Below are 57,671 nucleotides of genomic sequence, written 5' to 3'. Positions count from 1 at the left end.
ACGACACGCGGCTATACGAAGCCGGGCATGAACTGACCCAGGAAATGGCCGCCGATTTCGGCCGGTGGGTCGATGAGCGCACCGGGTTGAACTGAGCGCACCGGGAAGCCGGCCCGCGAACGGACCGGCTTCACCGGCGCGATTCGTCAAGCGTTCCGCGCCGGATCGGCGACGGTACGCGCCACGGGCGCGGCAACCGCCCGCTCGCGCGCGACGCCGCGCTTCGCCAGCTTCCAGCCGATCACCAGCGCGAGCACGACGACCGGAATCGTCGCGACGGTCCACGTCCCGCCCGGATAGTCGAACGCCATCAGCACCAGCACGCCGACGAGGAAAACCAGCGTGAGCCACGACGTGAACGGCGCGCCGGGCATCCGGAACGATACGGCCTGCAGCTCGCCGCGATCGACCGCGCGGCGGAACAGGATCTGGCACATCACGATGAAGCCCCAGGTCGTGATGATCCCGAGCGACGCCATGTTCAGCACGATCTCGAACGCCTGGGCCGGCACGATGTAGTTCAGCGGCACGCCGATCGCATTGATCGCGACCGTGATCAGGATCCCGCCGTACGGCACGCCGCGTGCGTTCATCCGCGACACGAAGCGCGGCGCCGACCCGCCCATCGCGAGCGAACGCAGCACGCGCCCGGTCGAATAGAGGCCGGAGTTCAGGCTCGACAGCGCGGCGGTCAGCACCACGACGTTCATCACGGTGCCGACGTACGGCACGCCGAGCTTGCTGAAGAACGTCACGAACGGGCTTTCGTGCGAGCTGTACGCGGTCCACGGCAGCAGCATCGTCAACAGCACGACCGAGCCGACGTAGAACAGCGCAATGCGCCACATCACGCTGTTGATGGCCTTCGGCAACACCTTGCGCGCATCGGCGGTCTCGCCCGCCGCGACGCCGACGAGCTCGATGCTCGCATACGCGAACACGACGCCCTGCACGATCAGCACGGCCGGCAGGATCCCATGCGGAAAGATCCCGCCGTGATCCGCGACCAGGTGGAGCCCCGGCATCTGGCCGGCGACCGGATGGCCGCTCGCGAGGAACACGGCACCGACCGCGAGAAACACCGCGAGCGTCCCCACCTTGACGAGCGAGAACCAGAACTCCATCTCGCCGAACACCTTCACGCCGATCATGTTCATCACCGACACGATCCCGAGCGCGCCGAGCGCGAACACCCATTGCGGCACGTCCGTGAACACGGCCCAGTACTTCATGTAGATCGCGACCGCGGTGATGTCGACGATGCCGGTGGTTGCCCAGTTCAGGTAGTACATCCAGCCCGCGACGAACGATGCGCGCTCGCCCATGAACTCCCGTGCATACGACGCGAAGCTGCCGCTGGTCGGCCGATGCATCACGAGCTCGCCGAGCGCGCGCATGATCAGGAACGCGAACACGCCGCAGACGAGATACACGAGCGCCAGCGCGGGCCCCGCGCTCTGCAGGCGTCCGCCCGCGCCGAGAAAGAGGCCGGTGCCGATCGCGCCGCCCATCGCGATCATCTGCACGTGCCGCGGCTTCAACTGCTTCGCATAACCGGCTTCGTGCGACGCGAACATCGCATCGGGGTCGGCATGACGGGCATCCGCGCCGCCGGCCGGATCGACCGGCCGCTCGCTGGTGTGTTTCATTGTGAGTCTCCATTTATTGATGTATCGCGCCCCGCGCGGGGGCGCTTCTGGAACGATTGGAACGGCCGCGCGCGGGCCGCCGGCGGCAGGCGCCGGCGCCGCGCGGCCGGTGTCACAGCACGCGCGGCCGGATCAGCGCTTCGGGCCGCAGCGCGTCGTCGAGTTCCGCGTCGGTCATCAGCTGGCGCTCCAGCACGACCTCGCGGACCGACTTGCCGCTCGCGTGCGCTTCGGCCGCGACGACCGTCGCGTTCTTGTAGCCGATGTACGGGTTCAGCGCGGTCGCGAGCGCGACCGAGCGCTCCATCGTTTCGCGCAGCCGCTCGGGATTCGCGGTGATCCCGCTCACGCACCGCTCCGCGAGCGTCGTACAGGCCGCGGTCAGATGGCTGAAGCTGCGGAACAGCGCGCTGGCGATCACCGGTTCGAACGCGTTGAGCTGAAGCTGTCCGGCCTCGGCGGCGAAGGTCACGGTCAGGTCGTTGCCGAACACCTCGAACGCAACCTGGTTGACGACTTCCGGGATCACCGGGTTCACCTTGCCCGGCATGATCGACGAACCGGCCTGCATGGGCGGCAGGTTGATCTCGCCGAAGCCCGCGCGCGGGCCGCTCGACAGCAGCCGCAGGTCGTTGCAGATCTTCGACAGCTTGACGGCGATCCGCTTGAGCACACCCGACACCTGCACGAACGCGCCGCAATCCTGCGTCGCCTCGATCAGGTTCGGCGCGGTGCTCAGGTCGAGCCCGGTGATGCGCCGCAGCGCCGCCAGCGCCTTCTCCGCGTACTGCGGATGCGCGGTGATCCCGGTGCCGATCGCGGTCGCGCCGAGATTGATCTCGCGAATCAGCCAGCCGGCTTCCTGCAGGCGCGCGATGTCTTCGGTCAGCATCACCGCATAGGTCGAGAATTCCTGGCCGAGCGTCATCGGCACCGCGTCCTGCAACTGCGTGCGGCCGAGCTTCAGCAGGCCCGCGAACGCGTCAGCCTTCTCCGCGAACGCATCGCGCAGGCGCCCCATCGCTTCGAGCAGGTGCTCGACCGCGAAACACGTCGCGATCCGGATCGCGGTCGGATAGACGTCGTTCGTGCTCTGCGCGAGATTGACGTGCTCGTTCGGGTGCAGGTATTCGTACTGCCCGCGTGCATGCCCCATGATTTCGAGCGCACGGTTGCAGATCACCTCGTTCGCGTTCATGTTGGTCGACGTGCCGGCCCCGCCCTGGATGACGTCGACGACGAACTGGTCGTGCAGACGGCCCTCGCGGATCTCGACGCACGCGGCGGCGATCGCATCGCGATACGGCTGCGGCAGCAGCCCGAGCTCGCAGTTGGCGTCGGCCGCGGCTTCCTTCACGGCCGCGAGCGCCAGCACGAGGTACGGGAGCGTCGCGATACTGCGGCCCGAGATGTCGAAATTCTCTTTCGCGCGCAGCGTATGGACGCCGTAATAGACCTCGTCCGGAATGCTTCGTTTACCTAAAAGATCCGCTTCGACGCGGAACCCGTTTTCTGCCATCGTGCCCTCCTGAATGTCTCTTGCCGCTTGTCGTGCGCCGCTTCCCGACGCGACGGGTTCGCATTCTATGCCTTTGCAAAAACAAGCTCGCTTCTGTATTATCGAAAGCGGTTTTGCGTGGGACGCAACAGCGAGAATCGAATGAAAAAAGGCGCGAGAGAAACCGGCATCGACCACGTGGGCGCGATGCGCGCGTTCGTCAGGGTGGTCGAAACAGGGAGTTTTTCGGCGGTCGCGAAGGAGATGCACGTGTCGACGTCGACCGTCGCGCGCAAGGTGACGGCCATCGAGGAATCGCTCGGCGTCGCGCTGCTGCACCGCTCCACGCACAGCGTGACGCTGACCGAGGCCGGCCACATCTACCTGGAACGCGCCGTCACGCTGATCGCCGATCTCGACGACACGCTGCGTGTCGTCGCCGAGCTGAATGCGCGGCCGAGCGGCCCGTTGAAGCTCACCGCGCCGGTCGCGTTCGGCCGCCGTCACCTCGCGCCGCTGGTCGCGCCGTTTCTCGCGCGCTATCCGACGATCCAGCTCGACGTGCGGCTCACCGACAACCACAACGACCTCGTGGCCGGCGGCTTCGATCTCGACATTCACGAGGGCGAGAACTACCTGGACAACCTGGTCGTCCACCGGCTGTCGCGCAACGACAGCATCCTGTGCGCGACGCCCGGCTATCTCGACCGCTGCGGGCGCCCGTCGACGCCGGACGACCTGAAGCATCACAACTGCCTGCGTTACGTGCACCCCGAAGGCGATCCGCGCTGGGATCTCGTGAACGGCGACGCGCAGCACAGCGTGCTGCCGGCCGGCAATCTCGTCACCGACCATTCGGAGCTGCTGCTCGAAGCGACCTGCGCGGGGCTCGGCATCGCGGAGTTCGAGATCTGGCTGGTGCGCGACCTGCTCGCGAGCGGCCGGCTCGAAGCCGTGCTGCCGCGCTACCGGCTGCAGAACCGGCTGACGGGCGAATTCATCTACATCGCGTATCTGGCGAACCGGCGCAGCTCGACGAAGCTGCGCGTGCTGAAGGATTTTCTCGCGGAGCACCTCGCGCAGATCGGCGAGCTGTCGGAACGGGAGCTGACGAAGATTCGCGGCGAACGCGCGTAGCGCGCGCGTCCGCATCGGTCAGCGCGCAGGCGGGCGCCGACGCACGCCGCCCGGATCGCGGGCCGGCGGCATCGGCGCGGTGTCGGCATTCAGGCTAGGCCGGCTGCAATTCGAACGGGAACGCGACGTGCCCAATCTCGACGCCCTTCGTATTGAGCATCCGCGGCCGATGAAAGCCGGCCAGTTGCGCGCGTTGCTCGGACGTGCCGATCTGCAACCGCTCGAGGAGTTCGCTGACGACCATGTAGAGCACGTCGAGATTGCCGTCCTCGATCTTCACCGACAGGCCGAGCGCGCCGTCGGCACCGAGCTGCCGCGTGCGTTCCGATGCACGCACGCCGATCCCGTAGCACGCATCCGCGCCGAGCTTGCCGACGACCTGCCCGTCGAACGCGTTCATCAGCACCGTGCAATAGCGCCCGTCGCCGGCGACCAGTTCGGGATGTGCGGTCATCGCGCGATGAATGCGTGCCAGCGCGCGAACGCGCTCGGTGATCGCCCCGCCGCCCGCTTCCACCGTGTCCGCGCCGTCGGCCAGCGATGCATAGAGACGTGCCAACCGATCCAGCGAAAAAGCCGGCGTCGGCAGGTTGCAGCCGTCGATCGCCCAGTCGACTTCGTCGTCGCGCAACCCGCACGCGTCGGCCAAGACATGCTTCACGCGCACCTGCATCGGATGGTCGGGCAGATGGTAGTCGGCCATCGCGGCACCGATCGCCCGCGCGCCGGCCAGCATCCCGACGTGCTTGCCCGAACAGTTGCTGCACACGCCGGTCGGCGTGTAGTCGCGCTTGATCCACGACCGGTACACCGCGTCGGACAACGGCGGATGGCCGCCGCAACGCAAGTCCGATTCGTGCGCGGCCGCCTTGGCCAGCATCGCCCGCGTGCGTTCGATATGCCGGTCCTCGCTGCTGTGCGACGCGCACATCAGCGCGATGTCCGCGTCGTCGAAGCCGAAGCGCTCGGGCGCGCCCGTCTCGATCACCGACAGCGCCTGCGCAGGCTTGGCCGCCGAGCGCGCGAGCGTCATCCGGAACGGATCGCCGAACCGGGCCAGCAACCGGCCGCGGGCATCGACCACTGCCACATGGGCGACGTGCGTGTTCTCGATCGCATTGCCGCGGTACGTGACGACCGCTGCGCGTTGGGTGTCCATCGTGTGTTGTCTCCTTGCTCGGGGCCTGCTTGCCGGGGCCCGTCCAACCGGTACCGCAGTGTATCGAGTCGTCGCCGCCGCGCGCCGGTCGAGCCATGGAAAGCGGTGTTGCACGCGACGCAAAGGCAGCTGCGCCGCCCACGAAAACCTGACTGATTTAGTACAAAAACCATTCAAGTGTTTACATATTTGGGTCTAATTCGTACAATTGCGACCGCTAACGCGAATCATACGCATTTACATTGACGTACTCCGATGTTCCGGCCAGTACTGCCCGCATCGAGAAAACGCGCCCGATCACCGAACCTTCCGTTGCTTCCCGATATGCCTGCCCAGTTCAAGACGAGGCCTCGCGCCCTCGTGTCGGCGCTGACCTGCTCCGTTTTCCTGACGCCGCTGCTCGCCTCCGCCGAAACCGCTCCCGCCTCCGCTCCTGTCACCGACGCACCTGCGACGCTGCCGACGATCGCGGTCCAGTCGTCCGCGCTGTCGGACATGCAGGTGAAGCGTTCGCCGTCGTACAAGTTCACCGCGCCGCTGCTCGATACACCGCGTTCGGTGACGGTGATCCCCGAGCAGTTGATCAAGGAAAAGAACGTCACGTCGTTCGCGGACGCGCTGCGTTCGGTGCCGGGCATCACGTTCCTCGGCGGCGATGCGGCCGCGAACCCGTCGGCCGACCGTCCGGTGATCCGCGGCTTCGAATCGCGCAACTCGATCTTCGTCGACGGAATGCGCGACTCGGGGCTGCAGAACCGCGAGACGTTCGCGGTCGAGCAGATCAGCGTGATCAAGGGCCCCGATTCGGTCTACGCGGGCCGCGGCTCGGTGGGCGGCAGCGTCGACATCGTCACGAAGACGCCGAAGAACGACAACTTCATCAACAGCAGCATCGGCTTCGGCACCGACGGCTACAAGCGCGCGACGGTCGACGCGAACCGCAAGATCAACGACACAACGGCCGTGCGCCTGAACGTGATGGGTCACGACGCGAACCAGGCCGGCCGCAACGACGTGTACAACAAGCGCTGGGGCGTCGCGCCGTCGATCGTGTTCGGGCTGAACACGCCGACCACGGTCACGGTCAGCTACTACCACGTGAACTCGTACGACATGCCGGACTTCAGCGTGCCGTTCCGTGCGTCGGGCGGCACGCCGGTGCCGACCGATCGCGGGCAGTTCTTCGGGCTGAACACGCGCGACTATCGTTACGGGCAGACCGACACCGGCGAAGTGCGCGTCGAGCATCGCATCAACGACGACTGGAAGCTGAAGAACACGACGATGTTCGGCCGCACGACGCTCGATTACGTGGCGACGAATCCGCAGATCCTCGCGTCGAATCCGAACATGCTGAGCCTGCAGGCGAAGAGCGGCAAGTACGCGACGAACGGCATCGCGAACCAGACCGAGGTGACCGGCCGCACGAACCTGTTCGGCATGCAGCACACGCTGACGGCCGGCGTCGAGTTCAGTCTCGAACAGAACCGCTACGAGGGTTACCTCGTCACCGATGCGAAAGGCAACAACATCCGCTCGGGCGGACCGTGCACGGTGCCGGGCAACTGCACGCCGCTCGCGGGCGGCTGGAACCCGAACATGCCGTGGACCGGCAACATCGTGCTGAACGGTGACAAGAGCTTCCCCGGCGCGACGACCAACACGCGCACGACGACCGCGTCGGCGTACCTCTTCGACACGGTCAAGCTGACCGAGCAATGGCTCTTCAACGCGGGGCTGCGTTTCGACCGCTACGACCTCAACGCGAAGCAGGCCGGCGCGGCCGACCTGTCGAACACGTCGAACCTGTTCAGCTACCAGTTCGGCCTCGTGTACAAGCCGGTGCGCACCGTGAGCCTGTATGCGTCGTACGGCACGTCGTCGAACCCGCCCGGCGCGAACGGCGGCCTCGGCGGCGGCACCGACCAGATCACCGCGAACAACCAGAACCTGACGCCCGAGCGCACGCGCAACATCGAGGTCGGCGCGAAATGGGACGTGATCGACCAGCAGCTTTCGTTGACGTCCGCGCTGTTCGACACCGAGAAGACCAATGCGCAGGTCAGCGACGGCCTCGGCCACACGATCAACGCGGGCAAGCAGCGCGTGCGCGGCGCCGAACTCGGCTTCGCGGGCAACCTGACGGACAAGTGGCACGTGTTCGGCGGCTATACCTACCTGAACGCGGTCACGGTCGATGCGGGCCCCGGCAATCCGGGCGGCTCGGGCCTGCCGATGGTGATGGTGCCGAAGCACAGCTTCACGCTGTGGACGAGCTACGACGTGATGCCGAAGCTGACGCTCGGCGCGGGCGCGACGGTGATGAGCAAGACCTACGCATCGGTGTCGCCGACGGTGAAGAAGTGGACGCCCGGCTACGCCCGCTTCGACGCGGCCGCGACGTGGCGCGTGAACAAGACGATGGACGTCCAGCTGAACGTGCAGAACCTGTTCGACAAGAAGTATTACGCGAGCGCGTATCCGATCTACGCGACGTGGGCGCCGGGCCGTTCGGCGATGGTCACGCTCAACTTCTATCAGTAATACCGGTCACGCCGGATGCGGCGGGAAGGCGCGACGCGCCCTTCCCCGCCGCGTCGCAAGTCAGCGAACCACAACCAGCCCTTCGTATTCGAGGCAGCGGCACAGCTTCGCCCACGCCGGCGTATCGGGCCATGCACGCGCGCCGGCATCGATGCGGATCGGCCGCCCGAATTCGCGCGACGCGCACGCCAGCAGCGTGTGCGCGATGCCGCTGCTTCCGGATGGGTTTTTCCGCGATTCCGCTCGACCGGATCGAGCCCGGCGTGCGGGCGCTGGCGCAGTGCGTGCGGATGCAGAGGACGGACACCTGACCGGATGCGAAATGGCGCGCGCATGTCGTTGCGCCGGGCACCGCGCGCGTCACTCGCGCTCACACCGTTGCAGTGTCATCTCGACGAAATAGCGCCGAACGTCCCCGCGTTTCCATTTGTTTAGTAAATCGAATAAAAATATTACAACTCTGTTATTCCGATTGACAGCGGATTCCTCCAAATCCTAGTGTTACGACCCAACAGGATAGCCATAACCCACGGCGAACCCATGGTTCGATCGACCGGGTGATCAACGCAGAAGATGCATATCCGAATGGAGGGGGCAATCATGAATCGATTCACGACGCTCGCGGCGATACTGGCCGCGACGTGTGCGTTGGCGGGATGCGGAGGCGGTGACGGCAGTGACGGAACGGCGGCGTCGATACTGACTGCAAGGCCGTCGAACGCCGTGGCCGATACGACCAATCTCGACGACAACCGCAGCCTGTCGTTGACGCAGTATGTCGATCCGTTGATCGGCACGCTCGCGAGCAATTCACCAAACCCGGTGCCGGCAGGACAGGCCGGCAGCGTCGAGCCGGCCGCCGGCCTGCCGTCGGGCATGGTGCAATGGGCGCCCGACACCAACACCACGCCGGCGCCGAACGACAGCCAGGAGCCGAACTCGCCCGCCGGCTACTACTACGACATCCACTCGATCCAGGGATTCAGCGTGACGCACATGCCGGGGGCCGGCTGCAGCGGCAACAACGGCGAATTCCCGGTCATGCCGACCACCGACGCGACGAAGCTCGTGCCGACCTTCAGTCATGCGAATGAAACGGCCAAGCCCGGCTACTATTCCGTGCTGCTCGATTCGCAGATCAAGGTGGAGCTGACCGCCACGCTGCGCACCGGCTTCGGCCGGTTCACCTACCCGGCCGGCCAACCCGCGCTGCTGGTGCTCGACGCGACGCGCACCAACACGAAAACGTCGACCACCGGTGCGATCACGCAGGTTTCCGACAGCGCCCTCTCGGGCAGCACGATCGGCGGCGGCTTCTGCGGCAACTCGGTGCCGGTGCCCGTGTACTTTTACGCCGCGTTCGACCAGCCCTTCGCTTCGTCCGCGATTTCGCACGGCGTGGCCCAGCTCGGCTTCCGCTCCGGCCAGACGGTCAGGATGAAGATCGGCATCTCGTACGTCAGCGTCGCCAATGCGAAGGCCAACCTCGACGCGGAAAATCGCGGCTGGGACTTCGACGGCGTGCGCACGCAGGCGGACCGCATCTGGAACGACCGCCTCAACGGGATTCGCGTGGCGGGCGGCACGCTCGACGCGAAAAAGAAGTTCTACACGGCGCTCTATCATGCGCTGTGGGCACCCAGCATCTTCAGCGACGTGAACGGCCAGTACATCGGCTTCGACAATACCGTGCATCAGGTCGCCAAGGGCCAGGCGGCACAGTATTCGTCGTTCTCGGGCTGGGACATCTACCGCTCGCTGATCCAGCTGAAGGCGATCCTCAACCCGTCCGAGACGAGCGACATGATCCAGTCGCTGGTCAACGACGCGGATCAGTGCGGCGCGATACCGCACTGGGTCAACGACAACGTCGAGGACGGCGTGATGCCGGGCGATGCCGGTTCGCTGATCGTGTCGAGTGCCCATGCCTTCGGTGCACGGCGCTTCGATACGCGCTCAGCGCTGCAGCACATGGTGAAGATGGCGAACATCCCCGGCACCGCGTGCAACAACGTGACCACCAACGGTGGACGCGCGAGCTACCTGCAGACCGGCTACATCACCAGCGGCGAGTGGGGGCAGGCTTCGTCGACGCTCGAATACACGAGCAGCGACTTCGCCATCTCGAGCTTTGCCGGCGCACTCGGCGATACCGCCACGCAACGCATGCTGCTGGGCCGCTCGGCCTACTGGCAGAACCTGCTGAACACCGCGCTGACACCCCCGCTGATCGCGGCACGGCAGTCGAACGGCGCGTGGATTCCCGAGACGCCGAGCAGCGGCGACAACTACGTGGAGGGCAATGCCGAGCAGTACACGTGGATGGTGCCGTACGATTCGGCCGGCCTGTTCGCGCAGCTGGGCGGCAATACGACGGTAACGTCGCGGCTCGACCAGTTCTTCACGGTACTCAATGCGGGCATGACCCTGCCGAATTTCTACATGGGCAACGAGCCGACCTTCGAGGCGCCCTGGCTCTACAACTGGGCCGCGCAACCGTCGGGTACGCAGCGCGTCGTACAGCAGATCATGGGCACCGCGTTCGGCACCGGCCCCGATGGCCTGCCGGGCAACGACGACCTTGGCGCGGTGTCGGGCTGGTACGTGTGGGGCGCGCTCGGCCTGTACCCGCAGATCCCCGGCGTGGCAGGCCTCGCGATCGGCAGCCCGCAGTTCCCGCAGATCGACGTGCGGCTCGGCAACGGCCGCACCTGGCGGATCCGCGCCGAGGGCGCGCCCGCGTCGAACTATGTGCAGTCGCTGTCGATCAACGGCCGCGCCCACCCTGCCGCATGGGTTGCCTTCGACGACATCGCCAACGGCGCCACGCTGCACTTCGCGATGGGCGGCGCCCCGTCGCAATGGGGCAGCCAGAAACAGCCGCCGTCGTTCGGCGTGCCGGTGGCGCTCAACGCGGCCGACAGCTACAACAATCGCGGCTTCAGCGCGGATGGCGCGACCAATACCGACGGCCAGGGTGCGGACTTCGACGGCAGCCTGTTCAGCTACTCGCTGAACGCGCTGGCGGCCGCGGGCGTGCAGCCGGGCAAGCCGTTCGCGGTAGCCGGCGCCAGCGTGGCGGTGGCGGGCGGACCGCTGTCGCTCGACAATACCGTGACGGTCGGCCAGACCGTGATGCTGCCGCCGGGCTCGGTCGGCACCGGTGTCGTGGTGCTCGGCTCGGCCAACAACGGTCCGAGCAGCGGCATCGCGCAGCTGAACTTCGCCGACGGTTCGAGTCAGGCCGTCACGCTGGCGTTCGACGACTGGACCCTGAACGGCGGCAGCGCGAGCGCCAGTTCGACGGTCGCCGTCACGATGGCCTACCGCAACGGCGGCAATGGTCAGCAGGACAACGTCAAGACCTACATCTTCGCGCAGAAGCTTCCCGTGCCGCCCGGCAAGGTGGTCACGAGCATCGTGCTGCCGCGCCAGGTCAGTGCCGGCAAGATGCACGTGTTCGGCATCGGCATGACGGCCTCGTGATGCCCGCATGACCCGCGGGGGACATCGCACGTGACGATGTCCCCCTGCTCCCGCTGCTCCCTCCTCGTGAGCACGCGTCGCGCAAGTTCGCGCACACGCGTCGTCACGACGCGCGCTGGTAGTAGATGTTCTGCGGATGCCGCGCGTCCGCGAAAAAGAACCAGCGTTCAGCGACCAGCCCCGCATACTGGATCACGAACGCCGCGCCGAGCGCGACGGCTGCCGCGACCGACGTCGGCGCGAGCGCGCCCGCACCGGTCAGCACGAACGGCACCGCGAATGCGCCGATCAGGAAACCGGCCTTCACCGCGCGCAGCGTGCCGTTGCCCTGCCCGTGAAAGAACTCCCGCGTATTGAACGCGCTGGCCGTGAAGCCGCGCGACTTCTGCTCGACCTTTTCATTGCGAATCCCCGTCGCGCTCTGCACGGTCGACTTCGGCCGCAGCCGCGCATTGCGCGCGAGCGACGCGAGCCGTGTCGCGCCGCCCACGAGCGTCAGCACGCAGGCGGCCGCCGCGAGCCGGCCCACCAGCGCCGGCGCGAGCCAGGCCGCGCACGCCGTCGCGAGCGTGCAGCCCGACGCGCAGCCGAGCAGCACGAAGTTCACGAGCGTCAGCGGGCTCGCCCATTCCTGCAGGAAACGCAGGCACGCGTAGATCATCGCGGTGCACACGAACAGCGCGACGCTCGCGAGCGCGCCCGCCGCGCCGATCAGCAGCGTGCCGGACCAGCCGAACAGGTGCGCCGCGCCATACGCGAATGCGCACGCGAGAAACACCGGCAGCGCGATGCATTCGCGCGACAGCCACGACGTGCGCCACATCGCGATCGCGCGCCACGCGCGTTCGGGGTGGCCGAGATGGAAGAACGACGCGAACAGGCCGAGCACGCCGAGCGCGACCGACAGCGCCGCGCCGGTCACGTAGAACGCGGCGGCCACGTCGACGCCGGCCAGCCGCGCCAGCGCCTCGACGATCACGAGCGTCAGCAGCAGGCCCTGTGCGGCGCCGCACAGCGTGGTGAGAAAAACGACCGAAAAGGCTGGGCGCATGGGAACTCCGTCTGGATCTGAATGAAAAACAACGCGCTCAGCGCGGCCTCGCGAGCGAAACGAGATCGATGTCGCCGCGCGCCGCGCGCGCCTCGAACGACGCGTCCGCGTCGCCGCCGCCCGACGTGCTGCCGCATCCGCCGCCGCTGCCGCAACCGCACGACGCTTCGGTCTTCACGCGCGGCAGGTAATGGTTCGACGGCCGCGTGTCCCATTCGGGCATCAGCGCATATCCGCCGCGTTCGCGGATCGCGCGCGACACCTCCGAGTCGGGATCGTGCACGTCGCCGAACAGCCGCGCCGACGTCGGGCACGCGAGCACGCAGGCCGGCTTGCGGTCGCGCTCCGGCAGCGCTTCGTTGTCGATGCGGTCCGCGCACAGCGTGCACTTCGTCATCTCCTTGCGGCCTTCGTCGAGCTCGCGCGCGCCGTACGGGCACGCCCATGCGCAGTACTTGCAGCCGATGCACTTGTCGTAGTCGACCAGCACGATGCCGTCCGACTTGCGCTTGTAGCTCGCGCCGGTCGGGCACACGGGCACGCACGGCGGGTCCTCGCAGTGCAGGCACGATTTCGGGAAGTGGATCGTGTCGGTCATCGGGAACACGCCGGCTTCATAAGTCTGCACGCGGTTGAAGAACGTGCCGGACGGGTCGTCGTCGTACGGGCGCAGGTCGGCAAGGCTGCCGGCCTCGCCCGACGTGTTCCATTCCTTGCAGCTCGTCACGCAGGCATGGCAGCCGACGCATACGTTCAGGTCGATGACGAGGGCCATCTGGGTCATGGTTGCGCTCCTTCGATCAGCTATCGTCTGACTGCGAACCGGCCGCCGTCGCGCGCCGCAGCCGCGCGGCGAATGCGCCGGTTCCCGCGAAATACGCCTGCACGCGCTGCAGCACGCGCGGCGTGCCGGGCAGCGGCGGCATCGGCGCGAACTGCGGCAGCGTCGTCGCCGCATCGGCTTCGGCCGGATAGATCCGCACCTGCACGTCGTACCAGCCGGCCTGCCCCGTCACGGGATCGGAGTTCGACATCCGCGCACCGGCGCGTGCCGCGTCCGGCAACTCGTCGGTGATCACGTGATTGAGCAGGAAGCCGCGCTGCGATTCGCCCGCTTCGGGCCCGAGATTCCATGCGCCGGCCGCCTTGCCGATCGCGTTCCACGTCCACACGGTGCCGGGTTCGACCGCTTCGCTGTAGCGCGCGCGGCAACGCACCTTGCCCCACGGCGACTCGACGTAGATCCATGCGCCGTCGCCGATCTGTTGCGCGGCGGCCGTCACCGGGTTCACGAACAGGTGGTTCTCGCCATGGATCTGCCGCAGCCACGCGTTCTGCGAATCCCACGAGTGGTACATCGCCATCGGCCGCTGCGTGATCGCCGCGAGCGGATAGCGGTTCGCGTCGGTCAGCCCGCTTTCGAGCGACCGATGCCAGAACGGCAGCGGATCGAAATAGCGCGCGATGCGCTCGCGCAGATGGTCGGGCGGCTGGCGGCCCGACGTGCGGCCCTGCGCGGCGAGCCGGAATTTCTGCATCACGTCCGAGTAGAGCTGGATCATGATCGGCACGCCGAACTTGCGCATCCCGTTGTCGACGGCCCACTGCATGTACGGGCCGTTGCAGTTGCGCATGTACTGCAGCGGCTCCGGCAGCCGATGGTGGTACACGCAGTTGTTCTCCGCGTAGCGCTGCCACTGGTCGGGGTTCGGCTCGCCGACGACGGCCTTGTCGCCGTTCTTGCCGCGCCAGCCGATCAGGAATCCGGTGCCCGACTCGGGCGCCGTCTGGAAGTTGATGACGAAATCCGGATAGTCGCGGTACTTGCGTTGTCCGTCGACCGTCGTGAACGCCGGAAACTTCAGCCGGCTCGCGAGCTCGATCAGCACTTCCTGGAACGGCTTGCATTCGCCGGTCGGCGGCACGACGGGCACGCGCACCGAGTCGACCGGCCCGTCGAATTCGGAGATCGGCCGGTCGAGCACCGACATCACGTCGTGGCGTTCGAGGTAGGTCGTGTCGGGCAGGATCAGGTCGGCGAACGCCGTCATCTCCGATGCGAACGCATCGCACACGACGAGGAACGGGATCCGGTATTCGCCGTCGTCGCGCTTGTCGACCAGCATCTTGCGCACTTCCGTCGTATTCATCGACGAATTCCACGCCATGTTGGCCATGAAGATCAGCAGCGTGTCGATCGGATAGGGATCGCCGCGCCACGCATTGGTGATCACCGAATGCATCAGCCCGTGCACCGCGAGCGGGTATTCCCACGAGAACGCCTTGTCGAGCCGCGCGGGCGTGCCGTCCGGATGGATGAACAAGTCCTCGGGGCCCGCCGGCCAGCCGAGCGGGCCGGTGGCGAGCGGTGTGTTCGGCTTGACCTGGGCCGGGTCGTTCGGCGGTTTCGCCGACGGCGGCACCGCGCGCGGATACGGCGTCTTGTGGCGGAAACCGCCCGGCCGGTCGATCGTGCCGAGCAGCGACATCAGCACGGCGAGCGCGCGGATCGTCTGGAAGCCGTTCGAATGCGCGGCGAGCCCGCGCATCGCATGGAACGCGATCGGCACGCCCTTCACCGTCGCGTGTTCCTTGCCCCACGAATCGGTCCAGCGCACCGGCAACTCGATGGCGTGATCGCGCGCGACCGTCTCCATCTCGCGGGCGACGCGGCGGATCGTGTCGGCCGCGATGCCGGTGATGTCGGCCGCCCATTCGGGCGTGCAGCCGGCCACCTGTTCGCGCAGCAGCGTGAACGACGGCGCGACCGGCGTGCCGTCGTCGAGCGTGTAACGACCGTCGAGCGCCGGTTCGGCGCCCTCTGTGTGGTGCAGCACCGCGCGGTTCGTCTTCGTGTCCCACCACATGCGGTTCTGCGGATACAGCGCGTTGACCTCCGGCGCGGCGGCATCGCGCACGAACAGCCCGAACGTGTCGGCGCCGTCGCGCTGGTCGACCAGCTCGGCCGCGTTCGTGAAGCGCGACACGAATTCGACGTCGAACGCGTTGCGCGCGATCAGCTCGTGCATCAGCGCCATGAACAACGCGCCGTCGGTGCCGGGGCGGATCGGAATCCATTCGTCGGCGATCGCCGCGTAACCGGTGCGCACCGGATTGATCGCGATGAAGCGCCCGCCTGCACGCTTGAATTTGCCGAGCGCGATCTTCAGCGGATTCGAATGGTGATCCTCCGCGGTGCCGATCATGAAGAACAGCTTCGCGTTGTCGAGATCGGGGCCGCCGAATTCCCAGAACGAGCCGCCGATCGTATAGATCATCCCGGCCGCCATGTTCGCCGAGCAGAACCCGCCGTGCGCCGCATAGTTCGGTGTACCGAACTGTTTCGCGAACAGGCCGGTGAGCGCCTGCATCTGGTCACGGCCGGTGAACAGCGCGAAGCGCTTCGGGTCGGTCGCACGCAGATGCGCGAGCCGCTTTTCGAGCACGTCGAACGCGACCGCCCACGACACGGGCTCGAACTGCGCGTCGCCGCGCTCGGCGCCCGCCTTGCGCATCAGCGGCTGCGTGAGCCGCGCGGGCGAATACTGCTTCATGATCCCCGACGAACCTTTCGCGCAGATAACACCCTGGTTCAACGGATGCTCGGGGTTGCCGTCGATATAACGCACTTCGCCGTCGCGCAGGTGCACGCGGATGCCGCAGCGGCACGCGCACATGTAGCACGTCGTCGTCTTGATCTCGGCCTGCTCGTCGCGCTCGCGTGCTCGATGCTCCATCGTCTGTCCTCGTTCGCGGATGATGGCGCGCCCCGCCGGGGCGCACCCGTGAATCGGTTCATCCATGCTATGCCGGCAGGCCGTCGACATAAAGTCGCATCCTCCGATCGGTCCTATCGGGCGGACTGATAGTTGGCTAGACAATCCATCGGGCCTGGCCAGGGTCCGCATGCGCGAAGGCCCGGCTCACCAGCCGGGCCTTCGGCGTCATGCGTGACCGCGCATTACCGCGGCGGATAGGCGAGCAGTTCGCTGTCGTCGAGATGCTCGCGACGGCCGCGGCACGTCAGCCCGTACGCGACGCTCAACGATTTGCTGGTGAATGTGTCGAAGATGCGCGACGCGGCCGCCCGGCTCACGCTGCTGCATGCGGCCGATGGCGCGCCGCCGGGCTGACGCGGCCGCGCGCGGTCAGGCGGTCACGCGTTCAAGCGTTCAAGCGAGGTGATAACGCAGCCAGAAGGTTTCGCGGCACGCGTTGTCGAACGTCAGCCGCGACGGGCTGATCGGCCGCGCATCGGGATGGCGCAGCACGTCGTAATCGATCCAGCATTCGGCGCACAGCAGGTCCGACGGCGCACGGTCCTGCTCGACCGAGCGGCGCACGATCGCGCCGTTGTCGAAGCGGTATTCGGTTTCGTCGCGCGTGACTTCGACGTCGTCGTCGGTCCAGCGGTCGTGGGAGGTCGCGTGAGACACGATCGACACCGGGCCGGCGAGCCCGTGAATCGCGGCGACGTAGGAAATGAGCTTGTCCATGAAGAGGCGGCGAACTGGCGGATGGCCGCTTCGCGCAACGCATGCTGCGCGAAGCGGCCCGAGCGGCGAGTATAGCCGCGCGCCGATGACCTTGCCGCCGGCGGGGTTTCGTTGCCGTTGCACCTAGCGCAACGGCCGCGCGCTACGCCTCCAGCGCGAGCAACGCGAACGTCGCGAGCCAGTGCTCGCCCATGTAGTCGCCGGCCACGTGCGCGAGCGCGCTCGCGAGATGCCGGTCGGCCGCGTCGAGCAGCTTCGCGCGCCGCGCATCGCCTTCCGGCAGCGCGCCGGCGAGCGCGCGCTGGCACCACGCGCGGCTCAGGTTCAGCCCGTCGAGGTGCGCGATCTTGCCGTCGCTGCGGTCGCTGACCGTCGCCGGTTCGAACAGCGTCGCCGGCTCGCCGCGCGCGAGATCCGGCAAAAAGCGCGCGAACCAGCCGTCGAATTCGGCTGCCGGCAGCACGCGCCGCATCAGCTCGGCCTCCATCAGCGCGGGCGACAGGAATTCGTCGCCCGACGGCTCCCACGCCTGGCATGCGACGTCGTTCAGGTGCCAGCGCTTCGCGGTATCGACGATCAGCGCCGCGAGCCCGTCGCGCTGCGTGTCGCGCGCGAAGTCGAGCGTGAGCGCCAGCGCGAACGCGGTGTTGAAGTGCGTGCCGACGCGCAGCGGATAGGTCGCCTTCGGCAGGAAGGTCTCGAAGCGCGACACGAACAGGTCGGTGAGCGGCGCCATCGCCTTCGCCCAGCGCGCGGCCTGCGGCAGCGCGCCTTTCAGCGCGAGCCGTTCGAGCTGCGCGGACAGCGCGAGCAGCCACGCCCAGCCGTACGGCCGCTCGAAGCCGCTGTTGTGCGGCAGCGCGAGATACGCGCGCTCGCCGGCGACGTTCGCATCGGTGAAGTGCGCGTCGACGATCGCGACGATGCGCTCGGCCTCCGGCAGCGCCGGATAACGTTCGAGCACGCGCAGCACGAGCCAGTAGCCGTGCACGCACGAATGCCAGTCGTAGCTGCCGTAGAAGATCGGATGCAGCGCGCGCGGCCCCTGCACGTCGTGCGGGCCTTCGAGCGAATGCGTGAGCTTGTTCGGATATTCGCGGGTCAGGTGCGCGAGCGCGAGCGACGCGAATTTCGATGCGAGTTCGGGTGTGAGTCGGTCGGTCATGAGCATCTCGTCCATCGAGTCAGAAGCGGAATACGAACGCATACATCAGCAGTGTGTTCACGGCCAGCAGCAGCACGGCCGTCGGCCACTGCGCCTTGATCACGCCGTTCTTGTCCTTCAGTTCGAGCAGCGCCGCCGGCACGATGTTGAAGTTCGCGGCCATCGGCGTCATCAGCGTACCGCAGAAGCCGCTCAGCATCCCGATCGCGCCGACGATCGCCGGGTTGCCGTGGAACTGGTGGACGATCAGCGGCAGGCCGATGCCGGCCGTCATCACGGGGAACGCGGCGAAGCCGTTGCCCATGATCATCGTGAACAGCGCCATGCCGACCGTGTAGGCCGCGACGACCGCGAACGGCGAATCGATCGGCACCCAGTCCTTCACGAGCCCCGACACCACGCCGCCGACGCCCGCGACCGCGAACAGCGCGCCGAGCGCCGCGAGCATCTGCGGCAGGATCGCGGCCCAGCCGACCGCGTCCATCGTGTGGCGCGCTTCCCTCAGCGCATGCACGGGCGAATCGCGCAGCATCGCGAGCGCGACGACGAACGCGACGATCGTGCCGAGCACGAGCGAGATCAGCGTCACGCTCTTCGGATCGACGAACGGTACGAGCTTCAGCGCGAACGTGCCGATCAGCGTGACCACCGGAATCAGCAGCGCGGGCAGGAACAGCCGGTTGCCGAAGCGCTGCGCGAGGGTTTCGCGCCGCACGGCCGCCGCTTCGCCAGCCTCGTCGGACTTGCCGCGCCCGAGCTTGCCCGAGCCGGCGATCACCGCGAGCGCGATCGCGAGGCAGCCCGTCACGAAATGCGGCAGCTTCGCGCCGAACAGGAACGTGACCGCGTAGATCCCCCAGAACGCGAAATTGACGACGCGGCGCGGGTTCGTGCGGTCCGTCAGGTTGAAGTACGCGAACGCCGCGAACATCAGCCCCGCGAGCGTGTACAGCGATTCGAGGCCGATCATCGCGCGCCCTCCTGCCCCAGCAGGCCGAAGCCGCGCGCGAGCCGGCGATCGAGCAACGCGAGGCGCGTGCAGTGGATCAGCAGCGCGGCGATCGCGGTCGGGATCGCCCACACCGACACCTGCAGCGGCTCGACGACGATCCCGTTCTGTTCGAGAAAGCCCTTGATCAGCAGGATCGACTGGATCGCGATGAAGATGTCCTCGCCGAAGAACACGGCGATGTTGTCGACGCCCGATGCATGCGCGCGGATCTGCTGGCGCACCGACTCGGGCAGCTCGCCGTGCCGGTTGACGGCGGCGGCCTCGGCCATCGGCGCGATCAGCGGCCGCACCATCTGCGCGTGCCCGCCGAGCGACGTGAGGCCGAGCGCGGCCGTCGCCTGGCGCAGCACGAAATACAGCATCAGCACGCGGCCGGTGGTCGCCGCCTGCACGCGCGAGATCATCCGCCTCGCCTGTTCCTTGAGCCCGTTGCGCTCGAGCAGCGCGATCACCGGCAGCGTCAGCCAGATGAGCCCCATGTAGCGGTTTTCGGTGAACGCCTTGCCGAACGCGCTGACGATGTCGACGAGATTCAGCCCGCCCGCCAGCCCCGTCGCGAGCCCCGCGATCGTGACCACCAGCAGCGCGTTGAAGCGCAGCGCGAAACCGATCACGACGATCGGCACCCCAATCAGCACCAGCATTGCTCTCCTCCTTGTGTCGGATCCACGGCGCCTTCGCAACGCGCCGCCTGCCCGGTTTGGACCGGGCTCGAATCGCGAAATCTAACACGAGACTTTATCGATAAAAAGTCGACAATTTGCTGCTTCGGGTAAACGTTGAAAACCTGTCCGGGTCATGTGTGGGCGGCGTTTCATCGGAGGAATCGGTGGCCGGCTGGCCGCCGCGGGCGCGTCCATCGCGGCACGGATTTCCTGCCCGGGCGCGGCGAGCGGCCGGCCGCCGCGCGTGGCGGAGCCCCGGTGCGGCGACTACACTGGAAAGCATCTGCAACGTACGGGAGAGCCGCCATGATTGACGTATTCCAGACCATCGGCAGCCGCGCGTTCTCCGCTCATCTGGCGAAGGACGGGATGGTGACGCTGATGGAGCAGCGCAATGAAGTCGACCGCGTGACGCTCGCGACCGCCTATGCCGCGCTCGTCGAGGAGTCCGAGCAGGAATCCGACCTGCTCGATGCGACGGTCGAAGGGATGATGCGCGCGCTGATCCAGGGGTACGCGCGCAGCCATTGACGGCGATCGACGGCACGGCCGCGCATCCGCTGCGCGGCCGGTTGCCCGTTCGGGTGCCGTTATGCGGCCGGCGTGCCGGCGCCCGTGCCGAACCACCGGCCCGCGCGCAGTTGCCCGTAGTCGGCCTGCGTGAAGATCCTCAGCAGGTTCGATACGGCGCCGTTACTGCCGCGGTCGAGCTGGGTCAGGAAGGCCTCGACCTCGTCTCGCCCCGCAAACAGGATCGTGCCGAAGTAGCGTTCGCGCTCGGCGTCGGACAGGTTCGTCGCGCGCAGCTGGTACGGATGGTGAAGCGCCGCGAACAGGAAGTAATAACGCTCGGCGTCGTCGCGCAGCACACGCACCGCGTCGCGGTCGACCGGAAACTCGCGGTAGAACGATGCGTGCCCGCTCTCGATGTCGATCCGGTACAGCAACCGGCCGTCGCGCTCGATCACGACCGGTGCGTACGGATCGCGACTGACGAGCGTGGTGTCGGGCGCGGTCACGGCGCCCGCCTTGCGGCCGGTTCCCCGCCGATGCCGCGTCGCCCTGCCGATGGCGTGACACACAAGCACGCGAAGATGGCGCGCACGGTCATGCGAAAACGGGGTTTCTCGTTCATGTCGCTCGGCAGCATTCGTTCAGTGGAAGGAGTAAACGGCGCGCCATGATCGCACGGCGTACCGTCGGCCAGCCACCTGGCGACCGGTTTTCGCGGGCCGCGCGGCGTGCATCGGCCGCCCCCCGACCTACCGCGCACCATAGAGGAAATGCACTGAAAAGGCCCATGGCGAGAATTTTTCGATTGCCGCCGCCCGCGCCGCATGACAGCATGCTGGGCGTTGCCAACCGAAAAGAATGCCGCGCCGTCCGGCCGCCGATAACCCGCCCGGCGGCACCGAACAGGCAGCCCCTTCCATGAACCCGGCCTACCTCCAACACTACGAACCGACCGGAGAATTCCGCTTGTGAACATCGGCATCGTCAACGACCTCCCGCTAGCCGTCGAGGCGATGCGCCGCGCGATCGCGCGACGGCCCGAGCACCGCGTGCTGTGGGTCGCGACCGACGGCGCGCAAGCCGTCGAACTGTGCGCCACGCAGCCGCCCGACGTCGTCCTGATGGACCTGATCATGCCGAAATTCGACGGGATCGAAGCGACGCGGCGGATCATGCGATCCGAACGACCGTGCGCAATCCTGATCGTGACGAGCTGCATCGGCGCGAACGCATGGCGCGTGTTCGAGGCGATGGGCGCCGGCGCGCTCGACGCGGTCGATACGCCGCGATTCGGCGACGGCGCGGCCGGCGACACGACCAAACTGCTGCTCGCGAAGATCGACCAGATCGGCCGGCTGCTCGATGCGCCCGGCGGCACGCGCCTCGCCGCCACGGCCATCCGCGCGGGCGGCGGCCCGCTGGTCGCGATCGGCGCATCGGCCGGCGGCCCCGGCGCACTGGCGTCGATCCTCGGCAGCCTGCCGGCCGATTTCAGCGCGCCGATCGTGATCGTGCAGCACGTCGACCGCGCATTCGCCGAAGGCATGGCGCAATGGCTCGACGGCCAGACCCCGCTCACCGTGCGCGTCGCCTGCGAAGGCGACCGCCCGCAGCCGGGCGTCGCGCTGCTCGCCGCAACCGACGATCACCTGCGCATCACGCACTCCGGCACGCTCGAATACACCCGCGAGCCGGCCGCCACGCCGTATCGGCCGTCGGTCGACGTGTTCTTCAACAGCCTGACCGAGCACTGGCCCGGTCGCGTGATCGGCGTGCTGCTCACGGGGATGGGACGCGACGGCGCGATCGGCCTGAAGGCGCTGCGGATGAAGGGCTACCACACGATCGCGCAGGACGAGGCGACGAGCGCCGTGTACGGTATGCCGAAGGCGGCCGCGACGCTCGGCGCGGCGCGCGCGATCCTGCCGCTCGGGCGCATCGCGGGCGAGCTGGCGACGCTCGCGCGGATCTGAGCCCGACAATGAACACGCGCGACACCCATGCCTGCCCTTGCAACAACCCGCATCAATCATGACCAGTGACCTGACTCGCCCGCCGGGCAGCCCGTACACGCCGCACGTCGACGTGCCGGCGATGGTGCTGCTGGTCGACGACCAGACGATCGTCGCCGAAGCCGTGCGGCGCGCGCTCGTCGACGAGGACGGCATCGACTTCCATTACTGCCCGCGTTCGGACGACGCGATGGCCACCGCGATCGAGACGCGGCCGACCGTGATCCTGCAGGACCTCGTGATGCCCGGCACCGACGGGCTGAGCCTCGTGAAGGAATACCGCGCGAATCCGGCGACGCGCGACGTGCCGATCATCGTGCTGTCGACGCAGGAAGAGCCCGTGATCAAGAGCGCCGCGTTCGCGGCCGGCGCGAACGACTACCTCGTGAAGCTGCCCGACCGCATCGAGCTCGTCGCACGCATCCGCTACCACTCGCGCTCGTACATGAACCTGCTGCAGCGCGACGAAGCCTATCGCGCGCTGCGGCAATCGCAGCAGCAACTGCTCGAGGCCAATCTGGAACTGCGGCGCCTCACGCACTCGGACGGCCTGACCGGGCTGTCGAACCGGCGCTATCTCGACGAATACCTGGCCGCCGAATGGCGGCGCGGCACGCGCGAGCGCAGCGAGCTGTCGCTGCTGATGATCGACGTCGACAATTTCAAGCTGTACAACGACACGTACGGGCACGTGTCGGGCGACAGCGTGCTCAAGCAGATCGCATCGACCATCGAGCGCTGTCTCGGGCAGTCGGGCGACCTCGCCGCGCGCTTCGGCGGCGAGGAGTTCGCGGTCGTGATGCCGGCCACGTCGCCGGGCGCCGCGCGGCTGCTCGGCGAGAAGATCCGCCTCGCGGTCGAGGCGCTGCGGCTGCGGCACGCGCATTCGTCGACAGGCAACACCGTGACGATCAGCATCGGCGGCGCGACCATCGTGCCGGCGCCCGGCATGCCGACGACCACGCTGATCGAGGCAGCCGACCGCGCGCTGTATCGCGCGAAGCACGAAGGCAAGAACCGCGTCGAGATCGATTTGACGCCGACGCCGCCGGGCGCCGGCGGGTTCGGCGCGCCGCCCGGCGAATGAGCCCGGGCGCCGCGTTCACACGGCGCCGAGCCGGCGCGCGTAGTCGTTCGGGTCCAGCGGACGGCTGAACAGGTAGCCCTGCTGCATGTCGCAGCCGATCTGCTGCAGGAACCACGATTGCGCCTGCGTCTCGACCCCTTCGGCCGTGACCTTCATCCCGAGCGAATGCGCCATCGCGACCACGGCCTGCGTGATCGCGACCGAATCGTGATGATCGGGCACGCCCGACACGAACGAGCGGTCGACCTTCAGGTTGTGCAGCGGAAAGCGCTTCAGGTACGCGAGCGACGAATAACCGGTGCCGAAATCGTCGACCGAGATCCGCACGTTCATGTCCGTGAGCGCTTCGAGCATCGGCAGCACGGTGTCCGTATCGTTCATCAGCAGTCCTTCGGTGATCTCGAGTTCAAGCGCGGACGGATCGAGCCGCGTTTGCGCGAGACAGCGGTCGACCGATTCGACGAGCCCTTCGTGGAACTGCCGCGGCGACAGGTTCACGGCCAGCATCAAGTCGGGCGCGATCGTGCGGCGCCATTCGGCCGCCTGCCGGCATGCGGTTTCGAGCACCCACTGGCCGATCGCGACGATCTGCCCGGTGTCTTCGGCAACCGGAATGAATTCCGCGGGCGACATCGGCCCGAGTTCGGGGCTGGTCCAGCGCAGCAGCGCCTCGGCGCCGACCGTGCGGCCGCTGCGCGCGTCGACGACCGGCTGGTAGGCGAGCCGCAGCATGTCCGTCGTGAGCGCGCGCCGCAGCGACTGCTCGATCGCGAAACGGCGCTGCAGCCGCAGGTTGAGCTGCGCGGTGAAGAACGTGAAGTGGTTGCGGCCCCGCTGCTTCGCGTCGTACATCGCCGAATCGGCGTTGCGCATCAGCGTGACGGCGTCGTCGCCGTCGCGCGGCGCGACGCTGATCCCGATCGACACGCCGAGCCAGTACTCGTTGTTCGCGATCGCGAACGGCTTCGCGATCACGTCGATCACCTCGCGCGCGAGCACCTCGAGGCGCTCCGGATCGTCGCAGTCGTCGACGAGGATCACGAACTCGTCGCCGCCGACGCGCGTGAGCGCGTACTGGCCGCCCCCGCAAGCCGCGAGCCGCGACGCGACGCTGCGCAGCAGCGCATCGCCCGCGTCGTGGCCGGCCGTGTCGTTGACCTTCTTGAAGCCGACGAGATCGATGAACAGGATCGCGACGCGCGCGGGCCCGGCCGCCGCATCGCGATCGCCGAACAGTTCGCGCATGCGCTCGGCAAGCCAGCGGCGGTTGTAGAGGCCCGTCAGCGCATCGCGCGTGGCCAGGTAGCGCAACTGCTGCTGCGCTTCGCGCACCGGGCCGATGTCGTTGAACGATACGAGCACCGAGTCGGCCCGAAGCTCGCCCGGCTTCACGATCGGCACCGCGTTGCCGCGCACCCAGATGATGTCGCCGTCCGCCAGGCCGAAGCCGACCGTGTAGTCGAGCATCGGCGTGGCCGTCTCGAGCGCGAGCCGGCTCGGCCAGTCGTCGGGCGCGATCGGCGTGCCGTCCTCCTGCAGCTTGCGCAGGATCACCGTCGACAGCCGGCGGCCGACGAGGTCGCCCTTCACGCGCAGCATCCGGTTCGCGCTCGGGTTGCTCGCGACCACGACGCCGTCGCGCGACACGACGAGGATCCCTTCGTTCAGGCTGTTGACGACGAGCCGGTGATGTTCCTCACTGCGCGCGAGTTGCCGCACCATCCGGTCCTGGTGCACCGCGAGGCCGACGCTGTTGCCGATATCGCGCAATAGTTCGGTTTCCTCATCGCTTGGCCGACGTGGCCGGCGATGATAGACGGCGAACGCGCCGAGCACGACGCCCGCTTCGTCCAGGAACGGCACCGACCAGCACGCGCGCAGGCCCAGTGGCAACGCGAACGAACGGTAGTCGGCCCACAGCGGATCGGTTTCGATGTCCTCGACGGCGACCATCCGGCGCTCGTACATCGCCGTGCCGCATGAGCCCGCCGCGGGCCCGATCGACGCGCCGTCGATCGCGGCGCTGTACTGCGGAGGCAAGGACGGCGCGGCGCCGACGCGCACGTGCACGCCGTCGGTATCGAGCAGCAGGATCGTGCAGGATGCGCCGTCGCCGAGCAAAGTCTCGGCACGCCGGCAGACTTCGATCAGCAGTTCCGGCAGCGGTGTGTTGCGCGTGATCAGCCTCAGCACGCTTTGCTCGGACGCGAGTAGTTCCGCCGCGAGACCGAGGCTGTATCGAGAGCTTTGCGGTTCGGTATTCAAGTTGAATCCTGCCGTCTGTGCGACCGGGTCTGATACGCCCGATTCGTTATCGATCCTTCGTGCCGTTTTTCGCTCCGGGTTTACGCCGATGCCCGGTGCGCCCCGTTGCGCACCGAGCCAAGGTGCGCCGAAATACATTTAACACCAATCCGTGACGCCCCGCGCATCCGCGAGCATCAGGGGTTACGCGCGGTCGCGGCGGCGCTTGCGGCCGCCAGTCAGCTTATCGAAAGACTTGCGCGCCGTGCAACGGCCTCGGGCACATCCGTGTGCCGCGCGCGCCGCCCTTGAAATCGATTCGTCGGATTGTGGCAGCGCCCTGCTTCCGCCCCGGTCAACCGTCCGCGCCGGAATGCGGGCGCGTCACGGCTTTCAGCGCATCGATCGCGGCCGCGACCGACACGCCCGCGGGCACCGCATACTGCGCACCGCCCGTCAATCCTTGCGGATGTGTTCGGCCAGGAAGTCGATCAGCAGGCGCACGCGCGGCAGCAGCCCGCGTCGCGACGGAAACACCGCGTGCATCACGCCGCCCTTCGGCGCCCATCCCGGCAGCACGTCGACCAGCGTGCCGTCGCGCAGGTCGTCCTCGACGACCATGCACGGCAATTGCACGATGCCGACGCCGTGAATCGCCGCATCGCGCAACGCATGCATGTCGTCGGTCACGAAGCGCGGATGATGGCGCAGCTGCGCGTGCTCGCCGTTCGGCCCGACCAGTTGCCACACGTGATGCCGCGCCGGCCCCCAGTCGAGGCTCGGCGCGCCGGCCAGCTCGGCCGGGTCCGACAGCGCGGCGCGCCCGTCCAGCCACTGCGGCGCGGCCACCAGCCGCTGCGGGCTGTCGCCGAGAATGCGCATCACGAGATCGCTGTCCTCCAGCGGCGGAAAACGCACGCGCAGCGCGAGGTCGAACCCTTCGCTCAGCGGGTCGACGCGGCGGTTCGTCGCCTCGAGATGCACCTGCACCTGCGGATGAATCGCCATGAAACGCGCGACGAGCTCGCTCACGCGATATTCGAGCAGCGCGGTCGGGCAACTCACGCGGACGATGCCCCGCGGCTCCGCGTGCCGGCGCTCGATCACCTCGCGCGCGGCATCGGCTTCGACCAGCACGGCGAGGCAGCGCTCGTAGAATTCGCGCCCGGTTTCCGTCACCGTGAAGTGACGCGTCGTGCGCTGCAGCAGCCGCACGTCGTACCGCGCCTCCAGCGCCGCGATGCGCCGGCTCAACGTCGATTTCGGGACATCCAGCGCGCGCCCCGCCTGCGTGAACCCGCCGTGTTCGACCACTTTCACGAAATAGTAGAGGTCGTTCAAGTCATCCATGATTGTTCCATTCATAGAACACTGACGCCATTTTAAGGGACTGGAATGCCGGTTGTTCCACGAATAGCATCTTGATTCGACGTGGATCGACGCAGTCGAGGCGGCCGGGAATGATTTCATTTCAGCCGGTTCCCTCGGCCGCCCGGCCGATTCACCGAGCTCGGGGCTCCCCCTCATTTCCTGCACTGTCTCTGGAGGCAACCATGGCAAGCGAACCGATTCGCGACCCGGCGAACGACCACCTGCTCACCCCGCAGAACGCGGCGTTCATCGTCATCGATTACCAGCCGGTCCAGGTGAACTCCATCGCGTCGATGGATCGCCAGTTGCTGGTCAACAACATCGTCGGCGCATCGAAAGCGGCCGTCGCGTACGACCTGCCGATCGTCCACTCGACCGTCAACGTAAAGACGGGCCTGAACAAGCCGCCGATCCCGCAACTGCGCGCGGCGCTCGAAGGTTATCCGACCTACGACCGCACGAGCATCAACTCGTGGGAGGACGTCGAATTCCGCAAGGCCGTCGAGGCGACCGGCCGCAAGAAGCTGATCATGACCGCGCTGTGGACCGAAGCGTGCCTGACGTTCCCGGCACTCGACGCGCTGAAGGCCGGCTACGAGGTGTACGTGGTCGTCGACGCCGTCGGCGGCACGTCGGTCGCCGCGCACGAAGCCGCGCTGCGCCGCATCGAGCAGGCCGGCGGCCAGATGATCAGCGTCGCGCAGCTGTTCTGCGAGCTGCAGCGCGACTGGGCGCGCAGCGCCACCGTGCCGGCGTTCATCGATCTGTTCATCGAAACCGGCGGCACCGCCGGCATCCAGTTCTCGTACGACAAGAGTTGACCGGCCCGGCGCGCGCGGCCGCGGACATATTCCCGCCGGCGGCCGCACGCGCCCATGCCGTGCCCGTTTCATCCGTTCCGGCAGCACCCGGACGGCATCGCGGCCGACCAAGCCGCGTTTTCGTATCCGTGATTCAATGTCGATCGAACCGGCGTCGCGCATTCCGGCGGCACGGTGATGTGCCTCCTCATCGAACGACTTTCACGGGATCACCATGACGCATCCTGCCGAAATCAAGGCGCTCGTTTTCGATGTCTTCGGAACGATCGTCGACTGGAGAAGCGGCGTCGCACGCGGTGCCGCCGCGTTCCTGGATCGCTACGCGCCCGCGCTCGATCCGTTCGCGTTCGCCGACGCGTGGCGCGCCGAATATTCGCCGTCGATGGAAGAGATTCGCAGCGGGCGCAGGCGCTACGTGCGGCTCGACGTCCTGCATCGCGAGAACCTCGTCCGCACGCTCGACCGCTACGGAATCGTCGACGTGCCCGACGCGGACATCGATGCGCTCAACCTCGCGTGGCACCGCCTCGATCCGTGGCCCGACGCCGTCGCCGCGCTGCACCGGCTGAAGCGGCGCTTCATCATCGCGCCGCTGTCGAACGGCAACATCCGGCTGATGGTCGACGTCGCGAAACGCGCGGGGCTGCCGTGGGACGCGATCCTCGGCGCCGAGGTCGTCCGCGCGTACAAGCCGTCGCCGCAGGTGTACAGCGACACGGTCGAGATTCTCGGCGTCGCGCCGGCCGAGCTGTGCCTCGTCGCGGCCCACAACGGCGACCTCGCCGCCGCGCGCCGGCTCGGGCTGTCGACCGCGTTCGTGCTGCGGCCGACCGAACACGGGCCCGGCCAGACGACCGACCTGCAAGCCGACGATGCATGGGACTTCGACGTCAAGGATCTGAACGAACTCGCGGACCGGCTCGGCTGCCCGGCTTGAGCGGCGCGTGCGCCGTGCGCGCCGCGCGACAGACCGCACGGCACGCCCGGCGACTGGTAGACTCCGCAACCATTGCCCTTTCCGATTTGCGTGCCCGCATGTCATCTCCGCTGCATCTGGTAGAAGGCAAACTGACCGCGCTGCGCTTCCTCGAGCGCCCGGATCAGGACAGTTCAGAAGGCCATCCGATACGGCCGGTCGACCCGGAAGCCAGGAAGCAATCGCTCGGCTACTGGTTCACGCACAACGTGGTGCCGATCATGGCGGCGCTGACCGGCAACGGCGCCGCGGCGAATGCGCTGGTGTTTCAGCAAACCAGCGAAGACAGCATCCTCGCGAAGCTGGATGCCGAGGCCGACAAGATCGCGCATCCGGCAACGTGGTCGTACGCGAATATCCGCGACAGCAAGACCTACGTGTCGCAGAACGCATCCGTGACCGTCGGCAAGAACGGCAGGATCATCCTCGCCAAACTTCCGGTGGAAATCGAAATCGGCGGGCAAACGTATCGCGGTTTCCTGGGCGGGCAATGCTTCGACGTCGGCGACGAGGTCGTGGCCGTCATCAACCGGCAAGGCCGCCTGTTTGCGCTGTCGTCTCCCGACCGGCGCTATCTGGCAATGGATTACGCGTGCGGTAATACGGGGCTGGCCGGCCTGACGCACACGCTGTGGCTGGCCTGGAAATGGTCGTTCATCGGCGTGAACTGCCTGGTCGTCCCGATGATGATCCTGGTGCTCTGGACCGGCGACGGCGGGTTTTCCGATCTCGGGCTCGACCTGCTCATGCTGCTGGGCGGGCCGTTGATGATGGGCGTCCTGCTGGCCCTGATCATCGGCGTGCGGCTGTCATGGTCCGACTGGCTGCCGGCGTGGCGCACGTCGAGCATCCTGAATGCGCTGGGCCGCCCGGATCTGTGCACGCGCGATTTCGCCGACGCCCGCGGCGAGGCCGAACGCAAGGGCCAGGCGCGCGACACGGATATCGGTCAGATCTATTACGCGTAGCGTCCGGCGCTCCCGCGCGCCGGCTTGTCCGCAGCCGCGCTCGCAAGACGCCGCCAGTTGCGCGCCGCATACCGGTGGGCCTGCTGCAGCGCCACCCACAGGCCGATCTGACGGATCGGTTTCAGGAAACCGCGCGCGCTGAACACGGTCCGCCGCTCCACGCGCGTCTTGCCGCCTTCGACCGGCGTCAGCGTGAATTCGTCCTCGAGCAGACCGACCCAGTCGCGGCACCAGACCGTCGACGACACCATCCGGTAACGCAGCCGGCGATTCTCGTCGAGCACGAGGATCCGCTGGTCGATCGTGCCGCGATCGGTCGTGCACTGGCGCGTGTTGCCGACGGCCGGCGTGCCTTCAAGCACGCGGCAACTGACCGGCTTAGGCACGCCGAGGCGGAACAGCAACGGCCGCGTGTCGTCCATCCGGGCATGGAGAAAATGCGGCCACACATGCTCGGGCCGGCAATCGAAGGTCCACTGCGAATGAATTTCCACGACACGCTCCTCGCGGCTGGCGATGCGGATATGACGGGATGATAGCCCTCGCGGTCGCCTTGTGCCGCCCGGGCACCGCCGCCGCCTCCGTCCCCCGCTACGCCGGCTCGCCGACAAACATCAGCTTCCCCGATTCGCCCATCAGCAATGCCCGATTCGCATCCGCCGCCGCGCGCAGGTAATCCCACAGCGCGGTCACGCGCCGCAGCTTACGCAGATCTTCCCGGCAGGTCAGCCAGAAACACCGCGTGACGACCACGTCGTCCGGCAGCACGGGCACCAGCGCCGGCTGCGTGGCCGCCATGAAGCACGGCAGGATCGCGAGCCCGCCACCCTGCAGCGCCGCGAAATATTGCGCGATCACGCTCGTCGTGCGCAGCCCGGCCGTCGCGCCCGGCACCGCGCGCTCCAGGTACAGCAGCTCGTTGCTGAACGCGAGATCGTCGACATAGCTGATGAACGCATGCCGCGCGAGATCGTCCGTGCACGTGATCGGCGCGTGGTTCGCGAGATAGTCGCGCGTCGCATAGAGCCGCAACTGGTAGTCGCACAGCTTGGTGACCACGTACGGCCCGCGATCGGGCCGCTCGAGCGTGATCGCCAGATCGGCCTCGCGCTTCGGCAGGTTGACGAAATGCGGGACCGGCAGCAGGTCGACCGTCACGTGCGGATGCGCGGCGCGAAACTGCGCGAGCTGCGGCGCCAGGAAAAAGCAGCCGAACCCTTCCGTCGACCCGATCCGCACGTGGCCCGACAACGCCGCGCCCGTGTTCGCGACCTGGTCGCACGCGGACTGCACGGTCGTCTCCATCGCGTCGGCATACGCGACGAGCCGCTGCCCTTCGGCCGTCAGCGTGAAGCCGCCGGAGCGCGACTTGTCGAACAGCAGCGTGCCGATCGCAGCCTCGAGCGCGCGGATGCGCCGCGCGACGGTCGTGTAGTCGACGCCGAGCCGCTTCGCGGCGCCGCTCGCGCGCTGCGTGCGCGCGACTTCGAGGAAGAAGCGCAGGTCGTCCCAGTTCAGGTTGCCGGAAACCGGCTCGGTGGCATGTCGCATCGGCGGGGAAAAAGGGCTGGAGTCTCCGGGCCGGCCGTCGATATGCATAAATGCACATCCAACCGGTTTCTTTATCGGTACATCATGAATCTGCGCATAACTATACTCGACCGTGACCTGCGGACCACGAGCCGCGGCACCCACCACGGAGACACCATGCAGACGCGATCCACCCTCGATGAGCATGCGACAGTCGCGACGCCGGCACCCGCCCGCACCGCGAAGCACTACCTGCTGGCCGGCTGGGCCAGCATGGCCGGCACGACGATCGAGTGGTACGACTTCTTCCTCTACGGCACGGCCGCCGCGCTCGTGTTCAACCGCATCTTCTTCCCGTCGCTGGACCCCGTCGTCGGCACGCTCGCCGCGTTCGGCACGTTCGCGGTCGGCTTCATCGGACGGCCGATGGGCGGCATCGTGTTCGGCCACTTCGGCGACCGCATCGGCCGCAAGTCGATGCTGATGATCACGCTGCTGCTGATGGGCGTGCCGAGCATGATCATCGGGCTGATCCCGTCGTACGACCGGATCGGCTACTGGGCGGCCGCGCTGCTGATCGCGATGCGCTTCCTGCAGGGGATGGCGGTCGGCGGCGAATGGGGCGGCGCGGTGCTGATGGCCGTCGAACACGCGCCGAAGGGCCGCAAGGGGCTGTTCGGCAGCCTGCCGCAGACGGGCGTCGGGCTCGGCCTGATCCTGTCGTCGGTCGCGATGGCCGCGGTGGCCGCGCTGCCGGAAGCCGACATGCTGTCGTGGGGCTGGCGCGTGCCGTTCCTCGCGAGCATCGCGCTGGTCGGCCTCGGCTGGTTCATCCGCGCGAAGGTGCCCGAGTCGCCCGACTTCGAGAAGATCCGACGCCAGGGCAAGGCCGAGAAGTCGCCCGTGACGGCCGCGCTGCGCCGCCATCCGCGCGAGGTGCTGACGATCGTCGGCGCGCGCGCCGCCGAAAACACCTGGTTCTACATGGTCGTCACGTTCGCACTCGCTTACGCGACGCAGCAGCTCCATCTGCCGAAGGCCGGGATGCTGCATGCGATCACGGCCGGCGCCGCGCTGTCGCTCGTCACGATGCCGCTGTGCGGCCACCTGAGCGACAAGATCGGCCAGCGCCGGATGTTCGCGATCGGCCTCGTGCTGATGTGCGCGTTCGCCGCGCCGTTCTTCATGATGCTCGGCACGCAGCAGACGTCGTATGCGTGGTGGGCGATCGTGCTCGGCCTCGGCGTCGTGTTCCCGATCCTCTATGCGCCGGAAGCGCTGCTGTTCGCGCAGCAGTTCCCGGCGGAAATCCGCTACAGCGGCATCTCGCTGTCAGTGCAGCTGGCCGGCGTAATCGGCGGCGGCTTCGCGCCGATGATCGCGACGTCGCTGCTCAAGGTCGGCGGCGGCCAGCCGCACTACGTGATCGCCTACCTCGTCGGCTTCGGCGTGTTCGCGCTCGGGTGTACCGCATTGATGCGCCCGCCCGCGCCTGAACGCGCCTGAACGCGCCTGCGCCGAATCGATTTCAGTTCACCCTGCCGTCCGCCGTGCATGCATGCGCGGCGGATGCCGGGGCCCCTTTTTCATCGCCACACCGTTTTCCGGAGACATCCATGAACGCCGCAGTTCCCCAGACCACCCTCGCCCTGCCCACCGCCAAGCTGCTGATCGACGGCGCGTTCGTCGAATCGCAAAGCGCCGAATGGGGCGACATCGTCAACCCCGCGACGCAGGAAGTGATCGGCCGCGTGCCGTATGCGACGCTCGACGAGGTCGACGCCGCGATCGCGTCCGCGCAGCGTGCGTTCCAGACGTGGAAAACGACACCAATCGGCGCGCGGCTGCGCATCATGCTGAAGTTCCAGGATCTCGTGCGCCGCAATCTCGAACGGATCGCGCACACGCTCACCGCCGAACAGGGCAAGACGCTGCCCGACGCGCAGGGCGACATCTTCCGCGGCCTCGAAGTGGTCGAGCATGCGTGCTCGATCGGCACGCTGCAGCAAGGCGAATTCGCGGAGAACGTCGCGGGCGGCGTCGATACCTACACGCTGCGCCAGCCGATCGGCGTGTGCGCGGGCATCACGCCGTTCAACTTCCCCGGGATGATCCCGCTGTGGATGTTCCCGATGGCGATCGTGTGCGGCAACACGTTCGTGCTGAAGCCGTCGGAACAGGATCCGCTGTCGACGATGCAGCTCGTCGAACTCGCGATCGAGGCCGGCGTGCCGCAGGGTGTGCTGAACGTCGTGCACGGCGGCAAGACGGTGGTCGACCGTCTCTGCACGCATCCGGACATCAAGGCGATCTCGTTCGTCGGCTCGACGCGCGTCGGCACGCACGTGTACAACCTCGGCAGCCAGCACGGCAAGCGCGTGCAGTCGATGATGGGCGCGAAGAACCACGCGGTGGTGCTGCCCGATGCGCACCGCGAGCAGTCGATCAACGCGCTCGTCGGCGCGGGCTTCGGCGCGGCCGGCCAGCGCTGCATGGCGACGTCGGTCGTCGTGCTCGTCGGCCAGGCGCGCGACTGGCTGCCCGATCTCGTCGAGAAGGCGAAGGTGCTGAAGATCAACGCGGGCCACGAGCCGGGCACGGATGTCGGGCCGGTCGTGTCGAAGGCCGCGCACGCGCGCATCATCGCGCTGATCGACGAAGGCGTGAAGGCCGGCGCGACGCTCGAACTCGACGGCCGCGGCGTGACGGTGCCCGGCTACGAGCACGGCAACTTCGTCGGCCCGACGATCTTCTCGGGCGTGACGACCGACATGTCGATCTATACGGAAGAAATCTTCGGGCCGGTGGTGGTCGTGCTCGAAGCCGACACGCTCGACGAAGCGATCGCGCTCGTCAACCGCAACCCGATGGGCAACGGCGTGGGGCTGTTCACGCAGAGCGGCGCGGCCGCACGCAAGTTCCAGAGCGAGATCGACATCGGCCAGGTCGGCATCAACATCCCGATTCCGGTGCCGGTGCCCTACTTCAGCTTCACGGGCTCGCGCGGCTCGAAGCTCGGCGATCTCGGCCCGTACGGCAAGCAGGTCGTGCAGTTCTACACGCAGACGAAGACGGTCACCGCGCGCTGGTTCGACGACGACGCGACGGCCGGCGGCGTGAACACGACGATCGCGCTGCGCTGAGCTATGCATGGGACCTGCGTAAGCACTAAAGCGCCAACGCAGGTCGACCGCGAAGCATGGGACCGGACTAAGCGCTAAAGCGCCAAGTCCGGTCGACACACGGGACTACACATGGAAATCGCATTCATCGGGCTCGGCAACATGGGCGGCCCCATGGCCGCCAACCTGCTCAAGGCCGGCCACACGCTGACGGTGTTCGACCTCGACGCGCACGCGGTCGACGCCGCGGTGCGCGCCGGCGCGACGGCGGCGGCCTCGCCGCGCGACGCAGCCGCCCGCGGAGCGGTCGTGATCACGATGCTGCCGGCCGCGCAGCACGTGCGCGCCGTCTACCTCGGCGACGACGGCGTGCTGGCCGGCGCGCGCGCCGGCGCAACGCTGATCGACTGCAGCACGATCGATCCCGGCACCGTGCGCGCGGTGGCCGAAGCCGCCGCGCAGCGCGACTTCCCGCTCGCCGACGCGCCCGTGTCGGGCGGCACCGGCGGCGCGCAGGCCGGCACGCTGACCTTCATGGTCGGCGCGGATGCCGCGCTGTTCGAGCGCATCCGCCCCGTGCTGCTCGACATGGGCAAGAACGTCGTGCATTGCGGCGGCACGGGCACCGGGCAGATCGCGAAAATCTGCAACAACCTGCTGCTCGGGATTTCGATGATGGGCGTGTCCGAAGCGATGGCGCTCGGCGCCGCGCTCGGCATCGATCCGGCCGTGCTGGCCGGCATCATCAACACGTCGACCGGCCGCTGCTGGAGTTCGGATACGTACAACCCGTATCCGGGCGTGAGCGGCACGGCGCCGGCCGCACGCGGTTATGCGGGCGGTTTCGCGGCGAACCTGATGCTGAAGGATCTCGGGCTCGCGACCGAAGCCGCACGGAGCGCGCATCAGCCGGTATGGATGGGCGCGCTCGCGCAGCAGCTGTATCAGTCGATGAGCCAGCAGGGACTCGGCACGCTCGACTTCTCCGCATGCGTGAAGCTGTACGAGGCGCAGCCCGCGTAACCTGCGCAGCCGACGCCGGACGTGCACCGACCCGCGATGCGCTTGCGACGCATCGCGAGTCGGTTTGCATGCGGGGGACGGAGAATGCGGGCACCGGCGGCGCGGCAACGCCGCCGGATGTTCAACCGCGCGGGTTCGACGCCGTTTCGAAGGTCGGATGGCACTCGAACGCGAGTTCGGAGCGCGCATCGACGCGGCTGCCGCCGGTCAGCGATTCCTGCTTCATGCTCGCGCGCATGCCGCGCTGCGTGCAGAAGTTGTTGGCTTCGTTGAAAGCCTTCTCGTGGGCATCGGCCCACGTCGTCGATACGCCGACCGTGCGCGTCGTCACGGTAAATACGTTCGGGTTCGACGTCGCGGTCACGTCGGAAGCGGTCGAACACGCGGCGAGCAAGCATGCGGCAGCCGCGACGGTCAACCATCGCAGGATTCGAAAAGGTACTGGAATGGACATGGGAACAGGCGCACGCCGGGTTGGCGTGCATTGAGCAACATAGGCGCCAGTATGCCTGCTCGATCGCCGGAGATCATGCCCTTTTCAGTGAACACATTGTTTCGAATGGTTAAACGATCGCTGGCGCAGGCAAGATTTACAGCCGGCGCTGCCCGCGTTTTCACGCAGTGGGTAGTTTTGTCCTGCCGGCGCGCCGATTCGCGCGCTCACGCCGACGCATCGGTCAATGCACGCGTTCCTGCCTGATCCTCGCCGACGCTTGCGCCAGATCCCGCCACGCCGGCTGCCCCGGCGCGTAGCGCGCGCGAATGTATGCGGCGAGTTCGGCCATCTGCCGGTCGTCGAACGCGTCGCCGAAGCCCGGCATGTAACCGAGCTGGTCGGTGGCCGGCTGGTCGATCCCGTGATGCAGCACGCGCAGCAGGTTGTCCGGCGCGGCCTGGCTGACGCTCGTATTGAGCCCCATCAGCGGGCGCACGCCGAAATGCCCGACCCCGCCCGATTCCGCGTGACAGACCGCGCACGCCGCGTCGAACGCGCGGCGGCCGTTCTCGAGGCCGAGCGTTGCGACGGCTTCCGCGCCGCGCGCCTGCCGGCTGGCCGCGTCGGCGGCCACCGCGGCGTCGACGGGCGGCGACAGCGACGCGAGATAGTGCGCGATCGCCTGCACGTCCGACTCGGGCAGCGACGCGAGCCCCGCGACGACGGGCGCCATCGGCCCGGCCGCGACTCCATGCTGCGCGGAAAAGCCCGTGTGCAGGTAGTCGAACAGCGCACCTTCGGTCCACGGCACGGGTGCGGCCGGCGACGCGACGAGCGGCGGCGCGACCCATCCCTCGGCCTCGCCGCCCGACAGGTACGCGAAGCCGCCCTTCTCCGCGCCCAGCGCGTTGCGCGGCGTGTGGCACGCGCCGCAGTGCCCGGCGCCGTCGACCAGATACTTGCCGCGATTCCACAGCGTGGAGCGCGCCGGGTCCGGCGCGAACGGCCGCGCGTCGTGAAACAGCCAGTTCCATCCGGCGACGAGACGCCGCTGGTCGAGCGGAAACGGCAGCTTCGTCTTCGGCGGCACGTGCTTCACCGGCGGCTGCGACATCAGGTACGCATAGAGCGCGAGCAGGTCGGGCTCACTCAGCTTCGCGAACGCCGTATAGGGGAACGCCGGGTACAGGTGCGTGCCGTCGCGCGAAATGCCTTCGCGCATCGCGCGCGCGAACGCCGGATACGACCAGGTGCCGATGCCGGTGTCCGGATCGGGCGTGAGGTTGGACGTATAGATCGTGCCGAACGGCGTATCGAGCGCGAGCCCGCCCGCGTTGGTCGCGCCGCCGGGCGCGGTGTGGCACACCGTGCAATCGCCGGCGAGTGCGACCTGGCGACCGCGTTCGAGCGTCGCCGCGCTCCACATCGCGCCGTCCGCGCCGCCGGGTGCGACGGGCGCGATCGGCGCGGGCCCCGGCAAGATCGCGCACGCGAGCCCGATCAGTCCACCGACCACGCCACCCGCGCCACCGCCGGCCAGCCAGCGGCGCCAGCGCGATGCGCGGCGCGGCACGTTGCGCGGCCCGTCGCCGGAATCGGCCGGCACCGGTCGCGCGAGCGCCGCGCGAATCCGCCCGGCGTCGAACGGCGGTGCGCGAAACCGCACGCCCGTCGCGTCGTACAGCGCATTCGCGATCGCCGCCGCGGCCGGTGCGGCCGCCTGCTCGATCCGGCGCGCGTCGTACGCGGACAGATCGCCGTGCGCGCGATGCGCCGCGTCGTCGAACGCCACAAGCTCGTGCGCGATCGCATCCGGCTGTGCACCCGGACCGGTTTCGTCATGCGCGGGCCGCGCGGACAATCGCGTGCCCATCACGCGCGAAATCGCCGCCTCGATCTGCCATGCGGGCAAGCCGGCCAGCGACGCGTCGCCCGGTTCGCCTGCACCCTGCCCGGCCACGACGCGCCGTACCGCGACATCGCCCGTCGCACGATCGACATCAAGATCGACGACCCACGCGGACCAGTGTGTCTCGCCGTCATGTTCGGCATCTGCAGCCGTTGCAGCCGAAGGTTCATCACCGGGCAGCGCGGCAGGCACGCCGGCGCCATCGAATGCGAAGCCGCGGCCGCTGACCCGCACATGGGCGTTCGCATCCGCCGCGATCGGCGCACCCCATGCGGCGCGCTCGCTGACCATCCGGATAATCTCGCGCGGCCCCGCATCCCGCGATGCATCGAGATGCTGCAGACGCAACGCGACCGGGTCACGCCGCAGCGCGTCCGCGAGTTCGTCGACGAAGGATTCGCGCGCAAACACGTGCGCGTGCCCCGGAATCGCGCCGCCGGTATCGGCCAGCTCGATCGACGTCTGTGCATGCCGGTAGACGAACGGCGCTGCCGGGCCGGGATCCGCGCCGTCGTTCGTCGAAGCGTGCGGCACACGACCATCGTCCGTTACCGTGACCGTGCCGGCTTCCTGCGCGCGATAGCGCCAGGTCGTCATCCGCCCGTCGGGCGCGGTGTGCGTTTCGACATCGAGCGACGCCTGCGCGCGTGTTTCGCCGATCGGCCATGCGTAACGCGCGTGGTGCGTGTGCGGTGCGTCGGTGCCGGCTTCATCGCGTGGCTCGTGCGCCATCACACGTTCCGGCTGCGCGGGCAGGCTTACGTCATGCTTCATGGCCATCCCGCAGATAGCGCGCGGCGCGATGCACGGCCCGGAGGATCTCCAGGTGCGTGCCGCAGCGGCAAAGATTGAAGCGCAGCGCGTCGCGGATCGCCGCATCGTCCGGCGCGGGATGGCGGTCGAGCAGCGCCTTCGTGCTCATGATCATCCCGTTCAGGCAATAACCGCATTGCGCGGCCTGCTCGTCGATGAACGCGCGCTGGATCGGATGCGGCGCGTCGCGCGACCCGAGCCCTTCCAGCGTCGTGACCTCGCGCCCGCGCGCGGCGGCGGCCGGCACGACGCACGAGCGCGTCGCCTGTCCGTCGACGAGCACCGTGCACGCGCCGCACTGCCCGAGCCCGCAGCCGTATTTCGGGCCGTTGAGCGCGCAGTCGTTGCGCAGGACCAGCAGCAGCGGCGCATCGGGCGCGGCATCGTCGAAGGTGTGCGGCGTGCCGTTCACGCGAAACGTCAGCGGCCGCGACGGAGAAGCGGGATGGGACATGAATGGATCCGGAATGCGGAGCGCGAGCCGACGGTCGGCCGGCGGCGGGCACTGCCGCCGGCTGGCACCGCCGGCGCGCGCCTGACATATAACACGCCGAAAAACGCGCGGTATCGGCGCATCGATCGCGCGCCGGCGGCAACACAGCCGGCGCGGGAACCGCGTGCGCGTCAGGCCGCGGCCGCCACGCCACTGCGCGACGGCGCCACGAGCGGCACGTCGAACACGTCGTAGCCGAACACCCACGACGGATCCTCGTTGGTGCGCAGCCACGTGTTGTTGTGCGACACGAGCTGCACCTTCGACGCACGCGCCGCGCGATTCGCCTCGTACAGTGCGAACGCGCCTGCGTAATCGCTGGCACCGACCTCGTCGAGACAGCGCGCGAGCATCGCGGCATCCTCGATCGCCATCGCCGCGCCCTGCGCCATGTGCGGCTTCATCGGATGACACGCGTCGCCGAGCAGCACCAGGCGGCCACGGCTCCACAGCGGCAGCGGGTCGCGCTCCAGCAGCGGCCATTTGGTGATCGACGGCGACACGTCGATCAAGTGCTGAATATCAGAATGGAACCCCGCGAACGCTTCGCGCATTTCGTCGCGGCTGCTGTCGACCATCGACACGCCTTCGGGCCATTCGGCCTGCGGCACGCCGGTCACGTAGTAATACTCGTCGCGCTTCTCGGTCACGTAATAGACCATCATGTGGCGATCCTCCGACCACCACTTCACGCACATGTCGTACGGCTTGTTGCCGAGCAGCGACGCCGGAAACACCGCGCGGTGCGCGACATAGCCCGTGTAGCGCGGCGGTTCCGCGCCGAGCAGGTGCTCGCGGATCCGCGAATTCACGCCGTCCGCGCCGATCACGATGTCGGCCGTGTCGACGCTGCCGTCGGCAAACGTCAGGCGCACCGCGTCGCCGGTGTCCTCCACCGCCGCGAGCCGCTTGCCGAAGCGGATCGTGCCGGGCGTCACCGCCTGCGTCATCAATGCATGGAAATCGCCGCGATGCACGGTCAGGTAGCTCGCGCCGTAGGTCTTGCGCGCGTAGTCGCCGAGCGGGATCCGCGCGAGCACGTCGGCGCTCTGCCAGTCGCGGCTGTACCAGAAATCCGGGTGCGAACCCATCGTGTTCAACGCGTCCTCGCAGCCGATGCGCCGCATGATCTTCATCACGTTCGGGCCGAGGTGGATGCCCGCGCCGAGGCGCGAGAACGCCGGTGCCTGCTCGTACAGCGCGACATCGTAGCCGCTGCGCTGAAGCAGCGCCGCGGCGGCCGTGCCGCCGAGACCGGCGCCGATGATTGCGATACGGGGTGTGCTCATGCGGATCTCCTGATCGTGGGCCCGTCGCCGGACGCGGCGCGATGACGGGTGGATTGAATGGCGTTTATATAGCGTACACACTCAATTTATTCAGGACAAGCGGATTGTTGACCGCTTCATTCGCATTCGGGAAAACACCGATATTTCGTTGAATTCCCACGTACATAAACGATCACACCGCGCCGAACATCATTTTGATGCATTGCCATTTTCAAATGTACACACTAGACTTTGCTCGAAATCCGGCGATCTCGCGTCAGCGTGCCGCCTCACCCTTACCGACACGGAGCCTCCCGTCATGAGCAAGACCTACCGCATCGGCCAGATCGTGCCGAGTTCCAACACGACGATGGAAACCGAGATTCCCGCGATGCTGCGGTTGCGCGAAACGATCCGCCCCGAACGCTTCACGTATCACTCGAGCCGGATGCGGATGAAAAAGGTCGTCAAGGAAGAACTCGCGGCGATGGACGCCGAATCCGACCGCTGCGCGGTGGAACTGAGCGACGCGCGCGTCGACGTGCTCGGCTACGCCTGCCTCGTCGCGATCATGGCGATGGGACACGGCTACCACCGCGTGTCGCAGGCGCGCCTCACGAAGCACACGGCCGACAACGGCGCGCAGGCGCCCGTGCTGACGAGCGCGGGCGCGCTCGTCGACGCGCTGAAGGTGATCGGCGCGAAGCGCATCGTCGTCGTCGCGCCGTACATGTTGCCGCTCACCGAACTCGTGGTCGACTACATCCGCAACGAAGGATTCGACGTGCTCGCCTACCGCGCGCTGGAGATTCCCGACAACCTCGACGTCGGCCGTCACGATCCGGCGCGCCTGCCCGACATCGTGAAGACGCTGCCGTACCAGGACGCCGACGCGATCGTGCTGTCCGCGTGCGTGCAGATGCCGTCGCTGCCGGCCGTCGCGAAGGTCGAGGCGATGACGGGCAAGCCCGTCATCACCGCCGCGATCGCGACCACCTACGCGATGCTGCGCGAGCTCGACCTCGAGCCCGTCGTGCCCGGCGCCGGCGCGCTGCTGTCCGGCGCGTACTGAGCGCGGCCCTTCCGACGGAGTCCACCCATGTCCTCGACTTTCCTCAACGGCGCGAACGTCCACGCAAACGGCATCCGCCAGCACTACCTGCGCTACGGCGGCGCGACCGGTGCGCGCGCCGCGCGCCCCGCGATCGTGCTGATCCCCGGCATCACGAGCCCCGCGATCACGTGGGGCTTCGTCGGCGAAGTGTTCGGCGCGGCGTTCGACACCTATGTGCTCGACGTGCGCGGCCGCGGGCTGTCCGACGCGTCGCCGGCGCTCGACTACAGCCTCGATGCGCAAGCGGACGACATCGTGGCGCTCGTCGCCGCGCTCGGCCTGCCGCGCACGAGCCTCGTCGGCCATTCGATGGGCGCGCGGATCGCCGCGCGCGCGGCCCGGCGCGGCATCCGCGGGCTCGAATCGGTCGTGCTCGTCGATCCGCCCGTGTCGGGCCCGAACCGCCGCGACTATCCGGGCAAGCTGCCGTGGTACATCGACTCGATGGCGCTCGCGCGCGCCGGCACCGACGCCGAAGGCATGCGCGCGTTCTGCCCGACCTGGACCGATGCCGAACTGCAGTTGCGCGCCGAGTGGCTGCATACCTGCGACGAGCGCGCGGTGCGCGCGACGTACGAAGGCTTCCATACCGACGATTTCCACGCGGACGCCGCGCGCTTGACGGTGCCGTCGCTGCTGATCACGGCCGAACGCGGCGACGTGGTGCGCGACGACGACGTCGCGGAACTGCAGCGCGCGACGCCGTCGATGCGGCACGTGCGCGTGCCCGATGCCGGCCACATGATCCCGTGGGACAACGCACCGGGCTTCTACGCGGCGTTCGGCGACTTCCTCGGCGCGCCGCTCGCGGCCTGAGCCCGCTTCGCCCCCTCTTTCCCTCACGCCTTTACCGGAGCCGACGATGCCAGTCAGCGACACCCAACTGATCGACGCGTGGAAGCAGGTACTCACGCTGTCGCGCCTCGAACCGGGCCAGACCGTCACGATCCTGACGAGCGCGGCCACCCATCCGCAGACGCTGTCGTGCGCGCTGATCGCGACGCAATCGATGGGCGCGATCGTCAACCGGCTCGACCTGCCACCCGTCAACGGCGACAAGGCGTTCAGCCGCGACCCGCTCGCGTACCTGGGCACGACGCCGCTGACCGGCAACAAGGCCGCGATCGCCGCGCTGCGCGAGAGCGACCTCGTGCTCGACCTGATGACGCTGCTGTTCTCGCCCGAACAGCACGACATCCTGAAGGCCGGCACGAAGATCCTGCTCGCGGTCGAGCCGCCTGAAGTGCTCGTGCGGATGGTGCCGACGCTGGCCGACCGCACGCGCGTGCTTGCCGCGGCGAAGCAAATCGCCGCCGCCCGCGAGATGCGCGTGACGTCCGCGGCCGGCACCGCGCTCGTGTGCCCGCTCGGCGACTTCCCGCCGACGGCCGAGTACGGTTTCGTCGATGCGCCCGGCCGCTGGGACCACTGGCCGAGCGGCTTCGCGCTGACCTACCCGAACGACCGCACCGCGCGCGGCACGATCGTGATCGATCGCGGCGACATCCTGTTGCCGCAGAAACACTACGTGAGCGAGCCGATCGTGCTAACCGTCGAAGGCGGTTATGCGACGCGCATCGAAGGCGGCGTCGACGCCGACCTGCTGCGCGACTACATGGAAACGTTCGCCGACCCCGAAGGTTATGCGATCTCGCACATCGGCTGGGGGTTGCAGCCGCGCGCGCGCTGGTCGACGCTCGGGCTGTACGACCGCGAGGCGACGATCGGGATGGACGCACGCGCGTTCGAGGGCAACTTCCTGTTCTCGCTCGGCCCGAACAACGAAGGCGGCGGCAACCGCACGACCACCTGCCACATCGACATCCCGCTGCGCCGCTGCACGGTCGAACTCGACGGCGAAACCGTCGTGCGCGACGGCCGCGTGACCGATCAACCCGCCTGACCGACGAGCCCCCGACACCATGACCGATCTTTCCCATCACGCCGAAGCGAACGTGTATCGCCAGCAGGGTTTCGGCACGCCACTGCCGCCGCACGGCAACATCGGCCTGCTGATCGTCGATTTCGTGGTCGGCTTCGCCGATCCCGCGACGTTCGGCGGCGGCAACATCGCGCCGGCGATCGCGCGCACGACCCGTGCGCTTGCGCTGGCGCGCGAACGCGGCTGGCCCGTCGCGCACAGCCGGATCGTCTACGCGGACGACGGCAGCGACGACAACGTGTTTTCGCTGAAGGTACCCGGCATGGCGACGCTGACCGAGCACCATCCGAACAGCGCGATCGTGCCCGAACTCACGCCCGCGGCTGGCGAGCTCGTCGTGCGCAAGACCGTGCCGTCGGCGTTCTTCGGTACGCAACTCGCGCCGTGGCTCGCGCAGCGCGCGGTGCAGACGCTGCTGGTCGCGGGCGCGGTGACAAGCGGCTGCGTGCGCGCGAGCGTGGTCGACGCGATGTCGCACGGGTTCCGGCCGCTCGTGCTCGCCGATTGCGTCGGCGATCGCGCGATCGCGCCGCACGACGCGAACCTGTTCGACATGCAGCAGAAATATGCGGCCGTGATGCCGCTCGACGACGCGATCGCGACGATCGATGCCATGCAGGCCCGCGCGCGCTGAGTCGCGACGGACGATGGGCGGCGGGCGGCGCATGCGTCGCCCGCGATTGACGCTGCGCTTTTGGCGACCTAAATTGGCCCGACGCGCGCCGCACGATCCTTCCCCGACGCTACCGGTCGCCGGCCGCGCCGCTCCCGACAGGACACCTCCCCCGTGAACCGCTCCGAACTGCTCGCGCGCACCGGCTGCCTGACCGTGATCCGGCCGCCCGCGCCGCCCGTCAAGCCGGCGCCCGGCCAGCCGGGCAGCCTGTCGTCCTACGTGCCCGCACTGCCCGAGGTCTTCGTCGCGATTCTCGACGACGGCCGCATCCTCGCGTTCAACGGACACGTCGATCTCGGCACCGGCATCCGCACGTCGCTCGCGCAGATCGTCGCCGAGGAACTCGACGTGCCGGCCGCGCGCGTGACGATGGTGCTCGGCGACACGGCCGCGACCCCGAACCAGGGCCCGACCATCGCGAGCGCGACCATCCAGATTTCCGCGACGCCGCTGCGCTGTGCGGCCGCGCAGGCGCGTCACGCACTGCTCGCGCTCGCCGCCGAACGGTTCGGCGTCGACGCGGCGCAACTGAGCGTCGACAACACGACGATTTCGGCGGACGGACAAACGGCGACGTTCGCCGCGCTCGTCGCCGCGCAACGGATCGCGCTGACGCTGGACCTGACCATCCGTACGAAGGACCCCGCGCACTACCGGATCGTCGGCAAGTCGTCGCCGCGCGTCGACCTGCCCGCGAAGGCAACCGGCCAGCTCACATTCGTGCACGACATGCGCGTGCCGGGCATGCTGCACGGCCGCGTCGTGCGGCCACCGTATGCGGGCCACGACAGCGGCCCGTTCGTCGGCACCTCGCTCGTCGACGTCGATCGCGCATCGGTGGCCGACGTGCCGGGGCTGGTGGCGGTCGTCGCGATCGGCGATTTCGTTGGCGTCGTCGCCGAGCGCGAGGAACACGCGATCCGCGCGGCGCGCCAGTTGCGCGCGACGTGGCGGCCGCATCCCGCGCTGCCGCCGCTCGACGGACCGGCCGCCGCGATCGTCGCCGCGCCGGCCAAACGCCGCGTGCTGCTCGACGAAGGCGATGTGGTCGCGGCGCGCGCGCAGCCCGACACGATCACGCTGTCGCGCACCTATGCGTGGCCGTTCCAGATGCACGGCTCGATCGGTCCGTCATGCGCGCTCGCCGATTACCGGGAACCGGGCGACGGCCGGATCACCGTGTGGTCCGGCACGCAGAATCCGGTCTCGCTGCGCTACGACCTCGCAACGCTGGTCGCGCGCGACGAAGCCGATTTCGATGTCGTGCGGATGGAAGCGGCCGGCTGCTATGGCCGCAATGGCGCCGACGACGTGTGCGGCGATGCGCTACTGCTGTCGCGCGCGGTCGGCCGCCCGGTGCGCGTGCAACTGTCGCGCGCAGACGAGCATCTGTGGGAACCGAAAGGCGCGGGCCAGTTGATGCAGGTGACCGGCACCGTCACGCGCGACGGCCGCCTGCTCGGCTACGACTTCACGACCCGCTATCCGTCGAACGACGCGCCGCTGCTCGCGGCGCTGCTGACCGGCGCGATCGCGCCCGAGCCGCGCGTGTTCGAGATGGGCGACCGCACGGCCGTGTCGCCGTACGCGAGCCCGCATCGCCGCTTCGTCTGCGAGGATCTCGCGCCGCTCGTGCGCGCGTCGTGGCTGCGTGGCGTGTCGGCGTTGCCGAACTCGTTCGCGCACGACGCGTTCGTCGACGAATGCGCGGCGCTGACGGGTATCGATCCGCTCGCGTTCCGGCTGCGTCACCTGCAGGACACACGCGCGACGGAACTGCTGCAGGCCGTGGCCGATCGCGCGGGCTGGACGCCCCGTCCGCATCGCACGCAGCGCGAACGCGACGGCGCGCGACTCGTGCATGGACGCGGGGTCGCTTATGCGCGATACGTGCATAGCCGCTTTCCCGGATTCGGCGCGGCATGGTCGGCATGGATCGTCGACCTGAGCGTCGATCGCGTGTCGGGCGAGATACGCATCGAACGCGTGACGGTCGGCCAGGACACGGGCACGATGATCAACCCGGATGGCGTGCGCCACCAGATCCATGGCAACGTGATCCAGGTACTGAGCCGTACGCTGAAGGAGCGCGTGCGGTTCGCGGACGGCAAGGTCGCGTCGCGCGAATGGGCGAGCTATCCGATCCTGACGTTCGCGGAAGTACCGGACGTCGATGTGGTGCTGATGCCGAGGCAGGGCGAGCCGCCGCTCGGTGCGGGCGAATCGGCGTCGGTGCCGGGCCCGGCCGCGGTCGCGAACGCGCTGTTCGATGCCACCGGCGTGCGGTTCTACGCGCCGCCGTTTACGCCCGAGGCGGTCCGCGCCGCGCTGCGCGACGCCGGCCGGCTGATGTGTGCCGACGAGGTCGTCACCGCCGGCACGACATAGGCCGACTTGCGCCGCTACCGCATCACGCGTCGCCGTCCTCTTCCATCATCTTGCGCAGCAGGAACTGCAACGCGACACGTTCGCCCGGATTGAGCGCGCCATAGGTGCGCTCCGTCACGTGTCGCGCGAACGGCACCGTGCGCTCGATCAGCGCGAGACCGGTCGCGGTCGCGCGCACGAGCAGCTTGCGGCCGTCGTTCGGGTCGTGCAGCACCTCGATCAGCGCCCGCGCCTTCAGGCGCTCGACGACGCCGCGAATCGTCGCCTGATCGATCGCGGTCGCCTTGACGATGTCGTTCAGCGAGCACGCCTGCCTTTCCTTGACCGCGCACAGCGTCACGAACTGCGCGGCCGTGAGGTCCGAATCGGGGATCGCTTCCTGGAAGATCGAAACGTGCCGCTGATAGGCGCGGCGCAGCAGGTGCCCGACCTGGTCGTGAAAGTCGTAGGAATCCTTGGAAGACGCCATGAAAGTGCAGGCCCGCGCCGCGTGTAAGGGAAAGACAAGAAGTGTACACCCTCAATTCCACGCAACCGGCCGCCGGGTAACCGCTTCATTGCGGTGCATCAGGAATCGCGGTACTCGCTACGCAGCACGCCTGACGATCGCCCGACAGCAGCGGATCGCGCCGGTACAGTCGCCGGGACGGCTGGCCACCCGCGTTCGAGCCCGCTGGCGCACGCGCGTTTGCGCGCTGCAGCAGGCTTTCGCGCACACACTCCATTTTTAAGTGCATACGCACGAATTTTGTGCATATTCAGACGCGCCTCCCGATCATTCTTACGCACGGTTTCGATCGCCTAAAACCCCACTAAACGCGCGGTTTTCTTCACACAAACACTTGTCGTAGCGCGTCGATTTTCATGCCTGTGCGATTCCGTATTTTCTAGTGTGTACGCTATTTAATTGCCGTGATATACAGACTCCAGTGCGCAGCGGAATCTTCGCTCGCGTCGATCGGCCACCCATTCATCCGTCACATTCGAACAGGGGCAACCCCATGTCTACCGCACACCCGAGCGCCGCCGTTTCCCCCGACGACGCGCTGCACGGCAATCTTTATCGCAAGGTCACGCTGCGCCTGATCACCCTCTTCTGTTTGTGCTACTTCGCGGCCTATCTCGACCGCATCAACATCGGGCTCGCGAAACTCCAGATGCTCGACGCGCTGAAGTTCAGCGATACCGTGTACGGGCTCGGCGCCGGCCTGTTCTTCGGCGGCTACATCCTGTTCGAAGTCCCGAGCAATCTGGTGCTGCAGCGCGTCGGCGCGAAGCTGTGGATCGCGCGGATCATGATCACGTGGGGCCTGCTGTCGGGCGCGACGATGTTCGTGCACACGCCGATGCAGTTCTATATCGTGCGCTTCCTGCTCGGCGCGGCCGAGGCCGGCTTCCTGCCGGGCGTGCTGCTGTACCTGACGCAGTGGTACCCCGATGCGCGCCGCGCGCGGATCGTCGCGCTGTTCATGGTCGGCCTGCCGCTGTCGAGCATGATCGGCAGCCCGATCTCCGGCTGGATCATGCGCGCGTTCGACGGCGCGCACGGGCTCGGCGGCTGGCAGTGGCTGTTCCTGCTCGAAGCGCTGCCGTCGGTGCCGCTCGGCTTCGCGGTGCTGCGCTGGCTGCCCAACAACATCGAATCCGCGCAATGGCTGAACGCCGACGAAAAGCGGACACTGCGCGCGAATCTCGACGCCGATCCGGCCGGCAACAAGAGCCATGCGCTCGGCAAGGCGTTCTCCGATCCGAAGGTGTGGGCGCTCGGCCTGATCGACCTGTGCGTGCTGCTCGGCCTGTATGCGGTGAGCTTCTGGCTGCCGACGATCCTGCGCGACACCGGCGTGAAGGACGCGTATCACATCGGCTGGCTGATGGTGATTCCGAATGCCGCAGCCGTGCTCGCCACGCTGTATTGCGGCGCGAGCTCCGATCGCGCACGCGAGCGCCGCTGGCATATCGTCGTGCCGTTCATGGTGTCGGCCGTCGCGCTGACGATCGCGGCGTCGTCGTCGCACGGCACGCTCGGAACGGTGCTGCTGTTCTCGCTGATCAACGCGGGCGCGGCAGCCGCGATGCCGGTGGTCTGGGCGTTGCCGTCCACGTTCCTGAAGGGCTCGGCCGCGGCCGGCGGGATCGCGTTCGCGTGCTCGATCGCGAACCTCGGCGGGTTCGGCAGCACCTATTTCATCGGCTGGCTGCGCGACACGTTCCATTCGCAAAGCGCGGGACTGGTCGGCTTCGCCGCGTGCATGCTGGTCGGCTGCGCGCTCGCGCTCGCGTATCCGGCGAAGCTCGTGAACCGCTGACGAGTTGCGTCGCCCACGCGCGACGCTGCCTCCTCTTTTACGACCGCGCCTGTCGCGCGGTCCGCCCCACGCCCCCGCTTCATACAGCGCACGCCGCCACGCCGGCGCGTGCGCGCTTTCCGCGTTCATTCGTCGTCATCCGCGCGCGCGCACGCCGCCGCGCCATCCACGCATCCGGCCCCCAAAGCCGGCCGCATCCCATTCATTTTTCAAATGACGCCCAGCCGAATATTTAATTTCCCATCACCGAATCGGCCACCCATACTCGGGAACAAATCCGAGACATAACGTCCACGGCGGCCGGGCCGGCGCAGCGTGTACACGCTGCCGGTTTCGCGCCCCGCACATGGAAGGAGACAACGGCGTGCAACTGGAAGCCACCCACCGCCCGGGCCTCGTGCTCGGCGCGGACGACGCATCGCATCGAACCGATACGGCCGCGCGCGACCCCGCGCTGAGCCCGCGGCTGCATAACGCCGACCTCGCGCCGACCAAGGCCGAGGGCCGGACCTGGGGCCGCTACAGCATCTTTGCGCTGTGGACCAACGACGTGCACAACATCGCGAACTACTCGTTCGCGATCGGGCTGTTCGCACTCGGCCTGTCCGGCTGGCAGATGCTCGCGTCGCTCGCGATCGGCGCGGTGCTCGTGTACTGCTTCATGAACCTCACCGGCTACATGGGCCAGAAGACCGGCGTGCCGTTCCCGGTGATCAGCCGGATGAGCTTCGGCATCTACGGCGCGCTGCTGCCCGCGATGATCCGCGCGGTGATCGCGATCGCATGGTTCGGCATCCAGACCTATCTCGCGTCCGTCGTGCTGCGCGTACTGCTCACCGCCGTCTGGCCGGGCCTCGCCGCATTCGACCAGAACGCGATCTTCGGGCTGTCCACGCTCGGCTGGATCACGTTCGTCGCGATCTGGCTCGTGCAGATCGGCATCCTCACGTACGGCATGGAAATGGTCCGCAAGTACGAGGGGCTGGCCGGCCCGGTGATCCTGGTCACGACGCTGTCGCTCGCCGCCTGGATGGTCAGCCGCACGGGCGGCCATCTCGCGATGTCGATCGGCAAGCCGCCGACCGGCCTGAAGATGTGGACCGAGATCTTCGCGGGCGGCTCGCTGTGGCTCGCGATCTACGGCACGCTGGTGCTCAACTTCTGCGATTTCGCGCGCTCGTCGCCGAGCGCGAAGACGGTGCGCGTCGGCAACTTCTGGGGCCTGCCGGTCAACATCCTCGTGTTCGCGACGATCAGCTTCGTGCTCGCGGGTGCGCAGTTCAAGCTGAACGGCCAGATCATCCACAGCCCGACGGAAATCATCGCGACGGTGCCGAACAAGCTGTTCCTCGTGCTCGGCTGCCTCGCGTTCCTGATCGTGACGGTTGCCGTGAACATCATGGCGAACTTCGTCGCGCCGGCCTTCGTGCTGACGAGCCTCGCGCCGCACCGGCTGTCGTTCCGCCGCGCGGGCCTGATCAGCGCGACGGTTGCGGTGCTGATCATGCCATGGAACCTGTACAACAGCCCGATCGTGATCGTCTACTTCCTGTCCGGCCTCGGCGCGCTGCTCGGCCCGCTGTACGGGATCATCACGGTCGACTACTGGCTCGTGCGCAAGCAGCGCGTGAACGTGCCCGATCTCTATACCGAAGCGCCGACCGGCACCTATTTCTACACACGCGGCGTGAACCGCAAGGCGCTCGCGGCCCTCGTGCCGTCCGCGCTGATCTCGATCACGCTCGCCGTCGTGCCGGCCTTCAGCGCGATGACGCCGTTCTCGTGGCTGCTCGGCGCGGCCATCGCGGGCAGCGTGTACTGGCTGCTGGCCGATCGCAAACGGCAATACGACGAGCGCTCGGGCGAACCCATCGCGGTCGCCTGCGCGCAACACTGAACACACGCATACGGAGTCACGATGAGGATCCTGGTAGTCAACGTCAACACCACCGAGTCGATCACCGACGCGATCGCCGCGCAGGCGCAGGCGGCCGCGTCGCCGGGCACGGAGATCGTCGGGCTGACGCCGCGCTTCGGCGCGGAGTCGGTCGAAGGCAACTTCGAGAGCTACCTCGCGGCGATCGCCGTGATGGATCGCGTGTTGAGCTACGACGAACCGTACGACGCGGTGATCCAGGCCGGCTACGGCGAACACGGCCGCGAAGGCCTGCAGGAACTGCTGACGGTGCCCGTCGTCGACATCACCGAAGCGGCCGCGAGCGTCGCGATGCTGCTCGGCCATCGCTACTCGGTCGTCACGACGCTCGACCGCACGGTACCGCTGATCGAGGATCGCCTGAAGCTCTCCGGGCTCGACGCACGCTGCGCGTCGGTGCGCGCGAGCGGCCTCGCGGTGCTCGAACTCGAAGAGAACCCGGCCCGCGCAATCGAGTCGATCGTCGGCCAGGCGCAGCGCGCGGTGAAGGACGATCACGCGGAAGTGATCTGCCTCGGCTGCGGCGGGATGGCCGGCCTCGACCGGCAAATCGAGGAATGCACGGGCGTGCCGGTCGTCGACGGCGTGTCGGCCGCGGTCGCGCTCGCCGAGTCGCTGGTGCGCCTGAAGCTGAAAACGTCGAAGGTCCGCACGTATGCGCCGCCGCGCCCGAAGCGGATCGTCGGCTGGCCGGGGGTCTTCGCAAAATGACGGGCGACCGGCCGGCTGTCGCGTCGCGCGCGGGCACTGCGTCGCCGGGAGGCGTATCGGCATGCGGGACCCGCTAGACCCGAACGCCCTGCCCCGCGACACGTCCGACACTACGGGCGTGCTCGACGTGCTGGATGCGCGGCTGATGCGCATCCTGCTCGTGCTGCTGACCGAGCGCACTGTGTCGCGTGCGGCCGTGCGCCTGAACATGTCGCAGCCGGCGACCAGTGCCGCGCTCAAGCGCCTGCGCACGCTGCTCGGCGATCCGCTGCTCGTGCGCAGCCGCTACGGGATGGTGCCGACCGAGTTCGGCGCACGGCTGATCGAACCGTTGCGCAACGCGCTGCGCGTGATCGACTTCATCCGCATCCAGCAGCCGAGGTTCGACGCGCGCACGTCGGTGCGCACCTACCGGATCGGCTGCCCCGACTACCTGAACGTGCTGTTCGTGCCGAAGCTCGTCGCGCTGTTCCGCGAGCGCGCGCCGAACGCGCAGCTCGTGTTCCATCCGCTCGGCGACGGCTTCGACGACGAGCGCGCGCTCGCCGACGGCGAGCTCGACGTCGTGATCGACAATCGCCCGGCGCGTTCGTCGCGATTCCGGCAGGACGACCTGTTCGACGATCGCGTCGTATGCCTGATGCGCGCGACGCACCCGCTCGCGCGACGCGGCACGATGACGGCCGACGATTTCGCGCATGCACCGCAGCTGTGCCCGACGCCGTCGTGGCTCGAAGCGTCCGGCGCGATCGACCGGCAGCTCGAACGCGTGGGCCTGCTGCGGCGGATCGTCGTCACGCTGCCGCACTTCGAACTCGCCGCGCATGCACTCGTGCGCTCCGACCTGATCCTGACCACCACATACCGGCTCGCACGGCACTACGCGAAGCTGCTGCCGCTCGCCGCCGTCGCGCTGCCGGCCGAGCCGCCGGACATCGTGTACCGGATGACGTGGAACGAATCGGGATCGTGCACCGAAGGCGTGCGCTGGCTGCGCGGGCTGATCGCGGAAGCGACGCGCGGCTGGCTCGACGCCGAGGCCGCGCTGCCGGCGGTTGCAGCGGTTGCGGCCGCAACCGTACCGGCGACGCCCGCGCCCGACCCGCTGCGCGTGCCACGGGCACGCAAGGCAACGCACTGCCGCGCGTCGCGCCGGCCGCTCGTCGCCCGCGTCGCGCGTCATCTGCGCCACACGACGAAATCACACTGAACCGCGGGCGAAACACACCGGGATACACGTCACGCGTCGCGCATCGGTTGCGTAAGCAACTTGTATGCAACGACAGCCGCGACGAGCGCCAGCACGCCGCTTACCGTCAGCGCGTCGGCGAACCCGCTCGCGAACGCGACGGGCGCCGCCTTCGCGAGCACACCGGCCGCCGACGGCGGCACGCGGCCGAGCGCTTGCGCGAGATCGCCGGCCAGCAGGCTCGACATGAACGGCGCATCGGCGAACGTGCGCAGGCCAGGCGCGGCGGACAGCAGCCGATCGAGTTGCGCGTGCGTGCTCGCCGCCAGCACCGCGCCGAGCACGCCGACGGCCGTCACGATCGCCGAGAAACGCGTCGTCGTGCTGATGCCCGACGCCATGCCCGTGCGGTTCGGCGGCACGCACGCCATGATCGCCTTCTGCGTGTCGCCGTTCATGATGCCGGCGCCGCAGCCCGTCACGAACATGCCGAGCGCGACGAGCCGGTAATCGCCGCTGGCCGTCAGCGCCGCGGTCGCGAGGTTGCCCGCGCCGATCAGCGCGAGCCCGCCCGCCAGCACGCCGCCTGACGACACGCGCGCGGCGAGCGCCGCACCGAGCGACGGCCCGGCGACCATCGCGAACGCGAACGGCAGCATGCCGAGCCCCGCGTCGATCGCCGACATCCCGAACGCGTTCTGCAGGTACAGCGGCAGGAACGTCATCATCACCTGCGCGCACGCCGCGTAACCGAACATCGCGAGCACCGCGCCGACGAAGCGCGGCTGGCGGAACAGCGCGAGATCGATCATCGGCCGCGCCTGCCAGCGTTCCGCGCCAATGAACGCGGCAAACAGCGCGACGGCGAGCGCGAGCCGGCCGAGCGTCGCGGCCGACAGCCAGCCGTGCGACGGCGCACCGATCAGCGCCGCGATCGCGCACGACAGCGCCGCGCCGAACAACAGGCTGCCGGCCGCGTCCACGCGTTTCGCATGCGGATCGCGCGATTCGTCGATCGCGACGCGCGCGCCAACCGCCAGCAGCGCGCAGACGGGCAGGTTCAGCAGGAACACCCAGCGCCACCCGATCCATTGCGTGATCGCGCCGCCGACGAGCGGAGCGATGGCCGTCGCAATCCCCATGCACATGCCCCAGATCGCCCACGCACGCGCCCGTTCGCGCCCTTCCGGAAACCGGTTCGCGATCACGGCGAGCGCGGCCGTCAGCAACAGCGCGGCGCCGCCGCCCTTCACCGCGCGCGCGGCGATCAGCCAGCCGGCCGACGGCGCGATGCCGCAGCCGAGCGACGCGAGAAAAAAGAGCGCGAGCCCCGCACCGAGCATCCGCTTGCGGCCGAAACGGTCGGCGAGCCCGCCGGCCGGCAGCAGGCACGCGGCGAACGCGGTCATGTACGCGCTCACGACCCATTCGATCTCGGCGAAGCTCGCGTGAAAACTGCGCGCGATGCTCGGCAGCGACACGGCAACGACGTTCGTGTCGAGCACGATCAGCGAACAGGTCGCGGACGCGACGGCAAGCGTCGCGGCAGCCGGCAGGCGGGTGCCCGCGCGCGGGGCGGCGGCCGCGCCTGCGCGCGACGCCGGGGAGGACTGGGACATCGGCAACTCCGGAACAGGATCAACGACCCGTATGCTAGGCTTGCCCGGTATTGCCTGTCATTGACACTCCCATGCTGTTTTATTGACGAAAATTGCAATCATGGATCGGCTCGAGTTCCGTCACGTGCGCGCGTTCCTGAGCGTCGCGCAGCACCTGCATTTCGCCCGCGCGGCCGAGGCACTCGACATGGCGCCGCCCGCGCTCACGCGGCAGATCCAGGAAGCCGAACGCGTGCTCGGCGTGCGGCTGTTTCACCGGTCGCGCCGCGCGGTCACGCTGAGCGCGGCCGGCGAGGCCTATCTCGCCGAGGCCAGCGCCGCGTTCGAGCACCTGCAGCGCGGCCGCGAACTCGCCGCGCTGGCCGAACGCGGCGAACTCGGCCGGATCGAGATCGGCTACGTATCGTCCGCCGTCTATTCGGGCACGCTGCAGCGCACGGTCGGCGCGTTTCGCGCCGCACACCCGCGCATCGAGCTGAACCTGCGCGAAGTACCGATGGACGACGTCGCGAACCAGCTCGACGCGGGCCGGCTCGACCTCGCGTACGTGCGCCCGCCGCTGCCGCTGCCCGGCGGCCTGCGGATCGTCACGCTGCAGCGCGACGTGTTCGTCGCGGCCGTGCCGGCCGAATCGCGCTACGCGTCGATGGCGGCCGTACGCGCGGCCGACCTCGCCGATGCGCGCTTCGCGGTGCCCGAGCAGGAGCGCGGCACGCTCGAGGTCGCGCGCCGCGGCCGCTTCGCGCCGGTGATCGCCGCGCGGCCGGGCGGCCTGCTCGCGGTGCTCGCGTGCGTGTCCGTGAACGGCTGGGTCGCCGTGATTCCCGACGCGCTCGCCGGTTGCGTGTCGCTGCCGGGCGTCGTGTACCGGCCGATCGCCGGCAAGCCGATCATGTCCGAACTCGCGCTCGCGCACCGGCGGTTCGAAAAGGCGCCCGCGGTGCGGGCGTTCCTGCGCACGGTTCCTCCCACTGCATAACGTATTCGCGCGCGTCGATACCGGCCGTCCCGGCCGTCGCCGCGCGAATATGCATTTCACGATTCGATGTTTGTCGGCAGGAAACCGATTCCGTAACCTGCCCGGCAGCCGCGCCGCACGCGCGCGGATCACCGAGGACACGCCGCCGATGAACCCCTCCTCCGCCATAGCGCGCCGCCGCGTGCTGCAGCGTCTTGCCGCCCTCGCCGCCGCGCCGCTCGCGGGCGGCATCGCCGTGCCTGCCCGCGCGGCCGGCGCCGACCTGTCGGGCGTCACGCTCGTGCTCGGCGACCAGGCCGGCGGCCTGCGTGCGTTGGCCGAAGCCGCGCGCGTGCTCGACGGCACGCCCTACCGGTTCCGCTGGGCCAATTTCCAGGGCGCCGCGCCGCTGTTCGAAGCCCAGCGCGCGGGCGCGATCGATCTCGCGCCGGCCGGCGACCTGCCCGTGCTGACGGCCGCACTCGGCGATCCGGCGTTGCGGATCGTCGCGACGCGCGTCGGCTCGCCCGCGTCGCTCGGCATCGTCGTGCAGCCCGATTCGCCGGTCCGCGCGGTCGCCGACCTGAAAGGGCAAACCGTCGTCGTGTCGTCCGCGCGCGGCAGCATCTCGCAATACCAGTTGTACGGTGCGCTGCGCGAACACGGCCTCGCGCCGCGCGACGTCGACGTGCGCTTCGTGCTGCCCGTCGATGCGTTCGCCGCGTTCGAGGCGAAACGGATCGGCATCTGGGCGACGTTCGATCCGTATTACGGGCATGCGGTACGACGCGGCGCGCGCATCGTCCGCGACGGCAGCGGCATCAATTCGGGGCTCGCGTTCCTCACGTCGCCGGTCGACACGCTCGACGATCGCGCGAAGCGCGCGGCGCTCGCGGACGTGCTCGCACGGCTCGCCCGCGCGGGCCAGTGGGCGCTCGCGCACCCGGCCGACTATGCGAGCGTCTATGCGTCGCTCACGCGCCTGCCGCCCGACGCGGCCACCGATATCGCGCACCGGGCCGCGCTCGCGCAACGCAGCCTCAGCGGCGCCGACATCGACGTGCTGCAACGCGTCGCCGACCGCGCGGCGGCGGACGCGATCCTGCCGCGGCGCGTCGACGTCGCGTCGATCGCGATCCGGAACGTGTCTGCGTGAGGATGCCGCGCGCGGCGGCGTTCAGCGCGGCCGCGCCATATCGAGGTCCGGCACGTCGTCGCCGAACGTCGACGCAACGAGCGTGCGCATCGCGGCGACCAGCAGCGTCGGCCCCGACTGGTTGAACGTGCAGCGCTCGCCCGCGGCCGGCACGGGCCGGTGCAGTACGGCCCGCCACGCGCCGCGCCCGCCGTCGCGCTCGAATGCGGCGAACGGCAGCCGCTCGACGATCGGGCCGCCGTCCGCCCACGACGACGACGGCGCGAACGGCACCGGCGCACCGCCCGGTGCGCGAATCGACGTACACCCGAACGCGTCGGTGCGCGGGGCGTCATGGCCTTCCGCGATCGCGACCCAATAATCCAGCGGTGCGCCCGTCAGCTCCTGAACTTGCATGGCCGTCTCCGTCGCCGTCGTTGCAGACGCCATGCTACCCGTTACACCAGCGTGAACGGCGGGGTAAGGATCGCGCCGACCGCACCCGCCGGCGGCCGGCCGCATCGCTGAAACCCCTCCCCCGAGCAAACCCGCGCCCCCTGTCACCATCGCGTCATTCGTGCGTACAATCATCCGAAGCTTGCCGCCCGGCCCGCAGCAAGCCAACCAGGCCATCACAAACACAAGACTTGCGCCGAATCGGACCCGTTTCCGCACATTCGGCGACAACAGGACCAGACAATGCGGCGCAGACCGGATCTCACGGGGGGACGTATGTCCACGCACACCCGAAAGCCGTTGGTATCGCTCGTCGTGCCCTTTCACGACGAAGCGGAAGCGATCGATGCATTCTTCGCGACCACCGTTCCGATACTGGAATCGATCGGCACCGCGCGCTTCGAAATCGTTTGCGTGAACGACGGCAGCCGCGACGACACGCTGGACAAGCTGATCGACATCGCGGCCGGCGACCCGCGCGTGCGCATCGTCGATCTCACGCGGCGCTTCGGCAAGGAGGCCGCGCTCACCGCCGGCATCGACGAAGCCGCCGGCGCGGCCGTGATCCTGATCGACGCCGACCTGCAGGACCCGCCCGCACTGATCCCCGCGATGGTCGAACGCTGGCACGCCGGCGCCGAGGTCGTCGCCGCGAAGCGCACCGACCGCATGTGCGATCCGCTGATGCAGCGTGTGGCCGCCGCGCTCTACTACCGCGTGCACAACCGGCTCTCCGAAGTCGAGATGCCGGAGAACGTCGGCGATTTTCGCCTGATGGACCGCCAGGTCG

At 68.3% G+C, this 57,671-nt stretch carries 48 protein-coding genes (1 of these 48 running past the window's edge); 25 read left to right on the top strand and 23 right to left on the bottom strand.

Annotated elements, in window-relative coordinates:
* A protein-coding gene (locus VL15_RS14560) for an alpha/beta hydrolase (protein ID WP_048246335.1) crosses the window boundary here: on the top strand, positions 1-95 show its final stretch. It extends 589 nt beyond the left edge of the window; 95 of the gene's 684 nt are visible here — the last part of the coding sequence; its start codon lies off the left edge, out of view; it ends in the stop codon at positions 93-95.
* Between the two features lie 51 nt (positions 96-146).
* Here VL15_RS14560 and VL15_RS14555 read toward each other — a convergent pair whose 3' ends face one another.
* Entirely contained in the window at positions 147-1,649 is a 1,503-nt protein-coding gene (locus VL15_RS14555; RefSeq protein ID WP_048246334.1) for an amino acid permease, read from the bottom strand.
* Between the two features lie 112 nt (positions 1,650-1,761).
* Entirely contained in the window at positions 1,762-3,168 is a 1,407-nt protein-coding gene (aspA, locus tag VL15_RS14550; RefSeq protein ID WP_048246333.1) for an aspartate ammonia-lyase, read from the bottom strand.
* A 141-nt stretch (positions 3,169-3,309) separates the two neighbouring features.
* On the opposite strand from aspA, the gene VL15_RS14545 reads away from it, so the two are divergent.
* The gene (locus VL15_RS14545) at positions 3,310-4,284 is read left to right on the top strand and encodes a LysR family transcriptional regulator (protein ID WP_048246332.1); all 975 of its coding nucleotides are present in this window, start codon (positions 3,310-3,312) and stop codon (positions 4,282-4,284) included.
* Between the two features lie 94 nt (positions 4,285-4,378).
* Here the strand turns inward: VL15_RS14545 and VL15_RS14540 are convergent, their stop codons facing one another.
* The gene (locus VL15_RS14540) at positions 4,379-5,443 is read right to left on the bottom strand and encodes an asparaginase (protein ID WP_048246331.1); all 1,065 of its coding nucleotides are present in this window, start codon (positions 5,441-5,443) and stop codon (positions 4,379-4,381) included.
* Positions 5,444-5,767: 324 nt separating this feature from the next.
* Between VL15_RS14540 and VL15_RS14535 the strand changes: the two genes are divergently transcribed.
* The gene (locus VL15_RS14535) at positions 5,768-7,987 is read left to right on the top strand and encodes a TonB-dependent receptor (protein ID WP_048246330.1); all 2,220 of its coding nucleotides are present in this window, start codon (positions 5,768-5,770) and stop codon (positions 7,985-7,987) included.
* Positions 7,988-8,587: 600 nt separating this feature from the next.
* Positions 8,588-11,473 (top strand): GH92 family glycosyl hydrolase, encoded by a 2,886-nt coding sequence (locus VL15_RS14530; protein ID WP_155420213.1) that lies wholly within the window; start codon positions 8,588-8,590, stop codon positions 11,471-11,473.
* Between the two features lie 103 nt (positions 11,474-11,576).
* Here the strand turns inward: VL15_RS14530 and VL15_RS14525 are convergent, their stop codons facing one another.
* The 8 genes from VL15_RS14525 to VL15_RS14495 all read right to left on the bottom strand — a co-directional run bounded on the left by VL15_RS14525 (position 11,577) and on the right by VL15_RS14495 (position 19,841).
* Positions 11,577-12,524 (bottom strand): dimethyl sulfoxide reductase anchor subunit family protein, encoded by a 948-nt coding sequence (locus tag VL15_RS14525; protein ID WP_048246328.1) that lies wholly within the window; start codon positions 12,522-12,524, stop codon positions 11,577-11,579.
* A gap of 37 nt (positions 12,525-12,561) precedes the next feature.
* Positions 12,562-13,308, bottom strand: a complete 747-nt coding sequence (locus VL15_RS14520) for a 4Fe-4S dicluster domain-containing protein (RefSeq protein ID WP_048246327.1) — start codon at positions 13,306-13,308, stop codon at positions 12,562-12,564.
* A 16-nt stretch (positions 13,309-13,324) separates the two neighbouring features.
* Positions 13,325-16,261, bottom strand: a complete 2,937-nt coding sequence (locus tag VL15_RS14515) for a molybdopterin oxidoreductase family protein (RefSeq protein WP_048246326.1) — start codon at positions 16,259-16,261, stop codon at positions 13,325-13,327.
* 224 nt (positions 16,262-16,485) lie between these two features.
* On the bottom strand, positions 16,486-16,620 hold the full coding sequence (locus VL15_RS43580; protein ID WP_268991205.1) for a hypothetical protein: 135 nt from the start codon (positions 16,618-16,620) through the stop codon (positions 16,486-16,488).
* Positions 16,621-16,696: 76 nt separating this feature from the next.
* Positions 16,697-17,020, bottom strand: coding sequence for a hypothetical protein (locus tag VL15_RS14510; RefSeq protein WP_048246325.1), 324 nt, complete (start codon positions 17,018-17,020; stop codon positions 16,697-16,699).
* Between the two features lie 142 nt (positions 17,021-17,162).
* The gene (locus VL15_RS14505) at positions 17,163-18,185 is read right to left on the bottom strand and encodes a DUF2891 domain-containing protein (RefSeq protein ID WP_048246383.1); all 1,023 of its coding nucleotides are present in this window, start codon (positions 18,183-18,185) and stop codon (positions 17,163-17,165) included.
* Positions 18,186-18,204: 19 nt separating this feature from the next.
* On the bottom strand, positions 18,205-19,155 hold the full coding sequence (locus VL15_RS14500) for a DUF979 domain-containing protein (protein ID WP_048246324.1): 951 nt from the start codon (positions 19,153-19,155) through the stop codon (positions 18,205-18,207).
* Positions 19,152-19,841: a DUF969 domain-containing protein gene (locus tag VL15_RS14495; protein WP_048246323.1), complete on the bottom strand. Its 690-nt coding sequence runs from the start codon at positions 19,839-19,841 to the stop codon at positions 19,152-19,154. Before VL15_RS14495 ends, VL15_RS14500 begins: the two co-directional genes overlap by 4 nt.
* A 327-nt stretch (positions 19,842-20,168) precedes the next feature.
* On the opposite strand from VL15_RS14495, the gene VL15_RS14490 reads away from it, so the two are divergent.
* Positions 20,169-20,393, top strand: a complete 225-nt coding sequence (locus VL15_RS14490) for a hypothetical protein (protein ID WP_048246322.1) — start codon at positions 20,169-20,171, stop codon at positions 20,391-20,393.
* A gap of 59 nt (positions 20,394-20,452) precedes the next feature.
* Here the strand turns inward: VL15_RS14490 and VL15_RS14485 are convergent, their stop codons facing one another.
* On the bottom strand, positions 20,453-20,881 hold the full coding sequence (locus VL15_RS14485; protein WP_048246321.1) for a hypothetical protein: 429 nt from the start codon (positions 20,879-20,881) through the stop codon (positions 20,453-20,455).
* A gap of 462 nt (positions 20,882-21,343) precedes the next feature.
* On the opposite strand from VL15_RS14485, the gene VL15_RS14480 reads away from it, so the two are divergent.
* Positions 21,344-22,348: a chemotaxis response regulator protein-glutamate methylesterase gene (locus tag VL15_RS14480; protein ID WP_048246320.1), complete on the top strand. Its 1,005-nt coding sequence runs from the start codon at positions 21,344-21,346 to the stop codon at positions 22,346-22,348.
* Positions 22,349-22,406: 58 nt separating this feature from the next.
* Positions 22,407-23,474: a diguanylate cyclase domain-containing protein gene (locus tag VL15_RS14475; RefSeq protein WP_048246319.1), complete on the top strand. Its 1,068-nt coding sequence runs from the start codon at positions 22,407-22,409 to the stop codon at positions 23,472-23,474.
* 15 nt (positions 23,475-23,489) lie between these two features.
* Here VL15_RS14475 and VL15_RS14470 read toward each other — a convergent pair whose 3' ends face one another.
* Together VL15_RS14470 and VL15_RS14465 are read right to left on the bottom strand one after the other, a co-directional pair.
* Entirely contained in the window at positions 23,490-25,739 is a 2,250-nt protein-coding gene (locus tag VL15_RS14470; protein WP_048246318.1) for a putative bifunctional diguanylate cyclase/phosphodiesterase, read from the bottom strand.
* Between the two features lie 435 nt (positions 25,740-26,174).
* Positions 26,175-27,068, bottom strand: a complete 894-nt coding sequence (locus VL15_RS14465; protein ID WP_048246317.1) for a LysR substrate-binding domain-containing protein — start codon at positions 27,066-27,068, stop codon at positions 26,175-26,177.
* Between the two features lie 203 nt (positions 27,069-27,271).
* Here VL15_RS14465 and VL15_RS14460 point away from each other — a divergent pair, with 203 nt between their 5' ends.
* From VL15_RS14460 to VL15_RS14450, 3 genes are all read left to right on the top strand, one after another.
* Positions 27,272-27,910, top strand: coding sequence for a hydrolase (locus tag VL15_RS14460; protein WP_048246316.1), 639 nt, complete (start codon positions 27,272-27,274; stop codon positions 27,908-27,910).
* 214 nt (positions 27,911-28,124) lie between these two features.
* A complete protein-coding gene (locus VL15_RS14455; RefSeq protein ID WP_048246315.1) occupies positions 28,125-28,847 on the top strand; it encodes a haloacid dehalogenase type II in 723 nt (240 codons plus the stop codon).
* The gene (locus VL15_RS14450; RefSeq protein WP_230684444.1) at positions 28,844-29,854 is read left to right on the top strand and encodes a hypothetical protein; all 1,011 of its coding nucleotides are present in this window, start codon (positions 28,844-28,846) and stop codon (positions 29,852-29,854) included. Before VL15_RS14455 ends, VL15_RS14450 begins: the two co-directional genes overlap by 4 nt.
* Here the strand turns inward: VL15_RS14450 and VL15_RS14445 are convergent.
* Positions 29,845-30,348: a hypothetical protein gene (locus tag VL15_RS14445; protein WP_048246313.1), complete on the bottom strand. Its 504-nt coding sequence runs from the start codon at positions 30,346-30,348 to the stop codon at positions 29,845-29,847. The genes VL15_RS14450 and VL15_RS14445 overlap by 10 nt on opposite strands.
* A gap of 97 nt (positions 30,349-30,445) precedes the next feature.
* Positions 30,446-31,405 (bottom strand): LysR family transcriptional regulator, encoded by a 960-nt coding sequence (locus VL15_RS14440; RefSeq protein WP_048246312.1) that lies wholly within the window; start codon positions 31,403-31,405, stop codon positions 30,446-30,448.
* A gap of 156 nt (positions 31,406-31,561) precedes the next feature.
* On the opposite strand from VL15_RS14440, the gene VL15_RS14435 reads away from it, so the two are divergent.
* From VL15_RS14435 to mmsB, 3 genes are all read left to right on the top strand, one after another.
* Complete coding sequence (locus VL15_RS14435) at positions 31,562-32,890, top strand: MFS transporter (RefSeq protein ID WP_048246311.1); 1,329 nt, start codon at positions 31,562-31,564, stop codon at positions 32,888-32,890.
* A 110-nt stretch (positions 32,891-33,000) separates the two neighbouring features.
* A complete protein-coding gene (locus VL15_RS14430) occupies positions 33,001-34,527 on the top strand; it encodes a CoA-acylating methylmalonate-semialdehyde dehydrogenase (protein WP_048246310.1) in 1,527 nt (508 codons plus the stop codon).
* A gap of 111 nt (positions 34,528-34,638) precedes the next feature.
* Complete coding sequence (gene mmsB, locus VL15_RS14425; protein ID WP_048246309.1) at positions 34,639-35,529, top strand: 3-hydroxyisobutyrate dehydrogenase; 891 nt, start codon at positions 34,639-34,641, stop codon at positions 35,527-35,529.
* A 121-nt stretch (positions 35,530-35,650) separates the two neighbouring features.
* On the opposite strand, the gene VL15_RS14420 is transcribed toward mmsB, so the two are convergent.
* The 4 genes from VL15_RS14420 to VL15_RS14405 all read right to left on the bottom strand — a co-directional run bounded on the left by VL15_RS14420 (position 35,651) and on the right by VL15_RS14405 (position 40,469).
* Positions 35,651-35,983 carry a hypothetical protein gene (locus tag VL15_RS14420; protein WP_048246308.1) on the bottom strand — a complete coding sequence of 111 codons (333 nt, stop codon included), beginning with the start codon at positions 35,981-35,983 and terminating at the stop codon, positions 35,651-35,653.
* Between the two features lie 223 nt (positions 35,984-36,206).
* Complete coding sequence (locus VL15_RS14415) at positions 36,207-38,648, bottom strand: c-type cytochrome (RefSeq protein ID WP_048246307.1); 2,442 nt, start codon at positions 38,646-38,648, stop codon at positions 36,207-36,209.
* On the bottom strand, positions 38,638-39,141 hold the full coding sequence (locus VL15_RS14410) for a (2Fe-2S)-binding protein (protein ID WP_048246306.1): 504 nt from the start codon (positions 39,139-39,141) through the stop codon (positions 38,638-38,640). Before VL15_RS14410 ends, VL15_RS14415 begins: the two co-directional genes overlap by 11 nt.
* A gap of 170 nt (positions 39,142-39,311) precedes the next feature.
* Positions 39,312-40,469, bottom strand: coding sequence for an FAD-dependent monooxygenase (locus VL15_RS14405; RefSeq protein ID WP_048246305.1), 1,158 nt, complete (start codon positions 40,467-40,469; stop codon positions 39,312-39,314).
* A gap of 298 nt (positions 40,470-40,767) precedes the next feature.
* On the opposite strand from VL15_RS14405, the gene VL15_RS14400 reads away from it, so the two are divergent.
* The 5 genes from VL15_RS14400 to VL15_RS14380 all read left to right on the top strand — a co-directional run bounded on the left by VL15_RS14400 (position 40,768) and on the right by VL15_RS14380 (position 46,568).
* Positions 40,768-41,520 carry an Asp/Glu racemase gene (locus VL15_RS14400; protein ID WP_048246304.1) on the top strand — a complete coding sequence of 251 codons (753 nt, stop codon included), beginning with the start codon at positions 40,768-40,770 and terminating at the stop codon, positions 41,518-41,520.
* A 27-nt stretch (positions 41,521-41,547) separates the two neighbouring features.
* Complete coding sequence (locus tag VL15_RS14395) at positions 41,548-42,378, top strand: alpha/beta fold hydrolase (protein ID WP_048246303.1); 831 nt, start codon at positions 41,548-41,550, stop codon at positions 42,376-42,378.
* Between the two features lie 46 nt (positions 42,379-42,424).
* Positions 42,425-43,465: a 2,5-dihydroxypyridine 5,6-dioxygenase gene (locus VL15_RS14390; RefSeq protein ID WP_048246302.1), complete on the top strand. Its 1,041-nt coding sequence runs from the start codon at positions 42,425-42,427 to the stop codon at positions 43,463-43,465.
* A gap of 19 nt (positions 43,466-43,484) precedes the next feature.
* The gene (locus VL15_RS14385; protein WP_048246301.1) at positions 43,485-44,138 is read left to right on the top strand and encodes an isochorismatase family protein; all 654 of its coding nucleotides are present in this window, start codon (positions 43,485-43,487) and stop codon (positions 44,136-44,138) included.
* A gap of 153 nt (positions 44,139-44,291) precedes the next feature.
* Complete coding sequence (locus VL15_RS14380; protein WP_048246300.1) at positions 44,292-46,568, top strand: xanthine dehydrogenase family protein molybdopterin-binding subunit; 2,277 nt, start codon at positions 44,292-44,294, stop codon at positions 46,566-46,568.
* Positions 46,569-46,590: 22 nt separating this feature from the next.
* Here VL15_RS14380 and VL15_RS14375 read toward each other — a convergent pair whose 3' ends face one another.
* A complete protein-coding gene (locus tag VL15_RS14375) occupies positions 46,591-47,037 on the bottom strand; it encodes a MarR family winged helix-turn-helix transcriptional regulator (RefSeq protein ID WP_048246299.1) in 447 nt (148 codons plus the stop codon).
* Positions 47,038-47,569: 532 nt separating this feature from the next.
* Here VL15_RS14375 and VL15_RS14370 point away from each other — a divergent pair.
* From VL15_RS14370 to VL15_RS14355, 4 genes are all read left to right on the top strand, one after another.
* Positions 47,570-48,877 (top strand): MFS transporter, encoded by a 1,308-nt coding sequence (locus VL15_RS14370; protein ID WP_048246298.1) that lies wholly within the window; start codon positions 47,570-47,572, stop codon positions 48,875-48,877.
* A 346-nt stretch (positions 48,878-49,223) separates the two neighbouring features.
* The gene (locus VL15_RS14365; RefSeq protein ID WP_080970828.1) at positions 49,224-50,774 is read left to right on the top strand and encodes an NCS1 family nucleobase:cation symporter-1; all 1,551 of its coding nucleotides are present in this window, start codon (positions 49,224-49,226) and stop codon (positions 50,772-50,774) included.
* Positions 50,775-50,795: 21 nt separating this feature from the next.
* Positions 50,796-51,524, top strand: coding sequence for an aspartate/glutamate racemase family protein (locus VL15_RS14360; protein ID WP_048246297.1), 729 nt, complete (start codon positions 50,796-50,798; stop codon positions 51,522-51,524).
* Positions 51,525-51,585: 61 nt separating this feature from the next.
* Positions 51,586-52,734, top strand: coding sequence for a LysR family transcriptional regulator (locus VL15_RS14355; RefSeq protein WP_048246296.1), 1,149 nt, complete (start codon positions 51,586-51,588; stop codon positions 52,732-52,734).
* Between the two features lie 29 nt (positions 52,735-52,763).
* Here VL15_RS14355 and VL15_RS14350 read toward each other — a convergent pair whose 3' ends face one another.
* Positions 52,764-54,332, bottom strand: coding sequence for an MFS transporter (locus VL15_RS14350; protein WP_048246295.1), 1,569 nt, complete (start codon positions 54,330-54,332; stop codon positions 52,764-52,766).
* A 100-nt stretch (positions 54,333-54,432) separates the two neighbouring features.
* Here VL15_RS14350 and VL15_RS14345 point away from each other — a divergent pair, with 100 nt between their 5' ends.
* Complete coding sequence (locus VL15_RS14345; protein WP_048246294.1) at positions 54,433-55,311, top strand: LysR family transcriptional regulator; 879 nt, start codon at positions 54,433-54,435, stop codon at positions 55,309-55,311.
* Positions 55,312-55,459: 148 nt separating this feature from the next.
* A complete protein-coding gene (locus VL15_RS14340; RefSeq protein WP_048246381.1) occupies positions 55,460-56,446 on the top strand; it encodes an ABC transporter substrate-binding protein in 987 nt (328 codons plus the stop codon).
* A 21-nt stretch (positions 56,447-56,467) separates the two neighbouring features.
* Here VL15_RS14340 and VL15_RS14335 read toward each other — a convergent pair whose 3' ends face one another.
* The gene (locus VL15_RS14335) at positions 56,468-56,842 is read right to left on the bottom strand and encodes a phage protein NinX family protein (RefSeq protein WP_048246293.1); all 375 of its coding nucleotides are present in this window, start codon (positions 56,840-56,842) and stop codon (positions 56,468-56,470) included.
* A gap of 315 nt (positions 56,843-57,157) precedes the next feature.
* Here VL15_RS14335 and VL15_RS14330 point away from each other — a divergent pair.
* Positions 57,158-57,671, top strand: a 514-nt coding sequence (locus VL15_RS14330) for a glycosyltransferase family 2 protein (protein WP_048246380.1), incomplete at its 3' end; no start/stop codon positions are given.

Origin of the sequence: Burkholderia cepacia, assembly GCF_001039005.1 — a bacterium.
GTDB classification, from domain to species: domain Bacteria; phylum Pseudomonadota; class Gammaproteobacteria; order Burkholderiales; family Burkholderiaceae; genus Burkholderia; species Burkholderia theae.
Note: the sequence above shows the minus strand (reverse complement) of the source record. Positions and strands in the feature narration are given on the sequence as shown.

What these genes read in the sequence shown, in the direction of transcription:
- VL15_RS14555 (WP_048246334.1), bottom strand. Translation starts at nt 1,649, where the DNA reads ATGAAACACACCAGCGAGCGGCCGGTCGATCCGGCCGGCGGCGCGGAT.
- aspA (WP_048246333.1), bottom strand. Translation starts at nt 3,168, where the DNA reads ATGGCAGAAAACGGGTTCCGCGTCGAAGCGGATCTTTTAGGTAAACGA.
- VL15_RS14545 (WP_048246332.1), top strand. Translation starts at nt 3,310, where the DNA reads ATGAAAAAAGGCGCGAGAGAAACCGGCATCGACCACGTGGGCGCGATG.
- VL15_RS14540 (WP_048246331.1), bottom strand. Translation starts at nt 5,443, where the DNA reads ATGGACACCCAACGCGCAGCGGTCGTCACGTACCGCGGCAATGCGATC.
- VL15_RS14535 (WP_048246330.1), top strand. Translation starts at nt 5,768, where the DNA reads ATGCCTGCCCAGTTCAAGACGAGGCCTCGCGCCCTCGTGTCGGCGCTG.
- VL15_RS14530 (WP_155420213.1), top strand. Translation starts at nt 8,588, where the DNA reads ATGAATCGATTCACGACGCTCGCGGCGATACTGGCCGCGACGTGTGCG.
- VL15_RS14525 (WP_048246328.1), bottom strand. Translation starts at nt 12,524, where the DNA reads ATGCGCCCAGCCTTTTCGGTCGTTTTTCTCACCACGCTGTGCGGCGCC.
- VL15_RS14520 (WP_048246327.1), bottom strand. Translation starts at nt 13,308, where the DNA reads ATGACCCAGATGGCCCTCGTCATCGACCTGAACGTATGCGTCGGCTGC.
- VL15_RS14515 (WP_048246326.1), bottom strand. Translation starts at nt 16,261, where the DNA reads ATGGAGCATCGAGCACGCGAGCGCGACGAGCAGGCCGAGATCAAGACG.
- VL15_RS14510 (WP_048246325.1), bottom strand. Translation starts at nt 17,020, where the DNA reads ATGGACAAGCTCATTTCCTACGTCGCCGCGATTCACGGGCTCGCCGGC.
- VL15_RS14505 (WP_048246383.1), bottom strand. Translation starts at nt 18,185, where the DNA reads ATGACCGACCGACTCACACCCGAACTCGCATCGAAATTCGCGTCGCTC.
- VL15_RS14500 (WP_048246324.1), bottom strand. Translation starts at nt 19,155, where the DNA reads ATGATCGGCCTCGAATCGCTGTACACGCTCGCGGGGCTGATGTTCGCG.
- VL15_RS14495 (WP_048246323.1), bottom strand. Translation starts at nt 19,841, where the DNA reads ATGCTGGTGCTGATTGGGGTGCCGATCGTCGTGATCGGTTTCGCGCTG.
- VL15_RS14490 (WP_048246322.1), top strand. Translation starts at nt 20,169, where the DNA reads ATGATTGACGTATTCCAGACCATCGGCAGCCGCGCGTTCTCCGCTCAT.
- VL15_RS14475 (WP_048246319.1), top strand. Translation starts at nt 22,407, where the DNA reads ATGACCAGTGACCTGACTCGCCCGCCGGGCAGCCCGTACACGCCGCAC.
- VL15_RS14465 (WP_048246317.1), bottom strand. Translation starts at nt 27,068, where the DNA reads ATGGATGACTTGAACGACCTCTACTATTTCGTGAAAGTGGTCGAACAC.
- VL15_RS14460 (WP_048246316.1), top strand. Translation starts at nt 27,272, where the DNA reads ATGGCAAGCGAACCGATTCGCGACCCGGCGAACGACCACCTGCTCACC.
- VL15_RS14455 (WP_048246315.1), top strand. Translation starts at nt 28,125, where the DNA reads ATGACGCATCCTGCCGAAATCAAGGCGCTCGTTTTCGATGTCTTCGGA.
- VL15_RS14440 (WP_048246312.1), bottom strand. Translation starts at nt 31,405, where the DNA reads ATGCGACATGCCACCGAGCCGGTTTCCGGCAACCTGAACTGGGACGAC.
- VL15_RS14435 (WP_048246311.1), top strand. Translation starts at nt 31,562, where the DNA reads ATGCAGACGCGATCCACCCTCGATGAGCATGCGACAGTCGCGACGCCG.
- VL15_RS14430 (WP_048246310.1), top strand. Translation starts at nt 33,001, where the DNA reads ATGAACGCCGCAGTTCCCCAGACCACCCTCGCCCTGCCCACCGCCAAG.
- mmsB (WP_048246309.1), top strand. Translation starts at nt 34,639, where the DNA reads ATGGAAATCGCATTCATCGGGCTCGGCAACATGGGCGGCCCCATGGCC.
- VL15_RS14420 (WP_048246308.1), bottom strand. Translation starts at nt 35,983, where the DNA reads ATGTCCATTCCAGTACCTTTTCGAATCCTGCGATGGTTGACCGTCGCG.
- VL15_RS14415 (WP_048246307.1), bottom strand. Translation starts at nt 38,648, where the DNA reads ATGAAGCATGACGTAAGCCTGCCCGCGCAGCCGGAACGTGTGATGGCG.
- VL15_RS14410 (WP_048246306.1), bottom strand. Translation starts at nt 39,141, where the DNA reads ATGTCCCATCCCGCTTCTCCGTCGCGGCCGCTGACGTTTCGCGTGAAC.
- VL15_RS14405 (WP_048246305.1), bottom strand. Translation starts at nt 40,469, where the DNA reads ATGAGCACACCCCGTATCGCAATCATCGGCGCCGGTCTCGGCGGCACG.
- VL15_RS14400 (WP_048246304.1), top strand. Translation starts at nt 40,768, where the DNA reads ATGAGCAAGACCTACCGCATCGGCCAGATCGTGCCGAGTTCCAACACG.
- VL15_RS14395 (WP_048246303.1), top strand. Translation starts at nt 41,548, where the DNA reads ATGTCCTCGACTTTCCTCAACGGCGCGAACGTCCACGCAAACGGCATC.
- VL15_RS14390 (WP_048246302.1), top strand. Translation starts at nt 42,425, where the DNA reads ATGCCAGTCAGCGACACCCAACTGATCGACGCGTGGAAGCAGGTACTC.
- VL15_RS14385 (WP_048246301.1), top strand. Translation starts at nt 43,485, where the DNA reads ATGACCGATCTTTCCCATCACGCCGAAGCGAACGTGTATCGCCAGCAG.
- VL15_RS14375 (WP_048246299.1), bottom strand. Translation starts at nt 47,037, where the DNA reads ATGGCGTCTTCCAAGGATTCCTACGACTTTCACGACCAGGTCGGGCAC.
- VL15_RS14370 (WP_048246298.1), top strand. Translation starts at nt 47,570, where the DNA reads ATGTCTACCGCACACCCGAGCGCCGCCGTTTCCCCCGACGACGCGCTG.
- VL15_RS14365 (WP_080970828.1), top strand. Translation starts at nt 49,224, where the DNA reads ATGGAAGGAGACAACGGCGTGCAACTGGAAGCCACCCACCGCCCGGGC.
- VL15_RS14360 (WP_048246297.1), top strand. Translation starts at nt 50,796, where the DNA reads ATGAGGATCCTGGTAGTCAACGTCAACACCACCGAGTCGATCACCGAC.
- VL15_RS14355 (WP_048246296.1), top strand. Translation starts at nt 51,586, where the DNA reads ATGCGGGACCCGCTAGACCCGAACGCCCTGCCCCGCGACACGTCCGAC.
- VL15_RS14350 (WP_048246295.1), bottom strand. Translation starts at nt 54,332, where the DNA reads ATGTCCCAGTCCTCCCCGGCGTCGCGCGCAGGCGCGGCCGCCGCCCCG.
- VL15_RS14345 (WP_048246294.1), top strand. Translation starts at nt 54,433, where the DNA reads ATGGATCGGCTCGAGTTCCGTCACGTGCGCGCGTTCCTGAGCGTCGCG.
- VL15_RS14340 (WP_048246381.1), top strand. Translation starts at nt 55,460, where the DNA reads ATGAACCCCTCCTCCGCCATAGCGCGCCGCCGCGTGCTGCAGCGTCTT.
- VL15_RS14335 (WP_048246293.1), bottom strand. Translation starts at nt 56,842, where the DNA reads ATGCAAGTTCAGGAGCTGACGGGCGCACCGCTGGATTATTGGGTCGCG.